The organism is Micromonospora aurantiaca ATCC 27029, from assembly GCF_000145235.1.
GTDB classification, from domain to species: Bacteria; Actinomycetota; Actinomycetes; order Mycobacteriales; family Micromonosporaceae; genus Micromonospora; species Micromonospora aurantiaca.
The window spans coordinates 5463866-5521216 of the sequence record NC_014391.1; the positions used below are offsets into that span (position 1 = coordinate 5463866).

General features: G+C 73.4%; 52 protein-coding genes (2 of these 52 only partly in view). 12 read left to right on the plus strand and 40 right to left on the minus strand.

All coding sequences use genetic code 11. From position 1 onward, the window contains the following. Positions 1–1162 carry the 5' portion of a serine hydrolase domain-containing protein gene (locus tag MICAU_RS24150; RefSeq protein ID WP_013287970.1) on the minus strand. It extends 215 nt beyond the left edge of the window, so the window shows 1162 of its 1377 coding nt (coding positions 1–1162); it begins with the start codon at positions 1160–1162; the stop codon falls past the left edge of the window. After that, positions 1159–1503 (minus strand): histidine triad nucleotide-binding protein, encoded by a 345-nt coding sequence (locus MICAU_RS24155; RefSeq protein ID WP_013287971.1) that lies wholly within the window; start codon positions 1501–1503, stop codon positions 1159–1161. Before MICAU_RS24155 ends, MICAU_RS24150 begins: the two co-directional genes overlap by 4 nt. A gap of 93 nt (positions 1504–1596) precedes the next feature. Between MICAU_RS24155 and MICAU_RS24160 the strand changes: the two genes are divergently transcribed. Continuing rightward, a complete protein-coding gene (locus tag MICAU_RS24160) occupies positions 1597–2358 on the plus strand; it encodes an SDR family NAD(P)-dependent oxidoreductase (RefSeq protein ID WP_013287972.1) in 762 nt (253 codons plus the stop codon). 125 nt (positions 2359–2483) lie between these two features. Here MICAU_RS24160 and MICAU_RS24165 read toward each other — a convergent pair whose 3' ends face one another. The 3 genes from MICAU_RS24165 to hrcA all read right to left on the minus strand — a co-directional run bounded on the left by MICAU_RS24165 (position 2484) and on the right by hrcA (position 5461). Next, positions 2484–3218 (minus strand): 16S rRNA (uracil(1498)-N(3))-methyltransferase, encoded by a 735-nt coding sequence (locus tag MICAU_RS24165; RefSeq protein WP_013287973.1) that lies wholly within the window; start codon positions 3216–3218, stop codon positions 2484–2486. 1 nt (position 3219) lies between these two features. Further along, complete coding sequence (gene dnaJ / locus MICAU_RS24170; RefSeq protein ID WP_030274641.1) at positions 3220–4365, minus strand: molecular chaperone DnaJ; 1146 nt, start codon at positions 4363–4365, stop codon at positions 3220–3222. Positions 4366–4438: 73 nt separating this feature from the next. Beyond that, on the minus strand, positions 4439–5461 hold the full coding sequence (gene hrcA, locus MICAU_RS24175; RefSeq protein ID WP_013287975.1) for a heat-inducible transcriptional repressor HrcA: 1023 nt from the start codon (positions 5459–5461) through the stop codon (positions 4439–4441). A 522-nt stretch (positions 5462–5983) separates the two neighbouring features. Here hrcA and MICAU_RS33235 point away from each other — a divergent pair. Continuing rightward, the gene (locus MICAU_RS33235) at positions 5984–6304 is read left to right on the plus strand and encodes a DUF4870 domain-containing protein (protein WP_013287976.1); all 321 of its coding nucleotides are present in this window, start codon (positions 5984–5986) and stop codon (positions 6302–6304) included. A 39-nt stretch (positions 6305–6343) separates the two neighbouring features. Here MICAU_RS33235 and hemW read toward each other — a convergent pair whose 3' ends face one another. Beyond that, positions 6344–7567 (minus strand): radical SAM family heme chaperone HemW, encoded by a 1224-nt coding sequence (gene hemW, locus MICAU_RS24185; RefSeq protein WP_174361734.1) that lies wholly within the window; start codon positions 7565–7567, stop codon positions 6344–6346. Positions 7568–7586: 19 nt separating this feature from the next. Here hemW and MICAU_RS24190 point away from each other — a divergent pair, with 19 nt between their 5' ends. Together MICAU_RS24190 and MICAU_RS24195 are read left to right on the plus strand one after the other, a co-directional pair. After that, a complete protein-coding gene (locus MICAU_RS24190) occupies positions 7587–8372 on the plus strand; it encodes an enoyl-CoA hydratase-related protein (RefSeq protein WP_013287978.1) in 786 nt (261 codons plus the stop codon). 113 nt (positions 8373–8485) lie between these two features. Continuing rightward, complete coding sequence (locus tag MICAU_RS24195) at positions 8486–9346, plus strand: hypothetical protein (protein WP_174361735.1); 861 nt, start codon at positions 8486–8488, stop codon at positions 9344–9346. Between the two features lie 13 nt (positions 9347–9359). Here MICAU_RS24195 and MICAU_RS24200 read toward each other — a convergent pair whose 3' ends face one another. The 7 genes from MICAU_RS24200 to MICAU_RS24230 all read right to left on the minus strand — a co-directional run bounded on the left by MICAU_RS24200 (position 9360) and on the right by MICAU_RS24230 (position 16276). Continuing rightward, on the minus strand, positions 9360–10193 hold the full coding sequence (locus MICAU_RS24200; protein WP_013287980.1) for a carbohydrate ABC transporter permease: 834 nt from the start codon (positions 10191–10193) through the stop codon (positions 9360–9362). Then, complete coding sequence (locus MICAU_RS24205; protein WP_013287981.1) at positions 10190–11176, minus strand: carbohydrate ABC transporter permease; 987 nt, start codon at positions 11174–11176, stop codon at positions 10190–10192. The genes MICAU_RS24200 and MICAU_RS24205 overlap by 4 nt, the downstream gene beginning before the upstream one ends. After that, positions 11173–12465, minus strand: coding sequence for a sugar ABC transporter substrate-binding protein (locus tag MICAU_RS24210; protein WP_013287982.1), 1293 nt, complete (start codon positions 12463–12465; stop codon positions 11173–11175). Before MICAU_RS24210 ends, MICAU_RS24205 begins: the two co-directional genes overlap by 4 nt. A 223-nt stretch (positions 12466–12688) precedes the next feature. After that, positions 12689–12973, minus strand: a complete 285-nt coding sequence (locus MICAU_RS24215) for a GlsB/YeaQ/YmgE family stress response membrane protein (protein WP_013287983.1) — start codon at positions 12971–12973, stop codon at positions 12689–12691. Between the two features lie 253 nt (positions 12974–13226). Beyond that, positions 13227–13514, minus strand: a complete 288-nt coding sequence (locus MICAU_RS24220; RefSeq protein ID WP_013287984.1) for a GlsB/YeaQ/YmgE family stress response membrane protein — start codon at positions 13512–13514, stop codon at positions 13227–13229. A 221-nt stretch (positions 13515–13735) separates the two neighbouring features. After that, the gene (gene lepA, locus MICAU_RS24225) at positions 13736–15613 is read right to left on the minus strand and encodes a translation elongation factor 4 (RefSeq protein WP_013287985.1); all 1878 of its coding nucleotides are present in this window, start codon (positions 15611–15613) and stop codon (positions 13736–13738) included. 126 nt (positions 15614–15739) lie between these two features. Continuing rightward, positions 15740–16276, minus strand: coding sequence for a DUF4240 domain-containing protein (locus MICAU_RS24230; protein ID WP_013287986.1), 537 nt, complete (start codon positions 16274–16276; stop codon positions 15740–15742). Between the two features lie 99 nt (positions 16277–16375). Here MICAU_RS24230 and MICAU_RS24235 point away from each other — a divergent pair, with 99 nt between their 5' ends. Beyond that, positions 16376–17380, plus strand: coding sequence for a phosphotransferase family protein (locus MICAU_RS24235; RefSeq protein WP_083791346.1), 1005 nt, complete (start codon positions 16376–16378; stop codon positions 17378–17380). A 205-nt stretch (positions 17381–17585) separates the two neighbouring features. Continuing rightward, complete coding sequence (gene rpsT, locus MICAU_RS24240; RefSeq protein WP_013287988.1) at positions 17586–17852, plus strand: 30S ribosomal protein S20; 267 nt, start codon at positions 17586–17588, stop codon at positions 17850–17852. Positions 17853–18306: 454 nt separating this feature from the next. On the opposite strand, the gene MICAU_RS24245 is transcribed toward rpsT, so the two are convergent. The 10 genes from MICAU_RS24245 to pepN all read right to left on the minus strand — a co-directional run bounded on the left by MICAU_RS24245 (position 18307) and on the right by pepN (position 29776). Next, positions 18307–18804 carry a hypothetical protein gene (locus tag MICAU_RS24245; protein ID WP_013287989.1) on the minus strand — a complete coding sequence of 166 codons (498 nt, stop codon included), beginning with the start codon at positions 18802–18804 and terminating at the stop codon, positions 18307–18309. Then, positions 18801–19781: a DNA polymerase III subunit delta gene (gene holA, locus MICAU_RS24250; RefSeq protein WP_013287990.1), complete on the minus strand. Its 981-nt coding sequence runs from the start codon at positions 19779–19781 to the stop codon at positions 18801–18803. Before holA ends, MICAU_RS24245 begins: the two co-directional genes overlap by 4 nt. Positions 19782–19904: 123 nt before the next feature. Next, on the minus strand, positions 19905–22256 hold the full coding sequence (locus MICAU_RS24255) for a ComEC/Rec2 family competence protein (protein ID WP_013287991.1): 2352 nt from the start codon (positions 22254–22256) through the stop codon (positions 19905–19907). Between the two features lie 188 nt (positions 22257–22444). Next, positions 22445–23230 carry a ComEA family DNA-binding protein gene (locus MICAU_RS32085; protein ID WP_369830090.1) on the minus strand — a complete coding sequence of 262 codons (786 nt, stop codon included), beginning with the start codon at positions 23228–23230 and terminating at the stop codon, positions 22445–22447. Between the two features lie 502 nt (positions 23231–23732). Further along, positions 23733–24509 carry an SDR family NAD(P)-dependent oxidoreductase gene (locus MICAU_RS24265; protein ID WP_013287993.1) on the minus strand — a complete coding sequence of 259 codons (777 nt, stop codon included), beginning with the start codon at positions 24507–24509 and terminating at the stop codon, positions 23733–23735. Positions 24510–24518: 9 nt separating this feature from the next. Then, the gene (locus MICAU_RS24270; protein ID WP_013287994.1) at positions 24519–25373 is read right to left on the minus strand and encodes a DegV family protein; all 855 of its coding nucleotides are present in this window, start codon (positions 25371–25373) and stop codon (positions 24519–24521) included. Between the two features lie 48 nt (positions 25374–25421). Next, on the minus strand, positions 25422–26069 hold the full coding sequence (locus tag MICAU_RS24275) for a histidine phosphatase family protein (protein ID WP_013287995.1): 648 nt from the start codon (positions 26067–26069) through the stop codon (positions 25422–25424). Beyond that, positions 26066–26470, minus strand: a complete 405-nt coding sequence (gene rsfS / locus MICAU_RS24280) for a ribosome silencing factor (protein WP_013287996.1) — start codon at positions 26468–26470, stop codon at positions 26066–26068. Before rsfS ends, MICAU_RS24275 begins: the two co-directional genes overlap by 4 nt. Positions 26471–26580: 110 nt before the next feature. Beyond that, on the minus strand, positions 26581–27177 hold the full coding sequence (gene nadD / locus MICAU_RS24285; RefSeq protein WP_013475510.1) for a nicotinate-nucleotide adenylyltransferase: 597 nt from the start codon (positions 27175–27177) through the stop codon (positions 26581–26583). 82 nt (positions 27178–27259) lie between these two features. Then, complete coding sequence (gene pepN, locus MICAU_RS24290) at positions 27260–29776, minus strand: aminopeptidase N (RefSeq protein WP_013287998.1); 2517 nt, start codon at positions 29774–29776, stop codon at positions 27260–27262. 66 nt (positions 29777–29842) lie between these two features. Between pepN and MICAU_RS24295 the strand changes: the two genes are divergently transcribed. After that, a complete protein-coding gene (locus tag MICAU_RS24295; protein WP_013287999.1) occupies positions 29843–30061 on the plus strand; it encodes a DUF397 domain-containing protein in 219 nt (72 codons plus the stop codon). A gap of 7 nt (positions 30062–30068) precedes the next feature. Here the strand turns inward: MICAU_RS24295 and MICAU_RS24300 are convergent, their stop codons facing one another. Continuing rightward, complete coding sequence (locus MICAU_RS24300; RefSeq protein WP_013288000.1) at positions 30069–30455, minus strand: hypothetical protein; 387 nt, start codon at positions 30453–30455, stop codon at positions 30069–30071. Between the two features lie 238 nt (positions 30456–30693). On the opposite strand from MICAU_RS24300, the gene MICAU_RS24305 reads away from it, so the two are divergent. After that, a complete protein-coding gene (locus tag MICAU_RS24305) occupies positions 30694–31977 on the plus strand; it encodes a cytochrome P450 (RefSeq protein WP_013288001.1) in 1284 nt (427 codons plus the stop codon). 116 nt (positions 31978–32093) lie between these two features. Beyond that, on the plus strand, positions 32094–33179 hold the full coding sequence (locus MICAU_RS24310; RefSeq protein ID WP_013288002.1) for a glycosyltransferase family 2 protein: 1086 nt from the start codon (positions 32094–32096) through the stop codon (positions 33177–33179). A 65-nt stretch (positions 33180–33244) separates the two neighbouring features. Here MICAU_RS24310 and MICAU_RS24315 read toward each other — a convergent pair whose 3' ends face one another. The 3 genes from MICAU_RS24315 to MICAU_RS24325 are packed head-to-tail and all read right to left on the minus strand — an operon-like array spanning position 33245 to position 35149. Beyond that, positions 33245–33883, minus strand: a complete 639-nt coding sequence (locus MICAU_RS24315) for a DUF3618 domain-containing protein (protein ID WP_013288003.1) — start codon at positions 33881–33883, stop codon at positions 33245–33247. Then, positions 33880–34332, minus strand: coding sequence for a phage holin family protein (locus tag MICAU_RS24320; protein ID WP_013288004.1), 453 nt, complete (start codon positions 34330–34332; stop codon positions 33880–33882). Before MICAU_RS24320 ends, MICAU_RS24315 begins: the two co-directional genes overlap by 4 nt. A gap of 31 nt (positions 34333–34363) precedes the next feature. Next, the gene (locus tag MICAU_RS24325) at positions 34364–35149 is read right to left on the minus strand and encodes a hypothetical protein (RefSeq protein WP_013288005.1); all 786 of its coding nucleotides are present in this window, start codon (positions 35147–35149) and stop codon (positions 34364–34366) included. A 208-nt stretch (positions 35150–35357) separates the two neighbouring features. Between MICAU_RS24325 and MICAU_RS24330 the strand changes: the two genes are divergently transcribed. Together MICAU_RS24330 and MICAU_RS24335 are read left to right on the plus strand one after the other, a co-directional pair. Beyond that, on the plus strand, positions 35358–35822 hold the full coding sequence (locus MICAU_RS24330; protein ID WP_041799328.1) for a DUF4383 domain-containing protein: 465 nt from the start codon (positions 35358–35360) through the stop codon (positions 35820–35822). Positions 35823–35907: 85 nt separating this feature from the next. After that, on the plus strand, positions 35908–36567 hold the full coding sequence (locus MICAU_RS24335) for a DUF6766 family protein (protein ID WP_013288007.1): 660 nt from the start codon (positions 35908–35910) through the stop codon (positions 36565–36567). Between the two features lie 3 nt (positions 36568–36570). Here MICAU_RS24335 and MICAU_RS24340 read toward each other — a convergent pair whose 3' ends face one another. From MICAU_RS24340 to MICAU_RS24385, 10 genes are all read right to left on the minus strand, one after another. After that, the gene (locus MICAU_RS24340) at positions 36571–37020 is read right to left on the minus strand and encodes a GNAT family N-acetyltransferase (protein ID WP_013288008.1); all 450 of its coding nucleotides are present in this window, start codon (positions 37018–37020) and stop codon (positions 36571–36573) included. Positions 37021–37079: 59 nt separating this feature from the next. Then, positions 37080–38531, minus strand: coding sequence for a GTPase ObgE (gene obgE / locus MICAU_RS24345; protein ID WP_013288009.1), 1452 nt, complete (start codon positions 38529–38531; stop codon positions 37080–37082). A gap of 90 nt (positions 38532–38621) precedes the next feature. Then, positions 38622–38876, minus strand: coding sequence for a 50S ribosomal protein L27 (gene rpmA, locus MICAU_RS24350; protein WP_013288010.1), 255 nt, complete (start codon positions 38874–38876; stop codon positions 38622–38624). Between the two features lie 11 nt (positions 38877–38887). Continuing rightward, complete coding sequence (gene rplU, locus MICAU_RS24355; RefSeq protein ID WP_013288011.1) at positions 38888–39202, minus strand: 50S ribosomal protein L21; 315 nt, start codon at positions 39200–39202, stop codon at positions 38888–38890. 302 nt (positions 39203–39504) lie between these two features. Continuing rightward, positions 39505–42783, minus strand: coding sequence for an Rne/Rng family ribonuclease (locus MICAU_RS24360; RefSeq protein WP_013288012.1), 3279 nt, complete (start codon positions 42781–42783; stop codon positions 39505–39507). Between the two features lie 130 nt (positions 42784–42913). Next, positions 42914–43633: a TIGR03936 family radical SAM-associated protein gene (locus MICAU_RS24365; protein ID WP_083395316.1), complete on the minus strand. Its 720-nt coding sequence runs from the start codon at positions 43631–43633 to the stop codon at positions 42914–42916. 329 nt (positions 43634–43962) lie between these two features. Next, positions 43963–45423, minus strand: a complete 1461-nt coding sequence (gene mycP, locus MICAU_RS24370; protein WP_013288014.1) for a type VII secretion-associated serine protease mycosin — start codon at positions 45421–45423, stop codon at positions 43963–43965. Positions 45424–45433: 10 nt separating this feature from the next. Further along, positions 45434–46909 (minus strand): hypothetical protein, encoded by a 1476-nt coding sequence (locus tag MICAU_RS24375; protein WP_013288015.1) that lies wholly within the window; start codon positions 46907–46909, stop codon positions 45434–45436. 13 nt (positions 46910–46922) lie between these two features. Continuing rightward, entirely contained in the window at positions 46923–47360 is a 438-nt protein-coding gene (locus tag MICAU_RS24380; protein ID WP_013288016.1) for a hypothetical protein, read from the minus strand. A 170-nt stretch (positions 47361–47530) separates the two neighbouring features. After that, a complete protein-coding gene (locus MICAU_RS24385; RefSeq protein ID WP_013288017.1) occupies positions 47531–49516 on the minus strand; it encodes a TIGR03960 family B12-binding radical SAM protein in 1986 nt (661 codons plus the stop codon). A 205-nt stretch (positions 49517–49721) separates the two neighbouring features. On the opposite strand from MICAU_RS24385, the gene MICAU_RS24390 reads away from it, so the two are divergent. Then, on the plus strand, positions 49722–51590 hold the full coding sequence (locus MICAU_RS24390; RefSeq protein WP_013288018.1) for a hypothetical protein: 1869 nt from the start codon (positions 49722–49724) through the stop codon (positions 51588–51590). Between the two features lie 4 nt (positions 51591–51594). Here MICAU_RS24390 and MICAU_RS24395 read toward each other — a convergent pair whose 3' ends face one another. From MICAU_RS24395 to MICAU_RS24405, 3 genes are all read right to left on the minus strand, one after another. Then, positions 51595–52302: a lysophospholipid acyltransferase family protein gene (locus MICAU_RS24395; RefSeq protein WP_013288019.1), complete on the minus strand. Its 708-nt coding sequence runs from the start codon at positions 52300–52302 to the stop codon at positions 51595–51597. A 157-nt stretch (positions 52303–52459) separates the two neighbouring features. Continuing rightward, positions 52460–55606: an isoleucine--tRNA ligase gene (gene ileS, locus MICAU_RS24400; RefSeq protein ID WP_013288020.1), complete on the minus strand. Its 3147-nt coding sequence runs from the start codon at positions 55604–55606 to the stop codon at positions 52460–52462. A gap of 398 nt (positions 55607–56004) precedes the next feature. Beyond that, positions 56005–57351, minus strand: the 3' portion of a protein-coding gene (locus tag MICAU_RS24405) for an alkaline phosphatase D family protein (RefSeq protein WP_013288021.1). It continues 213 nt past the right edge of the window; only the last 1347 of its 1560 coding nucleotides appear in the window; the start codon falls outside the window, past its right edge; it ends in the stop codon at positions 56005–56007.

The following is a 57351-nucleotide window of genomic DNA, read 5'->3' on the forward strand; positions in this document are numbered from 1 at the left end:
CACGTGCCCGCAGCGTCCCGTCGTGCCAGGAGAAGACGTACTCGAAGCCCTCGCCCCACCAGCGGCCCGGCACGCCGCGCAGGTGGTCCGGCGCGGGCGGGCCGGGACGCCACGGCTCGATCTCCGCCGGGTCGTGCTCGGCGGCGGCGGCGAGCAGCCGGTGTGACAGGTCGAACACCTCCACGCCGGTGCCGGACGAGCCGAGCACCGCGACGCCCATCGCCCCGGCGGTGCCCTGCCCGCCGCGCCGCCCGTAGACAGCGGCGAGGAATCCGGGCATCGCGCCGTCGTGACCCACGTGGATCACCCGGTCCGCCTGCGGGACCAGGATCAGCCCCAGCCCGAAGCCGGCCGACCAGACCGACTCGTCGGTGGGCGTGAGCGGCCAGCGCATCTCCTCGACAGTCGTCGCGGCGAGCACCGCGCCGTCCGGGTCCACCGCCGCCGGGTCGGCCAGGAACGCGGCCCAGCGGGCCATGTCCGTCGCGGTGCTCCAGAGCTGCGCGGCGGGGGCCACCGCGCCGAAGTCGGCGGGTGGTTCCGGGTGGGCCTCGTCGGAGTACGCGTCGACCAGGAACCCGGTCGCGGCCCGCTCGGTCGGGTACGGGCCGGTGGCGGTCAGCCCGAGCGGGGTGAGCACCCGGTCGGCCAGCACCTCGGCCCAGGTGCCGCCACGCAGCCGGGCGACCGCCTCGCCGAGCAGCGCCAGGCCGAGGTTGGAGTAGTGGAAGCGCCGGCCGGTGGGCAGCACCCGCTCGACCCGGGCCAGGTCGGCCAGCAGTTCGTCGACGGCCGGGGCGCGCAGGCTGTCCCACACGTCGCCGTGCGGCTCGCGTTGCAGGCCGGCGGTGTGCGACAGCAGCCGGCGTACTGTCGCGTCGCCGTGCGCGGGCAGGTCCAGGTGCCGCCCGATCGGGTCGTCCAGGTCGAGCAGGCCCTCGTCGCGGCACTGCATGACGAGCACCGCGGTGAAGGTCTTGGTGACCGAGCCGATCCGGAACACCGTCTCCGGCCCCAGCGGGGTGTCGTTGCCGGTGTCGCCCACGGCGCAGGTCCATAGCGGCCGGTCGGCCCGGTGCAGGGCGGCCGACACCGCCGGGATCCGCCCGGTGGCCTGCGCCTGGCGCACCATCCGGCCGAGCCGGTCGGAGACGTCGGTCATCGGCAGAGCATCGGGCCGAGCGGCGCGCCGCCGAGCAGGTGGGCGTGCACGTGGAAGACCTCCTGGCCGCCGTACGGGCCGGTGTTGAACATCAGCCGGAACCCGTCCACGGTCAGGCCCTCCTCCTCGGCGACCACGGCGGCGGTCTGGAGCACCTCGCCGGCCAGCTCGGGCGCACCCTGGGCCAGCGTGGCCACGTCCGCGTAGTGCTCCTTCGGGATCACCAGCACGTGGGTGGGCGCCTTCGGGTCGATGTCCCGGAAGGCCAGGGTGGTGGGGGTCTCGCGGACGATGGTGGCCGGAATCTCCCCGGCGACGATCCGGCAGAAGAGGCAGTCCATCGCAGCAGTGTAAGGAGGGGCCCCTGCTTAACGCCTCCGGTATGGGACGGGGCCCTTTTTAACAGTCTGGCCCGGTGCGGCAGGATGGCCGCCATGTCGGGACGGGCGGTGCTGGTGACGGGGGCCTCGCGGGGCATCGGGCGGGCGGTGGCGCGGGCGTTCGCCGCAGGTGGAGACCGGGTGGCGATCCACCACCGGGACTCGGCCGAGCTGGCCGAGCGGCTGCGCGCCGAGTTGCCGGGTGACGGGCACGTGGTGGTCCGCGCCGACCTGGCCGACGCCGACGCGGTACGGACCATGGTGGACGAGGCGGCCCAGCGGCTCTGCGGCCTCGACGTACTCGTGAACAACGCCGGGGTGTTCGGGCCGGCCGATCCCCCGCACCCGGTCTTCGAGAGCAGCTACGAGCAGTGGCGGGCGCGCTGGCGGGAGGTGCTCGACACCAACCTTGTCGGCGCCGCGAACGCCGCCTGGTGCGCCGCGCAGCACATGCGCGAACGCGGGGGCCGGATCGTGAACGTCTCGTCCCGGGGCGCGTTCCGGGGCGAGCCGGCCAACCCGGCTTACGGGGCCAGCAAGGCCGGGATGAACGCGATGGCCCAGTCGCTGGCGGTGGCCCTGGCGCCGTACGGCATCGCTGTGGCGTGCGTGGCGCCCGGCTTCGTCGAGACCGACATGACGAACGAGCACCTGAAGAGCGAGCGGGGCGAGGCGGTACGCGCCCAGTCCCCGTTCCACCGGGTGGCCCGGCCGGAGGAGATCGCGGCGGCGGTGCACTGGCTGGCGAGCCCCGAGGCCGAGTGGGCCGCAGGCACCATCATCGACATGAACGGCGCCTCCTACCTCCGCTCCTGACCCCCACGCCCTCCGCGATCTTGCACTTTCGGCCCCCACAAAGCGTCGAAAAAGGGGCGCAAGGCGGGCCGAAACTGCAAGATCAGCGCGCCGGGAGAACGCGGGCGGGGAACGAGGGCGCGGGTTTACCAGTGGGTCAGGCGGGTGGCCAGGACCGTCAGGGCTGCCACGCCAGCCGTGGACGTGCGCAGGACCGACGGGCCCAGGCGGACCGTACGGGCGCCCGCGTCGGCGAACGCGGCCAGCTCGTGGTCGGCGATGCCGCCCTCCGGGCCCACCACCAGCACGATCTCGCCGGTGGCCGGCAGGTCGACTGTGGTCAGCCGGTCGTGGGCACCCTCGTGCAGCACGAACGCGCCGGCCGCACCGGCGATCCGGCGGGCCACCGAGGCGGTGGACTCGTCGGGCGCGCCGGCCACCACCGGCAGCCACGGGCGGCGGGCCTGCTTGGCCGCTTCCCGGGCGGTCGCGACCCACTTCTGCCGGGCCCGTCCGCCCCGGTCGCCGCGCCACTGTGCCACCGAGCGGGACGCCGCCCACGGCACGATCTCGTCCACGCCGACCTCGGTCATCGCCTGCACGGCGAGTTCACCCCGGTCGCCCTTGGCGATGCCCTGCACCACGACGAGCCGGGGTACCGGCGCGTCCGCGTACCCCCGGCTGGTGACCCGCAGGTCGAGCGTGCCGCGGCCGACGGCGGTGACCACCGCGGCGGCGGTGCCGCCCCGGCCGTCGGCGAGCACCAGTTCCTCGCCGGCGCGCAGCCGCTGCACGGTGGCCGCGTGGTGGCCCTCCGGGCCGTCCAGCGTCAGCGTGTCACCGGTGGGCAGCGCCTCGACCAGGAACAGCGGGGCGGACACCTCAGGCGTGCCCGTTGAAGGCGTCGCGCATCCGGGAGAAGAAGCCGCCCTGCTTGGTCAGCTCGGCGACCTCCTCGCCGCGGGTCTTGGCGAAGTCGCGCAGCATCCGCTCCTGGTCGGCGTCGAGCTTGGTCGGGGTACGCACGTCCAGGTGCACGTAGAGGTCGCCCCGGCCGGTGCCGCGCAGGTGCGGTACGCCCCGGGCGCGCAGCCGCATCGTGCTTCCGGGCTGGGTGCCGGGCTTGACGTCGACCGTCTCCTCGCTGTCCAGCGTCTTGATGGTCAGCCGGGTGCCCAGCGCGGCCGCGGTCATCGGCACGGTGACCCGGCAGTGCAGGTCGTCGCCCTTGCGGGAGTAGACGTCGTGCGGCCGCTCGTGGATCTCGACGTAGAGGTCACCGGCGGTGCCGCCACCCGGCCCGACCTCACCCTGCTGGGCCAGGCGGATCCGCATGCCGTCCTCGACCCCGGCCGGGATCTTCACGGTGAGTGAGCGGCGGGTGCGCACCCGGCCGTCACCGGCGCAGGTCGGGCAGGGGTGCGGGATGGTGGTGCCGTAGCCCTGGCAGACGGTGCACGGCCGGGCGGAGACCACCTGGCCGAGGAACGTCCGCTGCACCGACTGCACCTCGCCCCGGCCGCCGCACGCCTCGCAGGTGGCCAGGTGGGTGCCGGCGGCGGTGCCGGCGCCGGAGCAGGTGGTGCAGAGCACGGCGGTGTCGACGGTGATCGGCGCCTCGACGCCGAACGCGGTCTCGTTGAGGTCCAGCTCCAGGCGCAGGATCGCGTCCGCACCGGGGCGGGTACGCGGACGCGGCCCCCGGCTGCCGCCCGCGGCGCCGCCGAAGAACGCGTCCATGATGTCCTGGAAGCCGACGAACGGACCGGCGCCGCCCGGGCCGCCGGGACCGCCCATGCCGCCGCCGCCCGGGGCGAGCGGGTCGCCACCCAGGTCGACGATCTGCCGCTTCCGGTCGTCCGAGAGGACCTCGTACGCGGCGTTGATGTCCTTGAACTTCTCCTGGGCCTCCGGGTCCGGATTGACGTCCGGGTGGAACTGCCGCGCCAGCTTGCGGTAGGCGCGCTTGATCTCGTCGTCGGAGGCGTCCCGGCTCACGCCGAGAATGCCGTAGTAGTCCCTGGCCACTGCGTTAGGTGTCCTCATGTTCGTCTCGCGTCGCTCCGGTCGTCGGCCGGAACCGGCCGTCGGCCCTGACTGGTCAGTTCTGGGCCAGCAGTTCGCCCACGTAGCGTGCCACGGCCCTCACCATGGCGATATTGCCGGGGTAGTCCATCCGGGTCGGCCCGAGCACGCCGAGTCCACCGACGATCGTGCTGCCCGGTCCGTAGCCGGTGCTGACCACCGAGGCGGCCCGCAGGTTGTCGAATTCGTTCTCGTCGCCGATGAGCACCCGGGTGGTGCTCGGCTCCGTCTCACCGATCAGCTTGAGCAGCACGACCTCTTCTTCGAGCGCTTCCAGGATGGGCCGCAGCGAGCCCTGGAAGTCGAGCAGGCCGCCCCGGGTGAGGTTGGCCTGTCCGGCCAGCGCGAGGCGCTCCTCGTGCCGTTCCACGAGCGTCTCCAGCAGCACGGTGGAGAGCGTGGTCATGGCCGGGCGCAGATGCGGCGCGGACTCCTCGACGAGCGCCTGCACCAGCGGCGGCGTCTCGGCGAGCTGGCTGCCGACGAGCTTCTCGTTCACCAGCCGGCGCAGGTCGGTCACGTCGTCGGCGGGCACCGGGGCGGGCAGCTCGACCAGCCGCTGCTCGACCCGGCCGGTGTCGGCGATCATGACGACCATGAGCCGGGTGGTGGAGATCGGCACCAGCTCCAGGTGGCGCACCTTGGAGCGGGCCAGGCTCGGGTACTGCACCACTGCCACCTGCCGGGTGAGCTGGGCGAGCAGCCGGACCGTGCGGTGCACCACGTCGTCCAGGTCGACGGCGCCGACCAGGAAGCGCTCGATCGCCCGGCGCTCGGCCGGGCTGAGCGGCTTGACCCGGGACAGCCGGTCGACGAAGAGGCGGTAGCCGCGGTCGGTGGGCACCCGGCCGGCACTGGTGTGCGGCTGCCGGATGTAGCCCTCCTCCTCCAGCACCGCCATGTCGTTGCGCACGGTGGCCGGCGAGACGCCGAGCTGGTGCCGCTCGACCAGGGCCTTGCTGCCGACCGGTTCCTGCGTGGCGACGTAGTCCTCGACGATCGCGCGCAGCACGGCGAGTTTGCGGTCGTCGAGACCCATTCCCCACCTCCTGACGCACCTCGGCCGGGCCGGCACGCGGCATCCGCCGGGCGGCTGGCACTCGACTGTAGCGAGTGCCAGTCTACGTCGGCACCCCCGCCGGCGCGATGATCGCCCGACGGACCTGCGGTGCGGCCCACCACACAGCGCCGCCCACCAGGGCCGAACAGCCGGTCATCGTCGGTCTGTGTCGCTCTGGTGCGAGTTGACCGGTGCCCCTACCGTGGCGACCATGACAGAACCTCCTCGCCCTCCAGGGGCAGGGGACTCCGGCCCCCAGCCCGACCCGTCGGCGCCCTACGGCTCGTCGCCGGGCAGCGAACCGCCCACCGCTCCACTGTCCGGGGCGCCGGGCGCCGGCGGGTATCCCCCGCCCGGTGACTATCCGCCTCCGGGCGGCTACCCGCCCCCGGTGGTTACCCTCCGCCGGGCGGCACGCCCGGCTACGGCGCCGGCTACCCCGCCGGTGGCGGGTACGGCCCCGCCGCGTACGCCAACAACGACGAGAAGACGTGGGCCCTGGTGGCGCACTTCGGTGGCGCCGCGGGTGTCATCGTCGGCGGCGGTCTGCTCGGCTGGGTCGCCCCGCTGATCGCGATGATGACCCGCGGTCAGCAGTCGCCGACGGTCCGCGCCCACGCGGTCGCGGCGCTGAACTTCCAGATCACCTGGACCATCGCCAGCGTGCTCGCCTGGGTGATCACGGTCATCACCTGCGGGATCCTGTTCTTCGTCCCGATGCTGGTCTGGCTGGTGCCGCTGATCTTCGGAATCATCGGCGGGGTCAAGGCCAACGAGGGTGTGCTCTACCGCTACCCGATGACCTACAACTTCATCAAGTGACACCGCCGGCCGGCCGAGGGGGCGGCCGGCCGGTGCCGGTCACGGCAGCAGGTCGCGTACCACCGCGTCGGCCAGCAGCCGGCCGCGCAGCGTCAGCACCACAAGCCCTCGCGCGTACGCCCCGGCGTCGAGCAGCCCGGCGTCCCGGGCCCGCTCGGCGCCCGCCCGGCCGGGCTCGTCCAGCACGTCCAGCGGCAGCCCGGAGGCGAGCCGCACCCGCAGCATCACGTCCTCCATGTGCTGCTCGTCCGGGGTGAGCTGCTCCCGGGCCAGCGCGGGCGAGGCGCCCTCGGCCAGCCGGGCCGCGTACGCGCTCGGGTGCTTGACGTTCCACCACCGCACGCCGCCGACGTGGCTGTGCGCCCCCGGGCCCAGGCCCCACCAGTCGGCGCCGGTCCAGTAGAGCAGGTTGTGCCGGCACGCCGCCGCCGCCGACCGGGCCCAGTTCGACACCTCGTACCAGGAGAAGCCGGCCTCGCCGAGCGCGGCCTCCGCAGCCAGGTAGCGGTCCGCCGCCACGTCGTCGGAGGGGTACGGCAGCTCGCCGCGGCGCATCCGCGCGGCCAGCCGGGTGCCGTCCTCCACGATCAGGGCGTACGCGCTGACGTGGTCCACGCCCGCGTCGACCACCTGGGCCAGCGAGGCGGCGAAGTCGTCTGCGGTCTCGCCCGGCGTGCCGTAGATCAGGTCCAGGTTCACGTGCTCGAACCCGGCGTCGCGCGCCTCCAGCGCGGCGGCGGTGGCCCGGCCCGCGCTGTGCCGCCGGTCCAGCACCGCGAGCACCCCCGGCGCGGCGGACTGCATGCCGAGCGAGATCCGGGTGTACCCGGCGGCCCGCAGCGTCTTGAGCGACTCCGGGCTCACCGACTCGGGGTTGGCCTCGGTGGTCACCTCGGCGTCGGCGGCCAGCCCCCAGACGCGGTCGATGCCGTCGAGGATCCGGGCCAGGTCGTCGGCGGGCAGCAGGGTGGGCGTGCCGCCGCCGACGAAGACCGTGTCGACCCGGGGTGGCGGCGAGTCGCCCAGCACCCGGGCGGCCAGCGCCAGTTCGGCCAGCACCGAGTCGGCGTACGTCTCCCGGCTCGCCCCGCCGCCCAGCTCCGAGGCGGTGTACGTGTTGAAGTCGCAGTAACCGCACCGGCTGGCGCAGAACGGGACGTGGACGTACACGCCGAAGCCGCGCGCGCCGACGGCGCGACGGGCGGTGGCGGGCAGCGATCCGTCGCGCGGGACGGGTTCGCCTTCTGGAAGGACGCCGGGCATGGCCACTAGTGTGCCCGGCATGACCTCTCCGGACGCTCTCGTGCGAGTCGCCACGGCCCGTGGGGTGACCACCCTCACCCTGGACAGCCCGCACAATCGCAACGCGCTCTCGACGCCCCTGATGACCCAGCTGCTGGCCGGGCTGGCCGACGCGGTCGCCGACGACGCGGTACGCGCGATCGTGCTCGACCACACCGGCCCGGTCTTCTGCTCCGGCGCCGACCTGAAGGAGACAGCCGCCGCGTACGCCAGCGGCACGGTGCCCGCCGGGATGCTCGGCGACGTGCTGGTGGCGGTGCGGGAGTGCCCGAAGCCGGTGGTGGCGAAGGTGGCCGGGCCGGCCCGGGCCGGCGGGCTGGGCCTGATCGCCGCCGCCGACCTGGCGGTCTGCGCGCAGGAGGCGACGTTCGCGTTCACCGAGGTGCGGATCGGCGTGATCCCGGCGGTGATCTCGGCGACCGTGCTGCCCCGGCTGGGCCAGCGGGCCGCCGCCGAGCTGTACCTGACCGGCGACACGTTCGACGGCCGCCGCGCCGCCGAGATCGGCCTGGTCACCGCAGCGGTGCCGGCCGACGAGCTGGACGCCGCCGTCGAGCGCTACTGCGCCTCGCTGGTGAAGGGCGCCCCGGGGGCGCTGGCCGGGGCGAAGGAGCTGCTGCGCCGGCCCGCCGGTCCCGACCTGCGGGCCGAGATCGCCGAGTTGGCCGCCCTGTCGACCGGGTACTTCCTCTCCGACGAGGGACGCGAGGGCGTCATGGCGTTCCGGGAGAAGCGTCCCGCCGCCTGGGTGCCCGCCGGAGACTGAGGTTCGCGGCGGGCCCCGCGGGAGCCCCATTGCGGCCGAGGTGGGGCCCGCCGGTCGGCCGAGACCCGCCGTGGCGGGTGGGACGTACGCTTGTCGGACTGTCGGGACAGGGGGTGCGGGTGCGGACGCGAGCGGCGATCGTGGCATCTGGGGTGGCGGTGTGCGTGCTGGCACTGCTCGCGGTCTACGTCGTGACCAAGCAGTTCGGCGAGCACCTGCGGCTCCCCCTGGCCAGCCGGACCTGCACCGTGAAGGCCGACGGCGAGGTGGTGCTCGGCGCCGACCAGATGGCGAACGCGGCCACCATCGCGGCCATCGGGATGCAGCGCCGGATGCCCGAGCGGGCGGTGGTGGTGGCGCTGGCGACCGCCTACCAGGAGTCGCACCTGCGCAACATCGCCCACGGCGACCGCGACTCGCTCGGTCTGTTCCAGCAGCGCCCGAGCCAGGGCTGGGGCAGCCCGGAGGAGATCCAGGACCCGCGGTACGCGGCGAACAAGTTCTACGCCGCGCTGAAGAAGGTCAAGGGCTGGGAGCGGATGCGGATCACCGACGCCGCCCAGCGGGTGCAGCGGTCGGCGTTCCCCGAGGCGTACCAGAAGTGGGCGGACGAGTCGGAGGTCCTCACCCGCGCGTTGCTCGGCCACGCGACCGGCGCGGTGGCCTGCACGGTCAGCTCGCCGCCGACGATGCGCGGGCCGGCTGCCGCCAACGCCGTGCTGGAGAGCCTGTCGCTGGACTGGGGGCTGCCCCGGCTGGCCACTGCGACGGACCTGACCGCGCTCACCGTGCCGGCGGGCGACGACCGCAACGGCTGGCGGTACGCGCACTGGCTGGTCTCGCACGCCGACGATCACGGCGTGAAGAAGGTCCGCTTCGGCAACCTGGAGTGGACCGCCGCGCAGGGCTCCTGGGCCCGGGTGAAGGGCGACCCGGCCACCGAGGTGCGGGCCGAGGTGTTCGCCGCGGCCTGACCGGCCCGCCGGGTCAGCCCTTCACGGCTCCCGCGACGAGGCCGGAGACCATCCGGCGCTGCACCAGCAGGAAGAAGACGATCACCGGCAGGGTGAACAGCGTGGACGCCGCCATCACCGAGCCCCAGGCGGTGTCGTCCCGGCCGAAGAAGAACGTCATGGCCACCGGCAGCGTGTACTTCTGCTGGTCGTTGATGAAGGTCAGCGCGAAGATCAGCTCGTTCCACGCGGTGATGAACGAGAAGATGCTGGTGGCGACCAGGCCGGGCGCGACGAGCGGGAACAGCACCTTGCGGAACGTCTGGGCCCGGCTGGCGCCGTCGATGGCGGCGGCCTCCTCCAGTTCCTTCGGCACCGCGGCGACGAAGCCGCGCAGCATCCAGACCGCGAACGGCAGCGAGAAGCCGAGGTACGTGAGGATCAGGCTGGGCAGCGTGTTGTAGAGGCCGAGCCGCTGGATCATCAGGAACAGCGGGATGACCAGCGCCTCCAGCGGGATCATCTGCACCACCAGCAGCATGATCAGGAACGTGGTGCGCAGCTTGAACCGGAACCGGGCCACAGCGGTCGCGGCGAGCAGCGCGACCAGCCCGCTCAGCAGCACCGTCGCCAGCGCGACGAGGGCGCTGTTGAGGAAGAAGTCGGCGAACGTGACGCCCGGGATCAGGTTGCCGGTGAGGATCTCCCGGTAGTGCTCCAGCGTCGGCTCCGCCGGCACCGGCCGGGGGGTGGACGAGAAGATCTCCCGGTTGGGCTTCAGCGAGGTCGCCACCATCCAGTAGACCGGGAACGCGGCGAAGAGCGCGACCAGCAGGCCCGCGCCGTTGAGGGCGATCTTCTTCATCATTCGTCCTCCTGCCGCAGCACCATGCGGACGTACAGGGCGGTCACCACGAGCAGGATCACGGTGAGGATGACCGCGATGGCCGAGCCGAGGCCGTACTTGGGCGGTGGTGAGAACGCCTCCGCGTACGAGTAGATCGACAGCATGAACGTGGACCGGTCCTGGGTGCCGCCGGCCAGCACGAACTGCTGGGTGAAGACCTTGAAGTCCCAGATCGTGGAGAGCACCACGAGGATGCCGAAGACCGGCCGCAGGACCGGGAACGTCACCGACCAGAAGACCTTCCACGGCCCGGCGCCGTCGACCCGGGCCGCCTCCTGCAACTCCGTCGGCACGCTCTTGAGCCCGGCCAGGACGCTCACCGCGATGAACGGGAACGAGTGCCAGACCACCACGAGCGTCAGGATGGCGAAGAACAGCAGCGGGTCGTTGAACCAGCCGTACCCGGTCCAGTCGCTGCGCCCGAACAGCGCCGTCGAGAGCCCGTCCGGGAGCTTGTTGAACAGCCAGGTGACCAGGCCGCTCGTGTCGTCGAAGATCCACTTCCAGACGATGGTGCCGGTCAGCGCCGGGGTGGCCCAGGCGAGCATCACGCAGCTCGCCACGAACGTGGCCATCTTCTTGCCCAGGCGGTTGAGCAGCAGCCCGACCAGCGTGCCGAGGATCATCGTGAGCGCCACGTTGGCGAGCGCGAACAGCACCGTGTTGCGCAGCACCGTACGGAAGAACGGGTCGCCGAGGATCTGCGCGTAGTTGGCCAGGCCGACCCACGGCCACTCGCGGTCGCCGCGCAACTGCCGGACGCTGTCCAGCTTGTGGAAGGACATCCACACGACCTGGCCGAGCGGCCAGAGCAGCAACACGGCGATGATCGCCAGGCAGGGCAGGAGGAGCAGGTACGGAAGGTGGTCCACCCGGCGACGGCGCCGCCGCGCGGGGGTCTCCCGCGCGGCGGCCTCGCCGGTGGCCTCGGTCAGCGTGGTCACTTGGCGTTGAGGATGCTTTCCATCTCGGTGGCCGCGTCGGCGGTGGCCTTCTCGACCGTCTTCTGGCCCTTGATGACCGAGCTGTTCATCGCCTGGGTCACCGTCTTGGTCCGGCTGACCTCGACCCACTTCGGGGTGAGCGGGGTCAGCTTGGTGTTCTGGATGGCGGTGGCGAACGCGGCCATCACCTTGTCACTGGCGTAGTCGCCGCTGCTCACCAGATCCTGGTAGACCGGGAAGAAGCCGAGGCTGCTGGCGAACTCCTTGTCCTTCTGCTTGCTCAGCAGCACGGTCATGTAGTCCCAGGCCAGCGCCTGCCGCTCGCTGTCCTTCCAGATGGCGATGTCGGAGCCGCCGGCGAACGCCGGGGCGGGCTTGCCGTCCGGGCCGGGGATCGGGAACGTACCCCACACCTTCTCGATGTCGGGGTTGTCCTTCTTCATCGCGCCGCCCTGCCAGCTACCGGCGAACGCCATGGCGGCCTTGCCGGTGGCGAACTGGGTACGGGCGTCGACCTCGTTCCACCCGGCGGCGGCCGGCGGGGCGACCTTGTGCACTGTCACCAGGTCGGTCCAGAACTTGACCGCCTTCTGCGCCTCGGGGGTGTTGTAGCCGGACTTCCAGCTGTCACCCTCCTTGGTCGCGATCTCCCCGCCGGCACCCCAGAGGAAGGAGTAGAACGGCAGCTCGGAGTTGCCGGGCAGGGCGATGCCGTAGGTGCCCGGCTTCTTGGCCTGCACGGCCTTCGCGGCGGCGACCATCTCGTCCCAGTTCGTCGGCGTCTTCACGCCCGCCTCGGCGAACCAGTCGGTGCGGTAGTAGACGGCGCGCACGCCGGCGTACCACGGCACGCCGTACTGCTTGCCGTCGAGCTGGGCGTTCTTGACCAGGTCGGGCAGGATGTCCTTGCCCTCGGACCAGCCGTTGAACTTGTCCGAGACGTCGGCCAGGGCCTCCTGCGCGGCCCAGCCCTGGGTCTCGGTGTTGCCCAGCTCGGTGACGTCCGGGCCCTCCCCGCCGGCGAGCGCGGCCTGGAACTTCTTCGGCGCCTCGAGCCAGGGGATGTACTGCACCACGACGTCGGTCTCGGGGTGCTTCTTCTTGAACTCCGCCTCGACGCTGTCGAGGAACTTGGTCTGGGCGTCGCCGCCCTCACCCATCATCCACACAGTGAGCTTGCTGTTGTCGGCGGCCTTGTCGTCGTCGCCGGAGCCACCGCATGCGGTCAGCACCAACGCGGCCGACGCCACGATGGCGGTGACCGGAGCCAGCCGCTTCCACCTGTTCACGCCATATCTCCCTCAGGGCCGTTTGGCACTAACCTTCTCCGCCGCACCTTAGTAGGAAAATTTCCTTTACAACAGGGGGTGTTCGTGACGGAGGGCACAGGCGACCGTATCGCAGCCGGAGGCCCGGCCGACATCGATGCCGTCCGGGCAGTTCAGGGCTCACATACGCCGACGGGCGCCCGGCCGGTGAGGCCGGGCGCCCGTCGAGGCGCGTGGTGCGGGGTCAGTAGCGCGAGACGCCGCGGCGACGGCCGACGCCGGCCACCAGGGCCACGCCGATCGCGGCGAAGAGCACCTGCAGCATCAGCTCGCGCCAGTCGATACCGGCGGTCTCGGCGAAGCCGGAGGCCCGGGCCACGATCGTGCCCAGAAGCGCGGCGCCGACACCGATCAGCATGTGCAGCCAGATCGGCATGTTCTGACGGCCCGGCACGACCAGCCGGCCCAGCGCGCCGACGATCAGACCAACGACCAGCGCGGTGATGATGCCCCAAACGGTGAGCTCCATGGTCGCCCTCCTCCTTAAGATCCGGTCACACGTTTTTGTGTGTTCACTGTCGTGATCGCTAAGTTCCCGACCGCCCGGAAATCCAAACCGACTCCGATGACGAATTGTGCAGACGTACCCTGACCTGCTGCTTCTCCCCGAAACCCGGCGCGGCGGGCGGTCCCGGCACACCGACGGGGTTCAATGCCTCGAATACGCCGACGGGCGCCCGGCCGGTGAGGCCGGGCGCCCGTCGAGGCGCGTGGTGCGTCGATCAGTAACGCGAGACGCTGCGGCGACGGCCGACGCCGGCCACCAGGGCCACAGCGATGGCGGCGAGCACGACCTGCACGGCCAGCTCGGCCCAGTCGATGCCGGCGGTCTGCGTGGCGATGCCGAGCGCGCGGGCCAGGACGGTGCCCAGCAGCGCCGCGCCGACACCGATCACCATGTGCAGCCACATCGGCATGTTCTGCCGGCCCGGCACGACCAGCCGGCCCAGCGCGCCGACGATCAGACCCACGACGAGCGCGGTGATGATGCCCCAGACGGTGAACTCCACGGTCGGTCCTCCTAAAGCGATTTCGCACGTTCTGTGCGTTTGCTGTCGTGCCCGCTAAGTGCCCGACGCATCGAAAACCGAAACCGGCGGCATCGGCCGCCGCTCCCCCGGCCGGGACGAACCCGCAGGTGGGAGCGCTGCCAGCAGCTGAAAATTTCCTGGGTACGCGAACGGCCGGCGCCCCTGCGAGGGGACGCCGGCCGGTTCGTGGGCTCTGGCGGCTACTTCTTGCCGGCGGGCTTGCCGTCGCCGGAGTCGGACGAGAGCGCCGCGATGAACGCCTCCTGAGGGACCTCCACCCGGCCCACCATCTTCATCCGCTTCTTGCCCTCCTTCTGCTTCTCCAGCAGCTTGCGCTTCCGGCTGATGTCACCGCCGTAGCACTTGGCGAGCACGTCCTTGCGGATCGCGCGGATGGTCTCCCGGGCGATCACCCGGCTGCCGATGGCCGCCTGGATCGGCACCTCGAACTGCTGGCGCGGGATCAGCGTGCGCAGCTTCGCCGCGATCGTCGTGCCGTACGTGTACGCCTTGTCCTTGTGCACGATCGCGCTGAACGCGTCGACCGGCTCGCCGTGCAGCAGGATGTCGACCTTCACCAGGTCGGACGCCTGCTCGCCGGAGGGCTCGTAGTCGAGCGAGGCGTAACCCTTGGTGCGGCTCTTGAGCTGGTCGAAGAAGTCGAAGATGATCTCGGCCAGCGGCAGCGTGTAGCGCAGCTCCACCCGGTCGGCGGAGAGGTAGTCCATGCCGAGCAGGCTGCCCCGGCGACCCTGGCACAGCTCCATCACGGCGCCGACGTAGTCGTTCGGGGTCAGCACCGTGGCCCGCACCGTCGGCTCGTACACCTCGGCGATCTTGCCGGTCGGGTACTCGCTCGGGTTGGTGACCACGATCTCCTCGCCGTCCTCCTGGATGGCCCGGTAGACCACGTTCGGCGCGGTGGAGATCAGGTCGAGGTTGAACTCCCGCTCCAGCCGCTCCCGGATGATCTCCAGGTGCAGCAGGCCGAGGAAGCCGCAGCGGAAGCCGAAGCCCAGCGCGCCGGAGGTCTCCGGCTCGTAGACCAGCGCGGCGTCGTTGAGCTTGAGCTTGTCCAGCGCCTCACGCAGGTTCGGGTAGTCCGAGCCGTCGATCGGGTAGAGCCCCGAGTAGACCATCGGCTTCGGGTCCTTGTAACCGCCGAGGGCCTCCTTGGCCGGGTTGTTGTTGATGGTGACCGTGTCACCGACCCGGGACTGGCGCACGTCCTTCACGCCGGTGATCAGGTAGCCCACCTCGCCGACGCCGAGCGCGTCGGCCTTCACCATCTCCGGCGAGATGACGCCGATCTCCAGCAGCTCGTGGACGGCGCCGGTGGACATCATCTTGATCCGGTCCCGGGCCGAGATCCGGCCGTCGATCACCCGGACGTACGTGACCACGCCCCGGTAGACGTCGTACACCGAGTCGAAGATCATCGCGCGGGCCGGCGACTCGGCCTCGCCCACCGGCGGCACGAACTGCCTGACGATCTCGTCCAGGAGGTAGGGCACGCCCTCGCCGGTCTTGCCGGAGACCCTGATGCAGTCCGCCGGGTCGCCGCCGATCAGGTGGGCCAGCTCCTCGGCGTACTTCTCCGGCTGGGCGGCCGGCAGGTCGATCTTGTTGAGCACCGGGATGATGTGCAGGTCGTTCTCGAGCGCCAGGTAGAGGTTGGCGAGCGTCTGCGCCTCGATGCCCTGCGCGGCGTCGACGAGCAGGATCGCGCCCTCGCAGGCGGCGAGCGAACGGGACACCTCGTAGGTGAAGTCCACGTGGCCCGGGGTGTCGATCATGTTGAGCACGGCGGTCTCACCGGCCCGGTCGCCCTCGCGGATCGTCCACGGCATCCGCACGGCCTGGCTCTTGATGGTGATGCCGCGCTCGCGCTCGATGTCCATCCGGTCCAGGTACTGGGCGCGCATCTGCCGCGGGTCGACCACACCGGTGAGCTGCAACATCCGGTCGGCCAGGGTCGACTTCCCGTGGTCGATGTGGGCGATGATGCAGAAGTTCCGGATGCGCGCCGGGTCGGTGGCACCAGGAGCGTTCGCGCCGGGATCGAGCGTCGGTGGCACAGCGGTCCGTTCTGGTCGGCTGACGTGAGCGGGCCGGCGCGCCGCCGGCCCCCTCCATGGTCCCACGTCGCCCGGGGCGCGCCCGGGCTCCCCCTTCACTCCACCGCTATTCCAGGGGTGGCCCGACTATTCCGCGGGTGGCTCGACGAAGAGGGCGGCCAGCCTCGGCAGGCGGCGGCGGGCCTCCTCCTCGTCGTCGAAGTCCCAGAAGTCGTTCAGATCGGGCACCGGGACCGGGTCACGCTCGGCCGGCAGGTCGGACGCGGTGGCCTTCCGGTACGCGTCCCACGGCACCGCCAGCATCTGCTCGCACTCGAACTCCTCGCCGCTGAGCGCGGCGGCCCGGACCTGCGGCAGCTCGGCCAGCGCGTCCGGGTCGCCGACCGCCCGCGCGAACACCGCCCGCCCCTGGGTCATCAGCCAGCCCCGGAAGTACTCGAAGCCGTCGTCCGAGGCGCCCCCGTTGATCAGGTAGGCCGCGCCCCACAGGTCGACCTTGTAGGAGGCGGCGAGCACCCGCCGCTGGTGGTGGGCGTATCCGACGATCTCCTCCGGGTCGCACTCGGCCAGCAGTGCGACCGCCCGGGCGGCGACCGCGTCGGGCTCTCCCCCGGCGCCGGCGCGGGCCTCGTCGATCAACTGCCAGAACTCGTCGGTCCTCATGGTGGGCAGTCTGGCAGAGCCCACCGACGTGCCGGTGCGACGTGCGGCGGTGCGGCGGTGCGGCGGTGCGGCGGTGCGGCGGTGCGGCAGCATGGTGCGGTGCGCGCGATCTCCCTACCGCCCGTTCCGTACGGGTCGACGGCCGTACGGCCCGGCTGGGCCGACCTGCCGGCCGGACTGCGGGACGCGCTGGCCGCCCGGATCGGCGGCCCGCCGGCGGCGGTCCGGGTGGCAGGCGGCGGGTTCACCAGCGGCTTCGCCGCCGTGCTGACCGGCCCTGCCGGGGAGAGCGTGTTCGTCAAGGCGGCGGCACTCGACGGGCAGCGGCACCTGGTCGACTGGTACGCCCACGAGGCGGCGATCCTGGCCCGGCTCCCGGCCGGTCTGCCGGTGCCCCGGCCGCGCTGGGCGCTCACCGAGTCCGGCTGGTACGCACTCGCGCTCGACGCGATCGACGGTCACACCCCCCGGCTGCCCTGGGCGCCGGCCGAGCTGGACGCCGCCCTCGCCACGTACGCCCAGGTGGCCGCCGCGCTCGCCGAACCGCCCGCGGAGCTGGCCGCGCTCCGGCTCCCCCGCCTCGCGGACCTGGCCCGCGACGACATCCTCTGGTGGGGCGAGGTGGCCGCCCGGCGCGAGCCGTTGCCCGAGCAGGCCGCCGGCGCCCCGCTGGCCGAGCTGGTCGCGCTGGAGTCGCGCCTGCCCGGGTACGCCGACGCCGCCCCCGGACTGGCCCACGGCGACCTGCGGGTGGACAACCTCCTGATCGACTCCGACGGGCGGGCGTGGCTGTGCGACTGGCCCTGGCTCTGCCACGGGCCGGCCTGGTTCGACCTGGCCGGGCTGCTGCTCACCGCGTACGCCGGCGGCCTGGACGCGGACGCCGCGTTCGCCGGCCACCCGGCGGCGGCAGGTGCGCCCGCTGATGCGCTGGACGTGACGCTCGCCGCGCTGGCCGGGTACTTCCTGACCGGCGCCGCCGCCGGACCGTCCACCGCCTCCCCGCACCTGCGCGCCCACCAGCGCTGGAGCGGGGAGCAGGCGCTCGGCTGGCTGGCCGAGCGCCGGGGCTGGTCCTGGGCACGCCCCACCCCTACCCCTTGATCCACACCAGTTCGGCGAGGTGGCGGCATCCCACGGGCCCTGACCCCACCACCTCCCCGACGTGGCGCGCCGCTCGACCAGGCTGGGCGGAGGCGTTTTGGCTCGTCCGGGGCCGACCTGGTAGCCTGGCTTTTCGCGCGGCGATGACGCATGCTCGTCGTGCGCGTAAGCAGACCAACCCGAGCTATCAAGACGAGGCTGTCGCGTGGCGAACATCAAGTCCCAGATCAAGCGCAACCGGCAGAACGAGAAGCGCCGGCTGCGTAACAAGTCGGTCAAGTCGTCGCTGAAGACCGCCATCCGGAAGTTCCACGAGGCTGCCGAGGCGGGCGACACCGAGAAGGCCACCGTGCTCATGCGTGAGGCCACCCGCAAGCTGGACAAGGCTGCCAGCAAGGGTGTCATCCACTCGAACCAGGCGGCCAACCGGAAGTCGGCGATCGCCAAGCGCGTCGCCTCGTTCTCTGCCTGACCAGCGCTACAGATTTCACCGGAAGCCCCGGGGCCACGAGGCCACGAGGCCACGGGGCTTCCGCCTGTCCGCACTCTCCCGCAGCGCGCGGAGATCTTGGGCGATTTCGGCCCCTCTGGGGGCCATTTCGTACCAAGATCTCGGGGTGATCCGGCCCCGGCGGTGTCTTCGGCGGTCGGTCGCTCCGGCGGGACAGCACGGGGCGTCCGGAGGGCGCGGTGCGCGGTGTCGGGCGACGAGGTGCGAAAGCTGCACCCTGCGGGGCAAGGCGCGACGCGAGGCATCCGGGAGAGCGCGGGGCGCGGTGTCGGGAGGCGCGGTGTCGGGAGGCGCGGTGTCGGGAGGCGCGGTGTCGGGAGGCGCGGTGTCGGGAGGCGCGGTGTCGGGAGGCGCAGCGCCGGGCGTCCTCCGGAGGGCGCAACGCGGGGCGTCGGGAGCGCGCAGCGCGGGGCCGCTACTGCTCGTTCGGGTGGTCGAATGTCGCGCGTTGCGGGTGGTGGTAGCGGACGCCCCGGGAGTCTGTGGTCGCGCCGCCCGGCCACGCGCGGGCGCTCGGCGGCACCGCGCCGCGCGGCAGCGACCCGACGCTCGCCGCGCCGCCCGGGAGTGCGCGGGCGCTCGTGGGCACCCGGGCTCGCCCGATCACCGGCTCCATCTGGCGGCGGAAGCGGTCTCGTTCCTGCTCGGGCACCTGCGCGGCGGTGCGGACGACCATCTCGGCCACCACGTCGTTGAGCTTGACCATCGCCGCCACCGCGATCGGCAGCACCAGCACCGCCCACCAGCTCACCAGTTCGGCGAGCGCGAGCAGCACGGCCAGCGCCACCGCGCCCTCGAAGAAGAGGAAGCAGAGCACCCCACCCGGGTTGACGAAGCGCAGTCCCAGCACCCGGGCGTAGAGCGGACGGTACCGCTCCTCGTCCGTGGCCACCGTCGACCACGCTCGGGTCACCGGGCGCCGCCCTGCCGGGCCGCGGCCACCGAGAACACGGCCCGCTCCAGCGCGTACGCCCGGTCGTCGGCGCCACCCTTGACCGCCGCGTTGCACTCGGCTGCCACCCGCATCGCCTCGACCAGGCCCTCCGGCGTCCAGCCCCGGGCGCGTACCTGGGCCTTCTCGATCTTCCAGGCCGGCATGCCGAGCGTCTTGGCCAGCTGGAACGCGCTGCCCCGGCCGGCGGCGGCGACCCGGGCGACGGTCCGTACGCCGTCGGCCAGCGCATCGGCGATCGGCACCGGGTCCACGCCGACGTGCAGCGCCCACCGCAGCGCCTCCAGCGCGCCCGGCACGTCACCGACCATCGTCGCGTCGGCGACGGTGAAGCCTGTCACCTCGGCCCGTCCCCGGTAGTAGCGGGCGACAGTGTCAGCGCCGATCCGCCCGTCGGTGTCGGCGACCAGCTGCGAGCAGGCGGCGGCCAGCTCACGCATGTCGTTCCCGACGGCCGCGACCAGGGCGTCGGCCGCGTCGGGCGTGCACTTGCCGCCGATGCGGCGGATCTCGTCCCGCACGAAGGCGGCCCGCTCGCGGTCACCCTTGAGCTTCACCGCCGGCACCACAGTGGCGCCCGCCGCCCGCAGACCGTCGGCGAACGCCTTGCCCTTGGCCCCGCCCAGGTGCAGCACCACGAGCTGGACGTCCGGGTCGGGATTCTTCGCGTACGCCAGCAGCGCGGTGGACAGGTCCTTGCGGGCGTCCTGGCCGGAGCGGAGCACGAGCACCCGGCGACCGCCGAACAGCGACGGGCTGAGCATCTCGGCGATCTCGCCGACGGTGAGCGTCCCGGCCTGGTATTCCCGCACGTCCACGTCGGGGTCGACCTCGCGGGCCCGGGCGACGGCTTCGGTGACCGCTCGCGTGGCGAGCAGCTCCTCGTCGCCGAGGACGAGCACAATAGGAGGCAGGTCGGCGGGGGTCACGTCGCCCATACTCGCACGCCCTCCAACCCGGCCGGGCCTGCTCATCGGGGACTGTGACGGCGCAGCCCGCACACAGCGCAAATCCAGACATTTGACTTGATTCCCCATCTACCGCAACAAGATCCCCCCGGTTCAGCGTGGCGCTCCCGACTCGGCGCCGCGCCTCACCACCGCGAGACCGCCACCCGCCTGGACCGCCGCGACGTCCCCGTCGGTGTCGGTACGCAGCACCCGCGCACCGCCCCGGGTCAGCCGGTCCAGCAGCCCGGCGTTAGGGTGCCCGTAGTCGTTGTCGACGCCCACGCACACGAGAGCCACCGCCGGGCGTACCGCGGCCAGGAACTCCGGCGCCTGGTACGCCGACCCGTGGTGGGCGACCTTCAGCACGTCGGCCCGGATCGCGGCGGCCGGTGTGGTCTCCAGCATCGCCCGCTGCTCCTCCGTCTCGGCGTCACCGGTGAGCAGGATCCGTACCCCGCCCACGGTGGCGGCCAGAACCAGCGAGTTGTTGTTCGGATCCGACCGGCTGCCCCGCAGCGGGTACGGCGGCCCGACCGCGACCAGGTCCACCGCGCCCGCCCGCCACCGCCAGCCCGCCTGCACCGCAGCGAGCGACGCACCGGCCCGGCGGGCCGCCTCGCGTACCTGGGCAGCGCCGTAGGGTGGCTCGGACCAGGACGGACCCACCACCGCGCCCACCCGCCGGCCCCGGAACACCCCGGCCACGCCGCCGACGTGGTCGACGTGGAAGTGGCTGACCACCAGCAACGGCACCTCGCGTACGCGCAGGCGGCGCAGGCAGGCGTCCACGCCGGACGGCTCCGGGCCGGCGTCCACCACCACGGCCCGGCCGGCGGCGACCGGCAGCACCACCGCGTCCCCCTGCCCCACCGCGCACGCCACCACCACCCAGCCGCGCGGCGGCCAGCCGGAGGCGAGCAGCCGCACCGGTACCGCGCCAAGCACCACCGCCACCACGACGACAGCGATCAGCCGCCGCGCCCGGCGTCGCCGGAAGGCGAGCAGCAGCGCCACGCTCACCGCCGCCAGCAGCAGGGCCCCTGCCACCCCACCCGCCCACGGTAGGTTCCCGGCCGGCAGGTCCGCGCCGTACGCGGCCACCGCCACCAGCCAGCGCGCCGGCCAGCTCGCCAGCCAGGCGAGGAACTCCGCGCCGCCCGGCCACAGCGGCGACAGCACCGCCGCCAGCACGCCGAGTACGGTGGCCGGCGCGACGGCCGGCACCGCGAGCAGGTTCGCCGGTACCGCCACCAGGCTCACCGTCGCGGACAGTCCAGCGATCACCGGGCCGCAGGCCAGTTGCGCGGCGGCAGGCACCGCGAGCGCCTCGGCGAGCCCGGCCGGTACGCCCCGGCGCCGCAACGCGTCCCGCCATCCCGGCGCGAACAGCAGCAGTCCCCCGGTGGCGCAGACCGACAACGCGAAACCCGGGTCGCCCGCGAGGTCGGGGTCGTACAGGACCAGCCCGGTGACAGCGGTGGCGAGCGCAGGCAGCGTCGACCGGGACCGCCCGGCGGCGAGCGCGGCGAGCCCGATCGCGCCCATCGCGGCGGCACGTACCACGCTCGGTGAGGGCCGCACCAGGATGACGAACCCGACGAGCGCGAGGACGCAGAGCACGGCGGCGGTACGCGGGCCGGCGCGCGCCCAGCGGGCCAGCAGCAGCACCGCTCCGACGACGATCGCCACGTTGGAGCCGGACACCGCGTTGAGATGCGTCATCCCGGTGGCCCGGAAGTCCTCCTCCACCTCCGGCAGCAGCCGGCTGGTGTCCCCTACCACCAGACCCGGCAGCAGCCCGCCCGGCGCGTCGGGCAGCGGCTCGCAGGCCCGTTGCAGCCCGGCCCGCAGCACCCCTGCCGCTCGTTGCGGCCACGATGCGTCGCCGCGCAGCGTGGGCGGGTCGGCGGTGGAGAGCACGGCGGCGGTCAGGTCGCCGCCGCGCGGGGCGGCCAGCCTCCCCCGGCTGGTGACCCGCTGCCCGGGGAGCAGTGGACGCCAGGCCGGGTCGGTGGCGAGCACCAGCGCGCGTACGGGGCCGGTGACCCGGACGCCGTCGGGTCCGGTGAGCCGGATCAGATCCACGCGGACCAGCAGCATCGGCGGGCGGCCGGGCGCGCCGCGTACCGGGCGGGGATCGTCGCGCAGCACCAGCTCGGCGGTGACCGGGGCACGGTCGGTGACGAGCGCGCGGATCGGGGCGGCGTCGCGGACCGCGACCCGCGCGCCGGTGGCTGCCGCGCCGCAGAGCACACCGAGCAGTACGGCGACCGCGATCCAGCCGTAGCGGCGGGCAGTCGCGCTCGGCCGCCCCAGCACGCCGCCCAGGTGCAGGCCCGTGAGCAGAGCCAGCGCGGTGGCGACAGCGGCCACCCACACGGTCGACCGGACACTCAGGTGCAGCCCGGCCAACGCGGCGAGCCACGCAGCCACCGCCAGTCCGGCCAGCCGCAGGTCGGGCACGTCGCGGTCCGGCGCCTTACCGTCGGTGGTGCCGGAGGCTGCGGAAGCGCCCGGGCCACGCTCACCACCCGCCGCAGCGCCGGGCAACACCCGCTCCGCGCCGATCGCCGCAGCACCCACTCGATTCGGGACGCTCTCACCGGCGAGGCCGGGGCGATCCGGTGCCCGGCGCGGTCCGCGACGGGCGGTCACACCGTCACCAGTTCCTTGAGCTGCTCGTACCGGGCGTCGCCGATGCCGTCGACCTGCCGCAGGTCGGACACGGACCGGAACCCGCCGTTGCGGTCCCGGTGGTCGAGGATCCGCTGGGCGAGCACCGGGCCGACGCCCGGTAGCGCGTCGAGCTGGGCCAGCGTCGCGGTGTTGAGGTTGACCGGGCCGGCGGGTGCCGCCGAGCCGCCCGGCGCACCGCCGCCCGCCGCCGGGCCGGGTGCGGCCTGCCCGGGTGGGGCGGTGACGCCGACCAGGATCAGCTCCCCGTCCGTGACCTTGCGGGCGGGATTGAGCAGCGCCACGTCGACGCCGGGCAGCGCGCCGCCCGCCGCCTCGATCGCGTCGGCCACCCGCGCGCCGGCCGGGAGGCGGACGAGGCCGGGACGCCGGACCTTGCCGGCGAGCGCGACGACCACCTGACCGGGTGAGCCCGCCGACATCGGCGCTCCGGGCACCGCGCCGGTCGTGGCACTCACCGGCGCCTCGGAGGACGCCGCGACCGGCTGGACGGGCTCGGCGCTGGGACGCGCGCGCCACGCCCAGACGGCAGCCACCACGACCACCACTGCGGCCACCGCCGCGAGCGCGCGTACGCCCCGGCGGCCGGGATCGAACGCCCCGGGGCCGGGCAGCCGCGACGCGAGCCCACGCTCGGTCGCCGGAGCGTCGCCTATGCCGTCGGCGTCCGGATCGGCGGAGGCTGGCTCCGACCCGAACGAATGCTCCCGCCCGCTGTCGTGCTCTGGAAAGCCGGGGCGCAGGCCGGGAACCGGCTCGATCTCGTCCGTAGCAGGCCCGGGCCGAGCTCGGAGATCGGGCCAGGGGACGCCGAGGGCGGGCCCGGCACCGGCACCGGCCCCGAAGACCGGCCCGGCTTCCCCGAGACCGGACACGCGACCGGGCCCGGAGACGCGGCCGAGACCGGACACGCTGCCGGACCCGGACACGGTGCCGGGCCCGGACAGGGACGGCCCCGGCCGCCGCGAGGACCGCTCCGCCCTGCCCGACTCGCCCAAGCGGTCAGCGGGGATCGGCGGAACAGCAGCGGCATCCGTGAACCCGAACAGCCGGGCGAGCCGCCGCCGTACCGTCGTCTCCTCGTCGTCTGGCACGGCTCGGGACGCTACGGCGACGGCTCGCCCCGCATCGGCCGGTGAGTCCTCGCCTGTGGACAGCACGGGCACTGTGGACAGGCACCCGATCAAGCCCCGGCTCTGCTAGGTGTGCCCGGGTGACGGATCGCCGGCGGCGGGCGTGGTCATGTCAACGTGCCTCCGGGTCCAGCCCGAGCACCGCCCGTCCTCCGTCGACCGGCACCGTCGCGCCGTTGACGAACGAGGCGCGGTCGGAGAGCAGGAACGCGACCACCTCGGCCACCTCGTCGGTACGCCCGATCCGGCCGGCCGGGTGCAGCCGGGCCACCTCCGCGTCGACGTGCGCCGCCTCCTCCGGGTCGAGTCCGGCGAGGTAGGCGGCGTGCCGTTCGGTGTGGATGGAGCCGAGCGCGACCGCGTTGGCGCGGATTCCGCGGGGAGCGTAGTCGACGGCGAGCGCCCGGGTCAGCCCCTCCAGCGCGGCCTTCGCGGTGGCGTACGGCAGGGCGCCCGGCACCGCCCGGCGGGCCTGGTGGGAGGAGACGTTGACGATCGCGCCGCCGGTCCCAGCCGCAAGGAACCGGCGTACGGCGGTGGCGGCCCCGGCCACGGCGGGGCGCAGGTTGAGCGCGATCAGGTCGACGACCTCGCCCGCGGGCGCACGGTGCAGGTCGGCGTTGCGGAAGACGGCGGCGTTGTTGACCCAGCCGGCCAGCGGCGCGTACGCCTCGGCGCGGTCGGCGGCCCGGCCGGTGACCGTCTCGTCGCCGGCGTCCCCGGTGACGGCGTGCAGCCGGTCGGCGAGCGGATGCCGGGCCAGCCAGTCCAGCGCGCCGGTGTCCCGCTCGACCACGACCACTGTGCCACCGTCGGCGGCCAGCCGTTCGACGACGGCCCGCCCGACGCCGCGCCCGCCGCCGGTGACGACGTACGACAGCAGGCTCATCCGGCCACCCTAGGGCGTGCGGCGGTGAACCACCACGCAGGCCAGCCCAGGTCCGGCGTGGGCGGCGACGACGGCTCCGGCCTCGGTGACGTACGTGTCGCGCAGGCGGTCGCCCAGCCGCTCGGTCAGCGCCGCCAGCAACTGCTCGGCCCGCTGCGGCGCGGCGAGGTGGTGCACCGCGATGTCCACAGGGGCGTCCCCTGCCGCCTCGACTGCGAGGTCGACCAGGCGTGCCACGCCCCGGCTGGCGGTACGGACCTTGTCCTTGACCACGATCGCGCCGTCCGGCATGTGCATGATCGGCTTGACCGAGAGGGCGGTGCCGAGCAGCGCCTCGGCCGCGTTGATCCGGCCGCCCCGGCGCAGGAACTCCAGGGTGTCGACGTAGAAGTAGATGGTGGTCCGGGCGACCGCGTCGAGCGCCGCGTCGCGTACCCCGGTCAGGTCGGCGCCCCGCGCGGCGGCCGCGGCGGCGGCGAGCGCCGGGAAGCCGAGGCCCATGCCTGTGGATCGGCTGTCCACGACTGTGACGCGGTCGTCGCCGACCTCGGCGGCGGCCAGCCGGGCGGCTTCGACGGTGCCGGACAGTTCGGCGGACAGGTGCACCGACACCACGCCGTCGGCGCCCTCGGCGAGCAGCGCGCGGTAGACCTGCGCGAACTGTTCGGGCGCGGGCCGGGACGTGCTCACCGAGACCCGCCGGCCGCTCAGCGCGCGGGTGGCGTCGGCCGGGGAGGTCTCGACGCCCTCCAGCCCTTCTGCGCCGTTGAGGACGACTGTGAGCGGGACGACTGTGAGCCCGCGTGCGCGGACCAGGTCGGGGGGCAGGTAGGCGGTGGAGTCGGTGACGACCGCGACGGGCATGACCGGCACGCTAGCCGATGGCGCTGTGACGTGCCGGGGCCGGAGGTGTCAGACCGCGTCGGTGAGCGCCGGCTGGGTGATCAGGCCGACGTTGTGTGCGCGCAGGTGCCAGCCCGGGCGGGTGCGCCGCTCCACGCCGTCGTTGTGGCGCAGCTCGGTCCAGTGGCAGTTCGCCAGCGAGCCGAGGCTGCGCAGCACCGTGTGGTCCCAGCCGAGCAGGTGCCCGACGCCCTGCCGGGCGCCGCCGCCGTGGGTGGTCACCACGACGGTGCCGCCGGTGGCGAGGTCGGCCGCGTCCTGGAACCCGGCGCCGAGTCGGGCGCCCAGGTCGCCCAGGGGCTCGATGCCGGCGCCGGGGTCGGGGTCGCCGGCCCGCCAGCGGGCGTACTCGTCGGGGAACCGCTCGGCCACCTCGGTCAGGGTGAGGCCCTGCCACTGGCCGAAGTGCCGTTCGCGCAGCCGGGCGTCGGAGCGGACCGGCAGCCCGGTCAGCGCCGCGAGCGCGGCGGCGGTGTCGGCGGCCCGGCGCAGGTCGCTGGCGACGATCGCGTCCGGGCGCAGCGCGGCCAGCACCGGCGCCGCGGCGCGGGCCTGCTCCCGGCCGAGGTCGTTGAGCGGCACGTCGGTCTGACCCTGGACCCGGCTCGCGGCGTTCCAGTCGGTGTTGCCGTGCCGCCAGATGATCAGGCGGGTCATTCCGCGGTGGCGGTGCCGGCGGCCGAGTCGGCCAGGTCGCGATCGGTGAACGGGATCTGCGGGCAGTCCTTCCAGAGCCGGTCGAGCGCGTAGAACTCGCGCTCCTCGGTGTGCTGGACGTGGACCACGATGTCGACGTAGTCGAGCAGCACCCAGCGGCCACCCCGCTCGCCCTCGCGGCGCACCGGCTTGGCCTTCTCCGGCAGCTCCAGCAGGCGCTCCTCGATGGCGTCGACGATGGCGAGCACCTGACGCTCGTTCGGAGCGGCGGCCAGCAGGAACGCGTCGGTGATCGCGAGCTGGTCGCCCACGTCGATGATGACGATGTCCTGTGCCTTCTTGTCGGCCGCGGCCTGGGCGGCGGCCATCGCCAGCTCGTGCGCGCGTTCGGAAACTGTCACCGTTCTCCTTCGATCAACCGTGCGACCCTCCAAGCCTCTCACACCCGGCGGTGCGGCGACTTGTCAGTTCTGGTCGATTTCAGGCATGAACCGGGATGTAAGGGGGCGAATCATCGCTGGTAGAGGCGCCGTTTCGCGATGTACTGCACCACACCGTCGGGCACCAGGTACCACACCGGCTCCCCGCGGGCGACGCGCGCGCGGCAGTCGGTCGAGGAGATGGCCATCGCGGGCACCTGCACCAGGCTCACCGAGTCGGCGGGGAGGTGCTTGTCGGTGAGTTCGAAGCCGGGCCGGGTCACGCCGATGAAGTGGGCCAGTTCGAGCGCCTCGTCCAGGTCCTTCCAGGAGAGGATGCGCTCCAGGGCGTCCGCGCCGGTGATGAAGAACAGCTGCGCCTTCGGGCCGTACTCGGCGTGCAGGTCGCGCAGCGTGTCGACGGTGTAGGTGGGACCGCCCCGGTCGATGTCGACCCGGCTCACCTGGAAACGCGGGTTGGAGGCGGTGGCGATCACTGTCATGAGGTAGCGGTCCTCGGCCGGGGTGACCGCTTCCTCCGCCTTCTGCCACGGTTGCCCGGTCGGCACGAAGACGACCTCGTCCAGGCCGAACCGGTCGGCCACCTCGCTCGCCGCCACCAGGTGCCCGTGGTGGATCGGGTCGAACGTGCCGCCCATGATGCCGACCCGCCGGATGTCTTCCTCCACCCAGCGATCGTAGGCCGCGCGCCGGACGGGCCCGGGCGGGGTCGGCCACGCCGGGCGGATCAGCCCGCCCGGCGTGCCCCGGTCAGGCCGACGCGGCGGCCACAGCCGTCCGGGCCACGAGCGCCCGGCGCATGTCGTCGTCCAGGTCGGTCACCCATCGCCGCAGGCCGGGCGTGAGGTCGTCGCGGGCCAGCAGCGCCGCGGCCATCTCCCGGGTGGGTTGCGACACGGCGTAGCGGGGGTACGCGGCCACCGTGACCGCGTCGGCCACCCACGCGGTACGCAGACGCGCCGCCCCCGGCATGTCGGTGAAGTAGCGCTCCACGTACCCGGCGGTCAGCTCGGCCTGCTCGGGCTGCCAGAAGCCCTCGGCGGTCGCCTCGACGAGCCGGTTGGACAGCTCGGTGCTGCGGGTGACGATCTCCCAGGCGGCACGTTTCGCGTCGGCGTCGGGCAGCGCGGCCCGGCACGCGGCGGCCTGCTCGGCGCCGGTGGCGCTGCGGTCGCCGTCCGCCTCGGCGTCGATCTCCGGCGCACCGGCGGCGCCGAGCACCACGAGCCGGCGCAGCACCGCCCAGCGCAGGTCGGCGTCGACCGCGAGCCCCGGCGGCACGTCCTTGCCGGCGAGCCAGCCGGTCAGCATGGCCGTGTCGGTGGTGGCGCCGATCAGACCCCGCACCGCCGCCAGTTGCAGGGAGCCGCCAGCGGGCGCCGAGTCGAGCAGCGCCCCGCAGGCGGTCGCCACCCGCAGCAGCGCCGCGTCCCGGGCGAGCGGGCCGAGGTAGCGGTCGATCAGCCGGCGGCTGAGCAGCAGCACGTCCTCGACGATCGTCACCTCGGTCTCGGCGGGCAGCGCCGCCGCGATCAGCCCGGCGAGCGCGCCGGCCGGCCGTTCCCCGTCGGTGACCGCGTCCAGCGTCTCGGCCCAGAGCAGCGCCCGGGCCAGCGGGTCGTCGAGCCCCGGCAGCAGCAGCGGCACCGCGTCCGCCGAGGCCGGGTCGAGGCGGATCTTGGCGAACGTCAGGTCACCGGCGTTCGGCAGCACGAGCCCGGTGGCGGGCCGCCCGACCAGCTCCGGCAGCGGCGTGCGACCGCCGTCGGCGTCGGGGTCGAGGTCGACCTCGAACCGGTACGCCGGGCCGTCGGCGGTGTGGTGGGCCACCCCGATGCGGTGCGGCCGCTGCACCGGGTGGCTCGCCGGGGCGGTCTGCACGATCGCCACCTCGGTCCACCGCCCGTCGGCGTCCACAGCGGTGTCGACCCGCAGCGTGTTCACCTGCGCGCGGCGCAGCCAGCGTTCCGCCCAGCCGTCCAGGTCACGGCCGCTCGCCGTACCCAGGGCGGCCAGCAGGTCGGCGAGCGTGGCGTTGCCGAACCGGTGCGCCGCGAAGTGTGCGTTCAGCCCGGCCAGGAACGCCTCGTCACCGAGCCAGGCGACGAGCTGGCGCAGCACGCTGGCGCCCTTGGCGTACGAGATGCCGTCGAAGTTGAGCAGCGCCTGGGCGGCGTCGGCCACCTCCTCCGGTGCCACCGGGTGGGTGGAGGGACGCTGGTCGGCGGTGTAGCCCCACGCCTTGCGGCGGCTCGCGAACGTGGTCCACGCCCGGTCGAACCGGGTCGCCTCGGCGGTCACCCGGGTGCCCAGGTATTCGGCGAAGGACTCGTTGAGCCAGAGGTCGTCCCACCAGCTCATGGTGACCAGGTCGCCGAACCACATGTGCGCCATCTCGTGGGCGATGGTGGTGGCGCGCAGCTCCCGCTGGGTGTCCGTGACGGCGGAGCGGAAGACGTAGTCGTCGCGGATCGTGACCAGGCCCGGGTTCTCCATCGCGCCGGCGTTGAACTCGGGCACGAACGCCTGGTCGTACTTGCCGAACGGGTAGCGCTCGGCGAACAGCTCGTGGAAGCGGTCGAAGCACTGCCGGGTGACGGTGAAGATCTCCTCGGCGTCGGCGTCCAGGTGGGCCGCGAGCGAACGCCGGCAGTAGAGGCCGAGCGGGATGCCGTCGTGCTCCGCGCGCAGCACGTGCCAGGGCCCGGCGATCAGCGAGACGAAGTAGGTGGCCAGCGGCTCGGTGGTGGCGAACTCCCAGCGCCCGGGCGCGGGGCGGTCGGCGAGCGGCCCGTTGGCGGCGACAGTCCACTCCGGCGGCGCGGTGACCGTCAGCGTCACCGGCGCCTTCAGGTCGGGCTGGTCGAACGCGGCGAAGATGCGCGGCCCGTCGTCCAGGAAGGACATCGCGTAGAGGTAGGTCTCGCCGTCGGCCGGGTCGACGAAACGGTGCAGCCCTTCGCCGGTGTTGGAGTAGGCCATCTCGGCCTCGACGGTGAGCGTGTTCGTCGCGGCCAGGCCGGTCAGCGGCAGCCGGTCGCCGGCCAGCAGGGCCGGGTCGATGGCGCGGCCGTTGAGGCGGGCGGCGAGGAGTCGGCGCGGCTTGACGTCGACGAAGGTCTCGGCTCCGGGGGTGGCCCGGAACCGGATGGTGACGGCGGAGCGGAACCGCTCGGCGTCGCCGGTCAGATCGAGGTCCACATCGTAGGACTCGACGGTGATCGACGCGCGGCGCGCGGTCGCCTCTGCACGGGTGAGGCTCGGCATCCGCTTATCCTGCCCGATGAGGTCCGCTCGGGCCGTCTCGTTACGCATGGCGATGGAGGAACAGCGATGGGTCAGCACCCCAAGGGCGATTTCGACCTCTCCCGGGCGGTTTGGCAGCGGGCTGAGGGCGACACCTCCGAGGGAGCGGTCGAAGTGGCCTTCGTCGACGACCTGATCGGTATGCGCAACTCCGCCGAGCCGGACGGGCCGGTGCTGGTCTTCACGCAGGCCGAGTGGGACGCGTTCGTCGCGGGCGCCCAGGACGGCGAGTTCGACCTGGACTGAGCGCGCCTCAGTCACCGTCGCCCCAGCCGAGGCCGCCCGGACCGGGCGCGTGGTGGAAGCCGGGGTGACCGGCCACGTCGGCGCAGCGCTCGCCGTCGGGCCCGGCGGCGTCGCAGAACAGCCGCTCGGCGCGGTGCCAGGCGTCCGCCGGGGACAGCGCCGCCGCGCCGAGCGCCAGCTCCGGGCGGAGCAGGCCGAGTGCTTCGGCGTACGCCACGGCGTGCTCCCGCGCGACGGCGGGATCGGTGGCGGCGAAGCCCAGGTGCACGGTGAAGTAACGCGGCGGGCGGCCGGCGGCGCGCCGGGGCGTGCCGATCAGCGGCCCGTCGCGGCCGTCGCCGCGCAGCCGGGCCGGTGCCTCGCGGTGCCGTCGTGCCGCCCTGTCGTCACGCATCGGTGCCCTCCCCCGTGGTCGGTGACGCCCGCCGTACGTCGCGGCGGCGGGCGGCGGGCCGGTCGCCGCCGGTCCGCGAACCCGAGCCAACCAGCTTTTCCGTGCCCGGGGAGGGGCCAGCACCGGCTCGCGTGGCCGGCCCCTCCCCCACGGGGCCGGAGCTGCTGGAATGGAGGGTTCGGCCGCGCCGACCCGGGTAGGTAGGCAGCGCCGCCGAACCGCGTCAGGAGCAGCCGAGATGAGTACCATGCCGAGCGACCGGAGCCCGGACAGCACGCTGGCGTTCCTCCGGGAGGGCTACCGCTTCGTCGGCGACCGCTGCGACCGCCTCGGCACCGACGTCTTCCAGACCCGGCTGCTGCTGGAGCCGACGATCTGCCTGCGCGGCCGGGAGGCCGCCGAGCTGTTCTACGACGAGGAGCGGTTCGTCCGGCGCGGCGCCATGCCGATGCGCGGGCAGCGCACGCTCACCGGCGTCGGCGGCGTGCAGGGCCTCGACGGGCAGGCCCACCTGGTCCGCAAGGCGATGTTCATGTCGATCATGACGCCGGCCGCGATCCGCCGCCTCGGGGAGATCTTCGACGAGCAGTGGCGGGCCCGGATCCCGGTCTGGGCACAGGACGGCCCGGTGGCGCTCTACGACGAGGTGGGAAAGATCCTGACCCGTACGGTCTGGGCCTGGGCCGGGGTACTGCTGGCCGAGGCCGACGTGCCGCGCCGTACCGCCGAGATGCACGCGATGATCGAGGCGCCGGCCGCGCTGGGCCCCCGGCACTGGCGCGGACGGCTCGGCCGCCGGCACGCGCAACGCTGGGCCGGCGACCTGATCGAGCGGGTACGCGCGGGCGCGGTGCCCGCACCGGAGGGCAGCGCGCTGGCGGTCGTGGCCGGGCACCGGGACGAACGAGGGCTGCCGCTGCCCCGCCGGATCGCCGCCGTGGAACTGCTGAACGTGCTGCGCCCCACCGTCGCGGTCGACCGGTACGTGGTCTTCGCCGCGCTGGCGCTGCACGACCACCCGCACTGGCGGGACCGGCTACCAGGCGACGACGCCGCGACCGAGCAGTTCGTGCAGGAGGTACGCCGCTACTACCCGTTCTTCCCGGTCGCCGCGGCCCGGGTCCGCCGCTCGTTCCAGTGGCGGGGGTACGCGTTCCCGCAGGGCCGGCGGGTGCTGCTCGACCTGTACGGCACCAACCACCACCCCGGCGTGTGGCCCGAGCCGGAACGGTTCCGCCCGGAGCGTTTCGCCGGCTGGCGCGACGACCCGTTCGGCCTGGTCCCGCAGGGCGGCGGCGACCACTACACCGGCCATCGCTGCGCCGGTGAGTGGATCACGATCGAGCTGATGAAGCGGGCGGTGACGAACCTGACCGGCGCGATGAGCTACCGCGTACCGCCGCAGGACCTGGCGCTCGACCTCGGCTCCATGCCGGCGTTGCCGCCCGCCGGGCTGGTGCTCGACGGGGTGCGCCCGGCCGACGGCGCACGCCCGGCCGGTGGGGTACGCCCGCCGCGCTGAACCGGGCCAAGCCGGGGTCGATCTCGCCGGCCGCGATACCCGACACAGCCCGGCCGAAACGGTTTCAGCAGCCGCATTCCGGGCAAGTCGCGTCACCCGGCACGAGGGGAGACGACATGACCCGACCGACCGCCGCGCAGCCACGCGACGAGGGCGCCGCGTCCGCGCCGGTCCGGCTGCCGATGGCGTACGTCCTGCCGCTGCGCGCCCACGACGACGGCGGCCTGGACGAGCTGACCGGGTACCTGCGCGAGCTGAGCCGGTGGGTCGACGTGGTGGTGGTCGACGGATCGGCGCCGGAGCTGTTCGCCCGGCACGCCGAAGCCTGGCGCGGGCTGGTCCGGCACGTGCCGCCGGACCCGGCGCTGCGCGGGCGCAACGGCAAGGTGCTCGGCGTGCTCACCGGCGTCGCGCTGGCCCGGCACGAGCACGTGGTGATCGCCGACGACGACGTCCGGTACGACCGGGCGGCCCTGTGCGCGGTGCACCAGCTGCTGGACGGGGTGGACCTGGTCCGGCCGCAGAACCACTTCGACCCGCTGCCCTGGCACGCCTGGTGGGACACCGGCCGGACGCTGCTGGCCCGCGTGTTCGGCGGGGACTGGCCGGGCACGCTCGGGGTGCGGCGGAGCACGTTCCTGGCGATGGGCGGCTACGACCCCGACGTGCTCTTCGAGAACCTGGAGCTGGTCCGCACCGTGCGCGCGTACGGCGGCAGCACCGCCACCCCGGCGTGGCTGTACGTGCGGCGGCTACCGCCCGCCGCCGCGCACTTCCTCGGGCAGCGCGTCCGCCAGGCGTACGACGAGACGGCCCGGCCGGTGTGGCTGCTCGCCGCGCTGGCGGTGCTGCCGGCGACGGCTGTCGCGCTCGCCACCCGCCGGCCCGGGCTGCTGCTGCGCGCCGGACTGGCGACCGTGGCAGTGGCGGAGCTGGGCCGGCGACGGGCCGGCGGCGCCCGGGTCTTCCCGGCGCACACCAGCCTGGCGGCTCCCGCCTGGGTGCTGGAACGCGGCCTGTGCGCCTGGCTGGCGGTGGGCCGGCGGCTGCGCGGCGGGGTGCCCTACGCGGGCGCCCGGCTGCGGACGGCGGCCCACCCCACAGGTGTCCTGCGCCGGCGGATGACGCGGCGCCGCCCCGACGATCTGGTGCTCTGGGTGGAGACCGGGGCGCTGCCCCCACCGTTGCGCGCCGAGGTGTAAGGAAGGGCCCCTTCTTATCGCCTGGGCGATAAGAAGGGGCCCTTCCCAACCGAGAACGCGGACCTTCAGGACCGCACCTGCTCGGCGCTGTGCCGGACGTCGTGGGCGGCGGCGCGGCCGTCGTCCTTGACGGTGTGCGCGGCGTCCTGCGCGGTGGCCTTCACCGACTCGGCGGCGTGCTGCGCCGGCTCGCGCAGCTCCTCCTTCAGCTCACCGGCGACCTCGCCCAGCTTCTCCTTCACCACCCCGCCGTGCTCGGCGGCCTTCTCCTTGACCTGCGCGGCGACCTGCTGCTCACGGCGGGTGGCCGGGATCAGCGAGGAGACCAGCATGCCGACGCCGAAGGCGATCACGCCGGCGGCGATCGGGTTGCCCTCGGACTTGCGCCGCACCACCTGCGGCGCCCGGTGGGCGGCGTCGCTCACCGTGGCGGCGGCGGACTGCGCCTTGTCGCCCACGGAGGAGGCCATCGAGGAGGCGTGGTCGCCCACCGAGTGGGCGGCGTGGCCGGTGCTGTGGCCGAGGTCCGAAGCGGTTCCCATCACCTTGTCCTTCACGTTCGTCAGCGCGCTGCGCACACGCTGCTTGCGGTCGTCGACGATGCGGCTCGGGCTGACCTTGTACGCCAGGGCGTCCACGTCCGAGCTGAGGTTGTTGCGGGTGGCTTCGATCTCGCGGCGGATCTGCTCGGGATCGGTGCTCATCGGATGACTCCCTCCGGGTGCGGCTTGAGCGCGTCGGGGATGCGCTGCACGCTGTCGTTGGTCTGCTTCAGGCCGCGGATCCGCTCGGCGTTCTTCTTGCCCATCGAGTACAGGACCGCCGCGACAGCGGCCCAGATGACGGCCACGATCAGCGCGGCCAGCCCGGAGTCCATGACGTTGTCGAGGAACTGCCAGATCGCGATCGAGACGAAGAGCGCCACCATGTAGCCGCCGAAGCCGGCGCCGCCGAACAGTCCGGCGGCCTTGCCCGCCTTCTTGCCCTCCTGGCGGATCTCCGCCTTGGCCAGCTCGACCTCCTGGCGCATCAGCGTGGACAGGTCGGTGGTGACCTGGCGCATCAGGTCGCCGAGCGAGCTGCCGCGCACCTCGTCGGCGTGGGGCGGGGCACCCGCCGCCTGATAGCCGGGGTCCTGCGTGGGTACGGTCATGCCGTCGCCTCCCTTCTGCCGGTGCGGCCGGTCACGGGCGGGGAGCGCCGGTCGACGGGACACCCGGCAGCGGGTCGGTGCGCTCCGGCGGCGGCAGCGGCTGACCGGTGCCACCCGCCGGGTCGGCCCAGGTGTTCGGGGCGCCGCCGGCCGGGTAGGTCGCGCCCGGCGCGGAGTAGCCCGGGTCCGGCTCGGCGTAGCTGCCCGGCGTCGGGTCGAGGTAGCCGCCCGGCGGGACCTGGTCCGGCACCTCACGGGCGGTCGGGATGACGGCGGTGCGGTCCGGGTCGTACGCCGGCCGCGCCGTGCTGTCGTCGCCGATCGCGGCGATGTTGCGGGTGAGCCGCCCGGCGACCACGCCGAGCAGCGCCGCCCCGACGAGGAACGTGCCGGGGTTGCGGCGGGCGTAGGTCTTCACCTCGTTGAGCAGGTCGCCCGGCTCGCGCTGCTCCAGCCAGCCGGCCACGCCGTGCACGCGCTCGGCCGCCTGGTGGGCCAGCTCGGTGACCGGCCCGGAGCCGCCACCCTGCTGCGCCATGGTGCGCATCTCGTCGGCGAGCGACCGCAGTCCGCTGGCGGCGCGCTGCTGCTGCTGACCGGCCTGCGCGGTGACCTGGCTGCGGGTCTCGCCGTAGAGGTCGCGGGCCTGCCGCTTGGCCTCGCCCACCACCTCCCGGCCCTGCTCCTTGGCGGTCTGCGCGACGGCGCCGCCCGCGTTCGCGGCGTCGGAGCCGACCTGGCGGGCCTGGTCACGCACACCGCCACCACCGTTCGTCGACTGGTACGTGGCCGAACTGGGGGAAAGATCCTGAGTCATGGTGTCCCTTCCGCTCGTACTTCCCAGCGGGTGTCTTCGGGGGGTACGCGGATTTGTTTCCGCGTGACAAGTGCCCTACCCCAGGTCGGCGGCTCCATGCCTGATTCGTGAATTCTCTGCGGGACCGGCCCGCCCCGGTCAGACAATGGGGTGCCCGCCCGCCCGGGCGGCGGCGAGTTCCACGGGGGTGACAGGGATGGCACGTGACCTGCGCGAACACGCGCCCGCCCGGCCTGCGGTGCAGAAGGTAGCCCTCGCGGCGGCGGCTCTCTTCGCGCTGATCGGCGTGCTCGGCTTCGTGCCCGGCATCACCACGCACTACGGCGAGATGACGTTCGCCGGGCACCACTCCGAGGCGAAGCTTCTCGGGGTGTTCCAGGTCTCGGTGCTGCACAACCTGGTGCACCTGCTGTTCGGGCTGGTCGGTCTGGTGATGGCCCGGCGGCTGGCCGGGGCACGGGTGTTCCTGGCCGTCGGCGGCGCGCTCTACCTGGTGCTGTGGCTGTACGGCTTCGCCATCGACCGGGACACGTCGGTCAACTTCGTACCGGTGAACGACGCCGACAACTGGCTGCACCTGGCCCTCGGTTTCGGCATGCTCGCCGCCGGCCTGCTGCTGAACAACAACCTCGGCACCGGCACCCGGGTGGAGGCCCCCTTCGACCGCCCCTGACCAGGCGCGACACGCCGGTGCGGCGTTTGCCCCGGCCCGACGCCGGGCAGGAGGGCAACCGCGAGCGGGTCGAGGAGGTCCGGCGATGCCACGGTGGTTGCGCGACAACATGCTCTCGGTCGCCATGCTCGGCGCGTTCCTGGTCTTCCTGCTGCTCCAGAGCGTGTTCGGCTGGCAGGTGCACAACGAGGAGCTGAGCCGGTACGGCGCCGAGCCGCTGAGCTGGTGGGCCTATCTCGGCACCGGGCACTTCGCCGAGGCGGTGTTCGAGAACTGGGAGTCGGAGTTCCTCCAGATGGGCGGCTACGTGCTGCTCACCGCGTACCTGGTGCAGAAGGGCTCGGCCGAGTCGAAGCCGGAGGACCAGACGGACCGCCCGGAGGACGACCGCGACCACGCCCGCCCCGATTCACCGTGGCCGGTACGCGCCGGCGGGCTGCCGCTCGTGGTCTACCGCAACAGCCTCGCCGTCGCGCTTCTGATGATCTTCGGGGGCGCGTTCCTGGGGCACCTGTTCGGCGGCGTGGCCGCCTACAACCAGGAGCAGGCGCTGGAGAGCGGCGCCGCCCCGATCAGCGCGTGGCAGTTCCTCGGCACCAGCGACTTCTGGTTCCAGTCGATGCAGAACTGGCAGAGCGAGTTCCTCGCCGTGGGCGTGCTGATCCTGCTCAGCATCGTGCTGCGCCAGCACGCCAGCCCCGAGTCGAAGCCGGTCACCGCGCCGCACGCGCAGACGAGCGCCTGAGCGTCAGGCCGCCACCGGCAGCCGCTTGGCGAAGCAGACGCTGTACGGGTTGTCCACGTACTCGCCGTAGACCGGGATCGGCTCGTAACCGCTGGACCGGTAGAGCCCGATCGCGGCCGGCAGGTAGGTGCCCGTCTCCAGGCACACAGTGCGGTGCCCCTGCTGGAACGCCAGCTCCTCCAGCGCCACGAGCAACTGCCGGGCGATGCCCCGCCCCCGGTACGCCGGCCGTACGTACATCCGCTTCAGCTCGCCGGTGTCGGCGTCGAGCGCCTGGAGGCCGCCGCAGCCGACCGCCCGGCCGCCCACCACGGCGGCCAGGTAGTGGATGTCGGTGTGCACGACTGTGACCTGCCCGTCCAGCCCGCCGTCCGCGTCGCGCAGCTCACGCTGCTGGGCGACGACGAGCGCGGCGATCTCCGGATCGGTGGAGGGACGGGACTCGATCAACATGCCCGTACGCTAGATCGGCCGGATTTCGCGCAGGTTTCCCGCCACCGACCCGCAAACGGCTACTCGGCGTCCGCTTCCGCCGCGGGCGCGGCCTCGACCTCGTCCTCCGGCCGGACCCGGCGGGCCTTGCGGGCCGCCAGCCGGTCGGACGCCGACGGACGGTTCGACTTCTCCTCCAGCCGTACGTCGGTGCCCCGGTTACCGGGCACGAAGTCGACACCGGCGTAGAGCGTCGGCTGCCAGTCGAACTCCCGGTCGCCGATGCGCACCAGGTCACCGGCCTGCGCGCCGGCCTTCGCGAGCTTCTCCTCGACGCCGAGGCGGGCCAGCCGGTCGGCCAGGTAACCCACTGCCTCGTCGTTGTCGAAGTTGGTCTGCTTCACCCAGCGCTCCGGCCGGCTGCCGCGCACCGTGTACGAGCCGTCCGGCTCGGCCTCGATGGTGAAGCCGGCGTCGTCGACCGCCTTCGGGCGGATCACGATCCGGGTCGGCTCGGCCGGTGGGGCGGCCCGGCGGCCCTGGTCGACCAGCTCCGCCATCGCGTACGTCAGCTCCCGCAGGCCCTCCCGGGTGGCGGCCGAGACGTCGAACACGCGCAGGCCGCGCGCCTCCAGGTCGGGGCGGACGATGTCGGCGAGGTCCTTGCCGTCCGGCACGTCGACCTTGTTGAGCGCGACCAGCCGGGGCCGGTCGGCCAGGCCGCCGTACTGGGACAGCTCCGACTCGATGGCGTCGATGTCGGCGAGCGGGTCGCGGCCGGGCTCCAGCGTCGCGGTGTCGATCACGTGCACCAGCACGGCGCAGCGCTCGACGTGGCGGAGGAACTCCAGGCCCAGGCCCTTGCCGCTGGCCGCGCCCGGGATCAGGCCCGGCACGTCGGCGACGGTGAAGGTGTGGTTGTCCACCCGCACCACGCCCAGGTTGGGCACCAGCGTGGTGAAGGGGTAGTCGGCGATCTTCGGCTTGGCCGCGGAGATCACCGAGATCAGCGACGACTTGCCCGCCGACGGGAAGCCGACCAGGCCCACGTCGGCGACGCTCTTGAGCTCCAGCACGACGTCCAGCCGGTCGCCGGGCTCACCCAGCTCGGCGAAGCCCGGCGCCTTGCGGCGGGCGTTCGCCAGCGAGGCGTTGCCGCGCCCGCCCCGGCCGCCCCGGGCCGCCTCGAACGTGGTGCCGACGCCGACCAGGTCGGCCAGCACCTCGCCGTCGAGGCTCTGCACGACGGTGCCGTTCGGCACCTTGATGACCAGGTCACGGCCGTTGGCGCCGTCCCGGTTCGAGCCGGCGCCGCCCTTGCCGTTCTCGGCCTTCAGGTGCGGCCGGAAGTGGAAGTCGAGCAGCGTGGTGACCTGCGGGTCGACCACCAGCGACACGCTGCCGCCGTGGCCGCCGTTGCCGCCGTCCGGCCCGCCGAACGGCTTGAACTTCTCCCGGTGGATCGAGACACAGCCGTGCCCGCCGTCGCCGGCCTGCATGTGCAGGACGACCCGGTCAACGAACGTCGTCACGACGCCAATCCTTCCAGCGGGGTCCGCCCCGCACGGGGAAAAGCGAAGCGGGCCGGGACTCGAGGTCCGCGGCCCGCAACGCTTACAGAACTACTGCTGAGGCACGATGCTGACGGTCTTGCGACCGCGCTTGGTGCCGAACTGCACCGAGCCGGCGGCCAGCGCGAACAGCGTGTCGTCGCCGCCACGGCCGACCAGGTCACCGGGGTGGAACTTGGTGCCACGCTGACGGATGAGGATCTCACCCGCGCTGACGACCTGACCACCGAAGCGCTTCACGCCGAGCCGCTGGGCCGCGGAGTCACGGCCGTTACGCGAGCTGGACGCACCCTTTTTGTGAGCCATTGGAGGACGACCTACTTCCCGCTGGAGATGCCGGTCACCTTGACCTGGGTCAGCGGCTGGCGGTGACCCTGGCGCTTGTGGTAGCCGGTCTTGTTCTTGAACTTGTGGATCCGGATCTTCGGGCCCTTGGTGTGCGCGGCGATCTCGCCGGACACCGCGACCTTGGCGAGCTTCGCCGCTTCGGTCACCAGGTCGTCACCGTCGACGAGGAGCACCGCGGTGAGCTTCACCGCGTCGCCGGGGGCACCGGCGAGCTTCTCGACCTCGATCACGTCGCCCTCGGCGACCTTGTACTGCTTGCCGCCGGTCTTGACGATCGCGTACATCGGAGGCGGACTCCCTGTCGTTGAGGCTGCTGGCGTCTATTGCACCGTTGCCGGCTGTCACACCGTCGACGGTCGTTCCCACGGCGTCTCGCCGGGAGCCGTGACACCGGCGGCGCGGGCACGCGGGAACTCGGCACACCAAAGTGCGCCGCAGGCAAGCGTACGCCATACCCGGCCCGCCCCCCAAACCGGGCTGCCGGTCGGTGCCTCTCCGCCCTGCTCGACGGACACGACAGGGCCCCCGCCCCGCCTCTTCCCGGCGGATCGGGGGCCCTGTTCGCGCAGGTCAGCGCGCTAAAGCCTCACGGCCGCGTACGCCGCCGGGCACCACCACGGCGCGCCCGCCGGCGCGGGGCGCCGCTGTCGTCGTCGTTGTCTCCGTCACCGATCGCGTCCGGGTCGTCGGCGGCGGCCAGCCGGGCCGAGTCGCCCTCCTGGCTGTCCGCGATCGCCGGGGCGGCGGGCGTGTCCGTCTCGAACCGGGACAGGTCGTAGCCCTGGGTGTCGTAGTAGTCGTCGTCGGTCTCGACCACCTCGGCGACGGTCCGCTCCGGGGCGGCCGTCGCCTCGGTGACTGCCTGCGGCTGCGCGGAGGGCTGCTCCGGCGCGGCCTCCACCGCGGGCTTCTCCGCGGCGGCCTTGCGGCCCCGGCGGCGGCCCTTCTCCTCGGCCGGCGCGGCGACCGCCGAGGCGACCGCCTTGACCTTCTCCCCCGCCCCGCCGCGCGGCTTCTCCGGCACCGGCTCGGTGTGGATGATCACGCCCCGGCCCTTGCAGCACTCGCAGGTCTCGCTGAACGCCTCCAGCAGGCCCGCGCCGATGCGCTTACGGGTCATCTGCACCAGGCCGAGCGAGGTGATCTCGGTGACCTGGTGCTTCGTACGGTCCCGGCCGAGGCACTCGGTGAGCCGGCGCAGCACCAGCTCCCGGTTCGACTCCAGCACCATGTCGATGAAGTCGATCACCACGATGCCGCCGAGGTCGCGCAGCCGCAGCTGACGCACGATCTCCTCGGCCGCCTCCAGGTTGTTGCGGGTGACCGTCTCCTCCAGGTTGCCACCGGAGCCGGTGTACTTGCCGGTGTTGACGTCGACGACAGTCATCGCCTCGGTGCGGTCGATCACCAGCGAGCCGCCCGAGGGGAGGAAGACCTTGCGGTCCAGCCCCTTGAGGATCTGCTCGTCGATCCGGTACTCGGCGAACACGTCCGCCACCCCGGCGTGCCGGCGCAGCCGCGCCACCAGGTCCGGCGACACGTGCGACAGGTACGACTCGACCAGGTCGTACGCGGGCTCGCCCTCGATGACCAGCTCGCGGAAGTCCTCGTTGAAGAGGTCCCGGACCACGCGGATGACCAGGTCCGGCTCCTCGTAGAGCAGCACCGGAGCGCCGCCCTCGGTCGCCTTGGCCTGGATGTCCTCCCACTGCGCCTGGAGCCGCTTGACGTCGCGCGCCAGCTCGTCCTCGCTGGCACCCTCGGCCGCGGTCCGGACGATCACCCCGGCGCCGTCCGGCACCAGCTTCTTCAGCACGTCCCGCAGCCGCTTGCGCTCGGTGTCGGGCAGCTTGCGGCTGATCCCGGAGGCGTTGCCGTTGGGCACGTAGACCAGGTGCCGGCCGGAGAGCGCGATGTGGCTGGTCAGCCGCGCGCCCTTGTGCCCGATCGGGTCCTTGGTCACCTGCACCAGCACCGAGTCGCCGGAGCGCAGCGCCTGCTCGATCGAGCGGGCCCGGCCCTCCAGGCCGGTGGCGTCCCAGTTGACCTCACCGGCGTACAGGACCGCGTTGCGCCCGCGCCCGATGTCGACGAAGGCCGCCTCCATGCTCGGCAGGACGTTCTGGACCTTGCCCAGGTAGACGTTTCCGGCCATCGTGCCGGACGAGTTCCGCGTGACGTAGTGCTCCACGAGCACGCCGTCCTCGAGCACCGCGATCTGGGTGCGGTCGCCGCGCTGGCGGACCACCATCACCCGGTCCACCGCCTCGCGGCGGGCCAGGAACTCCGACTCGCTCAGGATCGGCGGCCGCGTACGCCGCTGCTCGCGGCCGTCCCGCCGGCGTTGCCGCTTGGCCTCCAGCCGGGTCGAGCCGGAGACACCCTGCACCTCGTCGACCGGCTTGCGCGGCTCACGGATCTTGACGACGGTCGGCACGCCGTCCTCGGCGGCGGTGTCCGCCTCGCCGGCGCCCCGGCGGCGACGACGGCGACGGCGACGGGTCATCCCCTCGCCCTCGGCCTCCTCGTCCTCCGCCGGCTCCTCGGCCTCACCCTCGGCCTCGGCCGCGGCGGGCTCCTCGACGTCCTCGTCGTCGACCTCGTCCGCGCCGCCCTTGCCCCGGCCACGACCCCGGCGGCCCCGGCGGCGGCGACGCCGGCCCGCGGCCGTCTCGTCGTCCTCGTCCCCCTCGGCGGTCTCCTCGGCCTCGGCGGCGAGCTCCTCCTCGGCGACCTCCGGCTCGACCTCGGCCTCGACCGGCTCGACCTCACGGCGGCCGCGACGGCGGCGCCGGCCGGTCTCGACCGCTTCCTCGATCGGCTCCTCGGCGGCCGGGTACGTCACCTGGACGGCCGGCGCCTCGTCGGGCTGCGGCGCCATGAACAGGACGGTTGGCGCGGAGAGCGCGGCACGACGCCGGCGGCTGGTGGCCGGCGGCGTCTCGGCCGGCTCCTCGGCCGCGCGCGGCACGGCGGCACCCGTCGACACGACGCCCGTCGCATCGGCCGGGCCGCCGCTGCGGGCCAGGTTCACCTCTTCGGTACGCGCAGCCGCGGCGCTCGCGTCTGCCATGGCCTCGGCCTCGGCGTCCTCGGCGTCCTCGACGTCCTCGCCGGTGGTCTCACCGATGCCGCCGGTGCTCGCCTTGCCTGCGCCGGCGGCCTTGGTCCTGCTGGTGGTGGCCCTGCGCCGGCCGGTGGGGGCCTGCGGTGCAGTCTCGGCGGCGGTACCCGCGGTGACGGCCTCGCCCGGTGCGGCGGTCTCGCCGCCGTCGATGTCGGCGCGTCCCTCGGCGATCAGGTCGCCACCGGGCGCGGAGACCGGTCCGTCGATCACGCCGTCCGCGGGCGCCTGCCCCGCGGCGGTGGTCTCGTCCGGCGCGACGGTCTCGGCAGCCGGCGTGGCCTTGCGACGGCGGGTCCGGGTCACCTTGACCGGCGGCACGACCTCCTCCGAGGCGGCCTCCACACCGGCCGCGGCCACCGGCTCCTCGACCGCCTTCGCCGGCGTCGCCTTACGACGCCGCCGGGTGGTCTTCGGCGCGGTGTCCAACTCACCGGCCACCGGCGCGAGCACCTCGGCCTGCGGCGACTCGCCGCTGCCGGTCACCGTTGTGGACGCCTCGACCGGCGCGTCGGTCTGCTCCGGCTGGTTCAGCGGAGCGGCCTTGCGGCGGCTGGCCCGCTTACGGGCGGGCGGCTTGGTCTCCGCGACGCCCTCCACGGTGCCTTCCGTGGTGGCTCCCCCGGCGCCGGCAGAGGTCGCGCTCGCGGCGCTGCCGGAGGCGGTGGTGGCGCTGTCGGCGGTCGTCCCGGCCGGCTCTGCGCCGGTCCGTTCGCCGCCCTCGGGCTCGTTCTCGAGCATGGACGTTCTCCAGTTCTGGCCGCCCCGGGCGCGGGTGAGCGCTGCCACGCAGGGTTGCCGCAAAGGTGTTTCCGCCGGGCGCGCAAACGCGCGACCGCCGAAGTCTGCCTGCCAGAGCGTTGACCGACGGTCAGCGCTCTCCGATGGTTGCCCCGTCGCGATCCGCTTCCAACGGATCGACGATCTCGCCCTGCGCGGTCAGCGTGCCCTGCGCCAGCCGGATCACCTTCGGGGTGACCGGCGGCTCCAGGGCGGCCACCGCACGGAGGCCGGACAGGACGTCATCGGGCCGAACGGACGGGGTGACCTGCCGCACGACCAGTTCGAGTATCGCACACGGTACGGCCGCCGCCCCGGAAGGCGTCTCAGCCGGAGCCATGGCATCGATCGACACCACTGCCGCACGGGCGTCGAAGGTACGCCGCCCCTGCTTGGTCATCCGCTCGACCTGGATCTCCTCGGCAGCCGTGAAGGCCGCCACGGCCTCCGCGAGCACCTTCGGGTCGACCTCGGGCAGCTCGATCCGCCAGTACGACGCCTCGATCCGGTCCGCCAGGCTGCCGCCGACGGCCTCCACCGCGTCGATCACGTCGAGCCCGGGCGAGAGAGCGGCGTCGAGCGCCTCACGCAGCCGTGCCGGGTCGACCGGCTCACGGAGCCCGATCTCCAGGTACTCGGCCTCGCTCGCCACGCCCGTCGGGGCGGCCGAGGCGTACGAGATCTTCGGGTGCGGGGTGAACCCCTGAGAGAAGGCGATCGGCACGCCGGCCCGGCGCAGCGCGCGCTCGAAGGCCCGGGCGAAGTCCCGGTGCGAGGTGAACCGCAGCGGCCCACGCTTGGCGTACCGGATACGGACCCGCTGGACGACGGGGGCCTGGCCGCCCTCGGGTTGAGGCTTTCTGGCGATCGTGAGCTCCTCGGCTGTGCCTGCGTATCGGTCTCATCCTGACGCAGCGCCCACCGCGCCCCACACCCGGGGCCACCCCACCCACCCCAAACCCCCACAAACCCCGACCCCCGCCCCCACCCCACCCCATCTCCGCCCGGTCGATCATGAGGTTAACGGCGAAATCGGAGATCAACTTCGGCGTCAACTTCATGATCGTCGGGTTGGGCGGTGCGGGGGTGGGGGTGGGGCGGGCGGGGGGGGCTTGTGGGGCGGGTCGGGTGCGGGGTCGGTCAGGGGCGGGGGTCGCCGGGTGGGGCGTACGGGCTCTGGCCGGGTGGGGTGTGGGCCTGGCCCTGGGGCGGGTAGGCGCCCGCGCCGGGCTGGGGGTACCCACCCGGCTGCGGGTAGCCGCCCTGCTGGGGGTATCCGCCCGGCTGGGGGTATCCGCCCGGCTGGGGGTGCGCGCCGGGTGGCGGGTAGCCGCCGGGTGGGCCGTAGCCGGGCGGCGGGGCGGCGTGACCGGCGGGCACCGGCGGGCCCTGCCCACCGGCGTCCATCCGGTCCAGTGCCTCGTCCGGGATGGAGCCGACCTTCGCCAGCTCACGCCGGTGACGGCGGCGGTTCCAGATCAGGAACACCACGAGCGCCAGCAGCACCACGAGCGCCACGGCGATGCCGATGCCGATCACCATCACCTGCTGGTCGGTGGGGCCGCCCCGGTCGCCGTACTTCGTCACGTCGAAGTTGTCGTCCTCGGCGGCGGCCGGTGGCGCGGACGCGCTCGGCGCGGCGGCCCCGAGCAGCGGGTTCGCCGACACCGACGGCACATCTGCGGTGAGCGCCGCCACCGGGTCGATCCGGCCGAAGCCGAACCGCGGGTCGCGGCCGGGCGGCCCGGCGTCCCGGGCGGTACGGATCATCCGGTTGATCACGTCGGGCGCGGAGAGCTTCGGGTGCTTCGACCGGATCAGTGCCGCGACGCCGGAGACGACGGCGGCGGCGTCGGATGTGCCGTCCCCCCAGCCATAGCCCCGGTCCGGGCCGATGTTGTAGACCTCGTCGCCGGGCGCGGCGATCACCGCTTCCGGGCCCTGGGCCGATCCGGACCAGAAACCCCCGCCCCGGACCGTGCCGGTCACCGCGATCACGCCGGGGATCTTGGCGGGTGAGACGACGTCCGGGCCGGCCTGCCGGACGTTGCCGGCGGCGGCCACCACGACCACGTCGCGCTCCAGCGCGTACCGGATCGCGGCCTCCTCGACCTCCTCCACGGGCCCGGCGCCGCCGTACGACAGGTTGAGCACCTTCGCACCGCCGTCGACGGCCATCCGGATGCCGGTCGCGGAGTCGTCCTTGGTGGCCGCCGCGCCGACGGGCTTCCGGATGGGCAGGATCCGGGCGTCGGGCGCGATGCCGACCACCCCGGTCCCGTTGGCCGCGATGATCCCGGCCATGTGGGTGCCGTGGCCGTCCGGGTCGCGCCGGCCGTCGCCGGAGTCACGGGTGCTGCCCCCGGCCAGGACCCGGCCCCGCATGTCGGGGTGCCCGGCGTCCACACCGGTGTCCAGCACGCCGACGACGACGCCCCGCCCGGTGGAGATCTGATGCGCCCGGTCGATCCGCAGCTCGTCCAGATACCACTGCTCGGCGCGGCGCGGCGCGGCCACCGCCGGCTGGGCAGCACCCAGCAGCATCAGTCCGGCAAGCAGACCGGCCGTCACCGGCCGGAGCGCGCCGACGTGCACCTTCATCCGTCCGTCCTCATCGCAGGATGCCCGGGGACGCACCGTCACCGGCACCCCACGGATCGTCGTCCTCAGTCAACCATGACGAGTGCCCCGCCGCGTCGCCGCCGTGACCGGCGCCGCCGTGACCGCCCATCATTCCGCCGCCCATCATCCCGGCGCCGGCCATCCCGCCACGCGCGCCGCCCGCGCCGCCCGGTCCCGCCGCGGCCGCGGCCTTCAACGCGCTGGCCGCGCTGGTCAGTGGCGGAACCTTGCCGTTGCCACCGCCGACCATGCCGGGCAGACCGCCCATGGCCATGCCGCCGGCCGCGCCGATCCCACCGCCGCCGATCCCGCCGGCCGAGCCCAGGCCGGCGCCACCACCACCGAAGCCGCCGCCACCGGCGCTCAGTCCACCCGCGCCACCGCCGCCCAGACCGAGCGTGCCCGGCCCGCCTGCGGTGATCGTGCCGGGCCCGCCCGCGCCGGCCAGACCACTGCCGTACTCCGGGGTGCCCGAGCCGGGGGCGCCACCGAGCTCGGGGATCCCCCCGGTGGTCGGCGGGGTGTAGGAGCCGCCGCCGGGGATGCCGCTGCCGGGCCCACCCGGGGGCGGCGTGAACGAACCGCCGCCGGGCGTGCCACCACCGATGCCGGTGCTGCCGATGGACGGCATGGGGCCGCCACCGCCGGGCATGCCGCCGCCGGGCGCACCGCCACCCGGCAGGCCGCCGCCGGGCACACCCGTCGGGGGAACGCGCGGGTCGCCGCGGTAGCCGTCGCCCAGTTCGCTGTCCGTGGGACGGGGTACGGCCAGCTTGGGGCGCTCGGCCTCGACCGCTGCCGGCAGCGGCGACATCGCCTTGTTGGCCGCCTGCTGGTTGTCGCGGTACCAGTTGTCGAGGTGCGACTTGGTGTCCCACCAGCCGCCCCGCTTCTGGTCGCTGGCGTTGCCGTCGATCTTCATGGTGGCTTCGAGGTCGTCGGCCTTGTCGCGGAACGCGCCGTCGGCGTACAACGCCTGGTTGCCCTGGTAGTCGCTGCGCAGCGCGGCCAGGAAGCCGGACTGGCTCTCACCGTCGCGCGCGTCGTCCAGCTCGGTGCCGCCGGGCAGGCTCCACTCGTTCCAGCCGAAGTTGTCCATCAGCGGGATCGGGATGCTCGCCACCGCCGTACGGATGTCGCCCTCGATCCGCGACAGCGCGCCGCTGACGTTGCTGGCGTGCGTGATGAGTTCCTCGATGTCCTTGCCGATCTCGGACAGGTGCTCGCGGTACGCGTCGCCGCCGCTGCCCTTCCAGCCGGCGAGCATCCCGGGCAGGCCGCCGGTGTGCGGGCGCTCCTGGCCGGCCGCGATCGGGCCGACGAACGAACGGCCCACCAGCGAGTCGCGTAGGTGGCCGAGCGCCGTGGAGAGGTTCTTCCAGCCCGCGCCGACCGATCCGACGGTTTCCGGGTCCGCCGAGAGCGTCACCTCACGGACGCAACGCTCCCAGGTGCCTCCTGCCATGACCGTCTCCCCCTCAGGCCGTGTACGGGTAGGTGGGCTGCTGCCCGGCGTCCGGCGGCGGGGCCGCGGACTCCAGCAGACGCTCGATGTCCTTGCCGTTGGCCGCGTTGCGGGCCTCGGCGTCGCGGAACGCCTTGGCGATGTCCTGTGTGCCCTGCTTCAGGCCGGCCAGCTTCATGGAGATGGCCTTGAGATGGGCCTCCATGCTGGCGGTGGACGTGGTCAGCGCCTGCCACTGCATCCGGGCGTCCTCGTACGCGCCGAACGGGGTGCCGTTGGGCACCGTCTGCGCGTTGCCGCTGTCGCCCTTCATCCGCTCCTTGATGCGCTCCATCTCCCAGGAGATGGTGTCCTCGACGTACTGCTTGAGGCGCTCGATGTACTCGGCCGCCGCATCCAGGTCCTCGACGCTGACGTGCAGATCGCCGGTGTCCGGCGGATTGATGCCCATGCTGCCTGTCCTCCCCGCTGCCGGCCCCGGCCGGTCCATTACGGACGCAGCGTATCGAGGAAGGACCAGTCGGGGCACCCCCACCCCGCGTACCGCGACGGTCACCCGGGAAGGACGACGGAGCGCGGGAACCCGGTCGGGTTCCCGCGCTCCGGTGAGTGCGGGCGGCGTCAGCCCTGGGCGGCTGCGGGCAGCTTCAGCCCGTTGACCGGGGTGAGCGGCAGCAGCTTGCGGCCGGTCGGGCCGATCTGGATCTCGGTGTCCATGGACGGGCAGACGCCGCAGTCGAAGCAGGGCGTCCAGCGGCAGTCGTCCTGCTCGTACTCCGACAGCGAGTCCTGCCAGTCCTGCCAGAGCCAGTCCTTGTCCAGGCCGGAGTCGAGGTGGTCCCAGGGCAGGACCTCCAGCTCCTCGCGCTGCCGGGTGGTGTACCAGTCGAGGTCCACGCCGTATGCCGGCAGCACCTCGGTGGCGGCGTCCACCCACCGCTGGTAGGAGAAGTGCTCGCTCCAGCCGTCGAACCGGCCGCCGTTCTCCCAGACCTTGCGGATCACCGCGCCGACCCGGCGGTCGCCCCGGGAGAGCAGGCCCTCGATCAGCGACGGCTCGCCGTCGTGGTAGCGGAAGCCGATCGCCCGGCCCAGCGACCGGTCGCTGTTGATCGCCTGCTTGAGCAGCTTGAGCCGGCCGTCGATGACCTCCGGCCGCTCCATCGAGGCCCACTGGAACGGGGTGTGCGGCTTCGGCACGAACCCGCCGATGGAGACCGTGCAGCGGATGTCCTTCGACCCGGTGGCCGCGCGGCCGGCCCGGATCACCTCGTGCGCCATGTCGGCGATCTCGAGGACGTCCTCGTCGGTCTCGGTGGGCAGGCCGCACATGAAGTAGAGCTTCACCTGCCGCCAGCCGTTGGAGTACGCGGTGACCACCGTACGGATGAGGTCTTCCTTCGACACCATCTTGTTGATCACCTTGCGGATCCGCTCCGACCCGCCCTCGGGCGCGAAGGTCAGACCGGTCCGCCGCCCGTTGCGGGACAGCTCCTGGGCCAGGTCGATGTTGAACGCGTCCACCCGGGTCGACGGCAGCGACAGCGAGACGTTCGTGCCCGCGTACTGCTCGGCCAGGCCGGAGCACATGTCGCCGATCTCGGAGTGGTCGGCCGACGACAGCGACAGCAGGCCGACCTCGTGGAAACCGGAGAACTCCAGCCCTTCCTTGACCATCTGGCCGACGGTGGTGATCGACCGCTCCCGCACCGGGCGGGTGATCATGCCGGCCTGGCAGAACCGGCAGCCACGGGTGCAGCCCCGGAAGATCTCCACCGCGTACCGCTCGTGCACCGTCTCGGCGAGCGGCACCAGGGGCTTCTTCGGGTACGGCCAGGCGTCCAGGTCCATGGTGGTGCGTTTGTGCACCCGGAACGGCACGTCCGGCCGGTTCGGCACGACCCGCTGGATCCGGCCGTCGGGCAGGTAGTCGACGTCGTAGAAGCGCGGCACGTACACGCTCTCGGTGCGGGCCAGCCGCAGCAGCAGCTCGTCGCGGCCGCCCGGGGAGCCCTCCGTCTTCCACTCCCGGACGATGGCGGTGATCTCCAGCACCGCCTCCTCGCCGTCGCCGAGCACCGCGGCGTCGACGAAGTCGGCGATCGGCTCCGGGTTGAACGCGGCGTGCCCGCCGGCCACGATCACCGGGTCGGCGTCGGTGCGGTCGGCGGCGAGCAGCGGGATGCCGGCCAGGTCGATCGCGGTGAGCAGGTTGGTGTAGCCCAGCTCGGTGGAGAACGAGACGCCGAACACGTCGAAGTCACGCACCGGGCGGTGGGCGTCGACGGTGAACTGCGGCACGCCGTGGGCGCGCATCAGCTTCTCCAGGTCGGGCCAGACCGCGTACGTCCGCTCGGCCAGCACGTCGGGCAGCTCGTTGAGCACCTCGTACAGGATCTGCACGCCCTGGTTGGGCAGGCCCACCTCGTACGCGTCCGGGTACATCAGCGCCCACCGGACGGTCGCGGCGTCCCAGTCCTTGACCACCGCTCCCAGCTCTCCACCCACGTACTGGATGGGCTTGGTCACCTGCGGCAGCAACGGCTCCAGCCGGGGCCAGACCGAGTTGGCGGCGGCGGGACGCGGGGTCGTGGACGGGGCACTCATGATGCCCAAGCGTACGCGGTGCCCCCGCCTTCTCCCGCGCCCGCGCCCGTGTCCGCCGCGTTGATCAAGGAGTTTGTGTGCTGTCCGGCGCTTCCACGGGCACGAACTCCTTGATCACCGGAGTGGGGCCGGGGACCGGGGCGGAATTCGTCCCGGGTGGCGGGGCGGTACTAACCTCGCAACGGGCCGAGAGGAGATTGCCGCGATGCCGCAGCCGCAGCCGGGGGCGGACCGGCCGGCCGACGGGGCCGAGATGCCGTCCGTCACCGAGCCGGCGACCGCCGCCGACACCGAGGACGCCACCGGCGCCTCGGCTCCGGCGTCCCCGTCCGGCACACCGGAGGCCGCCGACGACCGGACCCCCGGCGCGACGGCGGCCGACCAGCCGTCCGGCGCCGCCGACAGCGAGCCCAGCGAGCAGTCGGAGCAGGCCGGACCCGCGCGGCTGGACGAGCCGGCCGAGCAGGCGCTGCGGGACGACCGCCCGGAACCGTCCGAGCAGGCTGAACCGGCACGGCGGGACCAAGCAGCCGAACCGGCGGACCCGGCCAGCACCGCCCCGCTCGACAGCGCGAGCCCGCACCCACCGGCCGACGACGCCGCCGCCCCCACCGGCAGGGCCGGCCCCCAGGCGAGCGCGACGACCGCCGACGCCTTCTCCGGCAACGCCGGAATGCCGGCCGACGCGCCTACCGGCGACGAGGCTCCGACTGCCGACGCCGGAACGCCGGGCGGCACTCCGCCCGTACCGGTCACCCGGGCTCGGGGATCCGCGGCGGTTCCGGGCCGCACCACGCCCGTACCCACTCCCCGGACCGGGCGGCAGCCGGATCCGACCCGGATCGACGTCGCGCCGCAGCCGCCCCGGGCCGCGGCCACGCCTGACCCCACCAAGGTCGAGAACGCCCAAGACCGCATGCCGTCGGCGAACACGCCGGACCCGACCCGCGTGGAGAACACCCCCGATCCGACCCGGGTCGACGCGCCCGCGCCCCGCTGGAGCGGTTCCGCCGCCGTCCCGCCACCGCCGCCGCGACGGCCCGCCTGGGGCGAGTCCGCCGAGCCCACGCCGGTGCCGCCGCTGGCATCGCCGGAGCACGCCACGCCGGTCGACCCGTGGGCCGGGGTGGACACCACCGGCTGGGAGCTGCACGCCCCCGAACTGCCGCCGCCGACGCCGACGCTGCCCTACACCGCGCCCTGGGCCGCGCCGGACAACCCCCACCCGGCCCATCCGGCGCCACCGGCGGCCCACCCCGCCCCGCAACCGGCGCCACCGGCCCGTCCCGCGCCGCCCGCAGCCCGGCCGGTCTCACCACCGCCGCACAGCCCGCCGTACCCCGGACCGGCCCGGCCGGTCTCGCCGCCGCACCACCCCGGTCCGCCCGCCGCCCGGCCGCTGCCGCCCGCGGCGCCCGTCGCTCCGCCGGCGAAGCCCGGACGGCCGCCGAAGCAGCGCCGGGGCAAGGCCGGGCCGCCTGTCGCACCGCCGCCGGGCTGGCAGCAGCCGCCCAAGCGGACCCGCCGCCGGCGTCGCTGGCCCTGGGTGCTGCTGCTCTCCGTCGCCTGCTGCTGCGGCCTCCCGCTCTGGTGGTTCCAGCCGATCTCCAGCCAGTACCCGGCCAGCGCCACCCTCCCGGACCAGATCGACTCGATGCGGCTGCGCCAGGACGAGAGCAGCCGAACCGCCGCCGAGGAGCTGAAATCCCAGGTACGCGAGGCGAACCTGCTCGCCGAGGACACGTTCGCCGGCATCTACAGCACGAGCGACGGCAAGCGGGTGACGTTGTTCGGCAGCACCGGGCTGCGGTTCAGCCCGGAGTCGGACGCCAAGGCGGAACTCGACCGCCTCGCCGGGGACTACGCCCTGAAGGAGTCGGTGGCCGTGGACACCGGCGTACGGGGGCGCCACGAGCGCTGCGCCGTGGGCCGGGCGGACGGCGACTCGGTGGTGGTCTGTGTCTCGGCCGACCACGGCAGCCTCACCACGGGCGTGTTCACCCGGCTGTCTGTGGACGACAGCGGGCGGCTGCTGAACGACCTGCGCCAGCGCGTGGTGGTGCCGAAGTCCTGACCGCTCAGGCGGTCTGCTCGCCGCCGGCCTGGTCGCCTGCGGTCTGGTCGGCGCGCTTCGGGGCGTAGCGCGGGACGTACTCCTGGCCGCTGAGCTTCTGGATCTCGGCCATCATCTCGTCGGTCATCGCGCGCAGCGAGGTGCGGTCGTCGGGGCGGCCGGTGAAGTCCAGTGGCTTGCCGAACTTGATGGTGATCTTGGCGCGGCCCGGTCGCGGGATCCGCGTACCGATCGGCTGGGCCTTGTCGGTGCCGGTCACGCCGACCGGGATGATCGGCACGCCGGCGGCGATCGCCAGCCGGACGGTGCCGGTGCGCCCGCGGTAGAGACGCCCGTCCGGGGAGCGGGTGCCCTCCGGGTAGACGGCGACCAGGTCACCGGCCTTGAGCACCGGGATCGCCGCGTCGAACGCGGTCAGCGCGGCCCGGCCGCCGGCCCGCTCGACCGGGATCGCGCCCAGCCCGGTGAGCACGAACTTGGAGAAGCCGCCCTTGAGCCCGGTGCCCTTGAAGTACTCCGACTTGGCCCAGAACGCCAGGTGGCGGGGCACCACGGTGCCGAGGAGCAGTTCGTCGGCGACGGAGAGGTGGTTGCTGGCGAAGATCGCGCCGCCGGTCGCCGGGATGTGCTCCAAACCCTCCACGTGCGGACGGAAGGCCAACCGGAGCGCGGGCGCCACGGTGAGCTTGCCGATGGTGTAGAGCAGGGGCACGGGTCCTCCGGCGGTCGTACGTGAAACAGGCGCTGTCACGGTAGCCGACGCGGCCGTCCGCCACCGAGCGGGTGGTCCGCAGTCCACTCGCTGGGTGCGGGTGTTAAGCAGGGGCCCCTCCTCTACCTGAGGCGTTAAGAAGGGCCCCCGCCTTACATCACACCTTGCGGACCGTCACCGTTACGCGCTCGCCCTCGCCGGCCTCGCCGTCGAAGCCGTCGAGGCCCTCGGCGAAGTCGATGCTGTCGGCGAGCACCTCCCGGGCCACGAACCCGGTGTACGCGGCGACGGCCGCGCGCACCTCCTCCGAGGCGGAGACGGCCACCGTGATCCGGTCGGACACGTCGAGGTCGGCCTCCCGGCGGGCCTGCTGCACGACCCGGACCACGTCCCGGGCCAGCCCTTCGGCTGCGAGTTCCGGTGTGACCTCGGTGTCCAGCACGACCACTCCCTCACCGCCGGGCAGCGGCGCGGAGTGCTCGGCGTCGGCGGCGACCAGGCGCAGCTCGTACTCGCCCTCGGCGAGCGTGACCCCGGCGGCGACCGGGGCGCCGTCGCGCAGCTCCCACTCCCCCGCCTTGACCGCCTTGATGACCTGCTGGACGGCCTTGCCGACGCGCGGGCCGAGCGCCCGCGGCACCACGGTGAGCACCTGCTGGCAGTACGCGGACACCTCGTCGGTGAGCACGACCTCCTTGACGTTCACCTCGTCGGCGACCAGATCGGCGAAGGGCCGCAGCTGGGCGGCGACGGGCGACGCCACTGTGAGCTTCGCCAGCGGCAGCCGTACCCGCAGGCCCTTGGCCTTGCGCAGCGACAGCGCCGCCGAGGCGACCGCCCGGACGTTGTCCATCGCGGAGACCAGCTCGTGGTCGGCCGGGAACTCCTCCGCCTGCGGCCAGTCGGTCAGGTGCACCGACCGCTCGCCGGTCAGCCCGCGCCAGATCTCCTCGGCGGTCAGCGGCGCCAGCGGCGCCACCACCCGGCACAGCGTCTCCAGCACGGTCCACAGCGTGTCGAACGCGTCCGCGTCGCCGGCCCAGAACCGGTCCCGGGACCGGCGCACGTACCAGTTCGTCAGCGCGTCCAGGTAGGACCGCACGGTGGCGCACGCGCCGGAGATGTCGTACGCGTCCATCTGCGCGCCGACGGTCGCGACCAGCTCGTTCGTCTTCGCCAGCACGTACCGGTCGAGCACGTTCGTGGAGTCGGTACGACGACGCGCGGTGTGGCCGTCGGCGTTGGCGTACAGCGAGAAGAAGTACCAGACGTTCCACAGCGGCAGCAGCACCTGGCGCACCGCGTCCCGGATGCCCGACTCGGTGACCGCCATGTCGCCGCCGCGCAGCACCGGCGAGGACATCAGCATCCACCGCATCGCGTCCGACCCGTACGAGTCGAACACGTGGTAGACGTCCGGGTAGTTGCGCAGGCTCTTGGACATCTTGCGCCCGTCCGAGCCGAGCAGGATGCCGTGGCTCAGGCAGTTGCGGAACGCCGGCCTGTCGAACAGCGCGGTGGCCAGCACGTGCATGGTGTAGAACCAGCCGCGGGTCTGCCCGATGTACTCGACGATGAAGTCACCCGGGTAGTGGTGCTCGAACCACTCGCGGTTCTCGAACGGGTAGTGCACCTGGGCGAACGGCATCGAGCCGGACTCGAACCAGCAGTCCAGCACCTCCGGCACCCGGCGCATCATCGACTTGCCCGTCGGGTCGTCCGGGTTGGGGCGGACCAGGTCGTCCACCGCCGGCCGGTGCAGGTCGGTCAGGCGTACGCCGAAGTCCCGCTCGATCTGCTCCAGCGAGCCGTACACGTCCACCCGCGGGTGGTTCGGGTCGTCGGACTTCCACACCGGGATCGGCGAGCCCCAGAACCGGTTCCGGCTGATCGACCAGTCCCGGGCGTTCGCCAGCCACTTGCCGAACGAGCCGTCCTTGATGTGCCCGGGGGTCCAGTTGATCTGCTGGTTCAGCTCGACCATCCGGTCCTTGAACGTCGACACGGCGACGAACCACGACGACACCGCCTTGTAGACCAGCGGGGTGTCGCAGCGCCAGCAGTGCGGGTAGGAGTGGGTGTAGGTGTCCTGCCGCAGCACCACCCCCCGCTCCTTCAGCTCCCGGATCACCGGCTTGTTCACGTCGAAGACCTGCTCGCCCTGGTACGGCGGGACCAGCGCGGTGAACCGGGTGTGGTCGTCCACCGTCACGACGGTGGGGATGCCGGCGGCGTTGCAGGTGTTCTGGTCGTCCTCACCGAAGGCGGGCGCCAGGTGGACGATCCCGGTGCCGTCCTCGGTGGTCACGAAGTCCGCGCCGAGCACCTGGTACGCGTTCGGGCCGGCCGGCTCGACGAGGAAGTCGTACAGCGGCGTGTAGCGGCGTCCGACCAGGTCGCGGCCGTACACGGTGCCGACCTGCTCGTACCCCTCCAGTTCCTTGGCGTACGCGCCGAGGCGCGCGGCACCGACGACGTAGCGCTCACCGTCGCGTTCCAGCAGCGCGTACTCGATGTCGGGGCCGACGGCGAGCGCCAGGTTCGACGGCAGCGTCCACGGCGTGGTCGTCCAGACGCCCAGCTTGACCGGCCCGCGCAGCGGCTCCGGCGCGTTCTCGTCGGCGGTCAGCTCGAACCAGACGGTGAGCGTCGGGTCGTGCCGGTCCCGGTAGACGTCGTCCATCCGGGTCTCGGTGTTCGACAGCGGCGTCTCGCACCGCCAGCAGTACGCGAGCACCCGGAAGCCCTCGTAGACCAGACCCTTGTCGTGCAGGGTCTTGAAGGCCCACATGACGCTTTCCATGTAGTCCAGGTCGAGCGTCTTGTAGTCGTTGGCGAAGTCGACCCAGCGGGCCTGCCGGGTGACGTACCGCTCCCAGTCGTGGGTGAACTCCAGCACCGACGTGCGGCAGGCGTCGTTGAACCGGGCCACGCCGAGGTCGAGGATCTCCGCCTTCGTGGTGATGCCGAGCTGCTTCTCGGCCACCACCTCGGCGGGCAGGCCGTGGCAGTCCCAGCCGAACCGGCGCTCGACGTGCCTGCCACGCATGGTCTGGTAGCGCGGCACCACGTCCTTGACGTAGCCGGTGAACAGGTGGCCGTAGTGCGGCAGGCCGTTGGCGAACGGCGGGCCGTCGTAGAAGACGTACTCGTTCTCGCCGTCCCGGCCGGCGTCGCGGGCCTCGACTGACGCCTCGAAGGTCTTGTCGGCCGTCCAGTGCTCCAGCACCCGGCGCTCGACCGCGGGCAGGTCCGGGCTCGCCGGTACACCGGCGCCGGTCGGGTCGTGCAACGGATAGGCCATCGCCTGTCGCTCTCCCTCAGCAGCTCACTCGTCCGTGGTCTGCGAGGACGAGCCGAATCCGGTACGCCGTGACCGGCGCCCGGGTGTGGCCCGCGGTACCACCCCGCTTGGCGGCCGAGGTGCGACCGCCCGCTCGTTGGCCGGCTGTGACGGGCCGGTCCCGTCCGGTTCTACTGAGCCGGTGACCCGGCCGTTCTTCCGGAGGCTCGCCGGTGATGGCCGGGTCGTCGCCTGTGTCCATCAAGCGTACTCGACCCCCCACCCACCGCGCCGCCGAGTATCACCCGCCCCGCCTCTCCCCGCCCCGCCCCTGCCCCGTCGATCATGAAGTTGACGGCCAGATCCGAGATCCACATCGCCGCCAACTTCATGATCAACGCATCCAGGGCGGGGTGGGGTCAGCGGGAGGTGGGGGCGGGGAGGGTGGTGGTCCAGAGGGAGGCGCCGGTGCGGTCGCGGAGGTGGACCGTGAGGGCCGCCGACGGGCCGTCGATGGTCACCTCGCCGAAGTGCTGGAAGCCCTCGGCCGGGGAGGTGTTCGCGCGCGGCGGGGCGTGCACGAAGACCGCCTTCGGGCCGAACGTGCCGTCCAGCGCGTTCGGCCCGAACGCGCCGGCGTGCGCCGGGCCGGAGACGAACTCCCAGAACGGGCTGAAGTCCCGCACCGCGGCGCGCGCCGGGTCGTAGTGGTGGGCGGCGGTGTAGTGCACGTCGGCGGTGAGGAACACCAGCCCGGTCACCCCGGCCCGGTGCGAGGCGCGCAGCACCTCGGCGAACTCCAGCTCCCGGCCGGCCGGCGCGCCGTGGTCGCCCTGCGCGACGCCCTCCTGGGAGCCTGCCCCGTCCGGCACCACCAGGCCGATCGGCAGGTCGTTGGCGATCACCTTCCAGGTGGCCCGGGAGGCGCGCAGCTCGCGGATCAGCCACTCCCGCTGCGCCTTGCCGAGCAGGCCCCGGTTGCGGTCGGCGTACGTGTTGCCGTCGTTGGGGTCCTTGTAGGTGCGCATGTCCAGCACGAACACGTCCAGCAGCGGCCCGTACGACAGCTTGCGGTACATCGGCCCGCCCGACGGCACCGGCAGCCACTCGTGGAACGCCTGCCGGGCCCGGGCGGCGAGCACGTCCACGCGCTTCTCGCCGTACCGCTCGTCGGTCAGGATCTCCCCCGGGTACCAGTTGTTCACCACCTCGTGGTCGTCCCACTGGTTGATCTGCGGCACCTGGGCGGCGAACGCCCGCAGGTGCTCGTCGAGCAGGTTGTACGCGAACTGCCCCCGGTACTCGGCGAGCGTCTCGGCCACCTTGCTCTTCTCCGGCGTCACCAGGTTGCGCCAGGTGCGGCCGTCGGGCAGGACCACGCTCTCGGCCAGCGGCCCGTCGGCGTACACGGTGTCGCCGCTGCACAGGAAGAAGTCCGGGCGGCGCTCCCGCATGGCCCGGAAGATCGCCAGGCCGTCGAAGTCGGTGCTGATCCCCCAGCCCTGCCCGACGATGTCGCCGGTCCACACGAACCGCACGTCACGCCGCTGGTGCCGCCCGGGGGCGGTGGCGAACGAACCGGTCAGCGGCTCGCTGCACAGGCCGTGCCGGTCCAGGCTCTCCACCCGTACCCGGTAGTGCAGCCGCTCCCCCGCGGGCAGGCCGCGCAGGCGGACCTTGCCGGTGAGGTCGCCGGTGGGGTCGACCACCGGGCCGCGCACCAGGCGGGCGCCGCGCAGGTCCGGCCGGCGGCTGACCTCGACCAG

Coding starts and splice junctions, on each gene's coding strand:
- MICAU_RS24155 (WP_013287971.1), bottom strand. CDS start 1,503: ATGGACTGCCTCTTCTGCCGGATCGTCGCCGGGGAGATTCCGGCCACC.
- MICAU_RS24160 (WP_013287972.1), top strand. CDS start 1,597: ATGTCGGGACGGGCGGTGCTGGTGACGGGGGCCTCGCGGGGCATCGGG.
- hrcA (WP_013287975.1), bottom strand. CDS start 5,461: ATGGGTCTCGACGACCGCAAACTCGCCGTGCTGCGCGCGATCGTCGAG.
- hemW (WP_174361734.1), bottom strand. CDS start 7,567: ATGCCCGGCGTCCTTCCAGAAGGCGAACCCGTCCCGCGCGACGGATCG.
- MICAU_RS24190 (WP_013287978.1), top strand. CDS start 7,587: ATGACCTCTCCGGACGCTCTCGTGCGAGTCGCCACGGCCCGTGGGGTG.
- MICAU_RS24200 (WP_013287980.1), bottom strand. CDS start 10,193: ATGATGAAGAAGATCGCCCTCAACGGCGCGGGCCTGCTGGTCGCGCTC.
- MICAU_RS24215 (WP_013287983.1), bottom strand. CDS start 12,973: ATGGAGCTCACCGTTTGGGGCATCATCACCGCGCTGGTCGTTGGTCTG.
- MICAU_RS24230 (WP_013287986.1), bottom strand. CDS start 16,276: ATGAGGACCGACGAGTTCTGGCAGTTGATCGACGAGGCCCGCGCCGGC.
- holA (WP_013287990.1), bottom strand. CDS start 19,781: ATGGGCGACGTGACCCCCGCCGACCTGCCTCCTATTGTGCTCGTCCTC.
- MICAU_RS24265 (WP_013287993.1), bottom strand. CDS start 24,509: ATGAGCCTGCTGTCGTACGTCGTCACCGGCGGCGGGCGCGGCGTCGGG.
- MICAU_RS24270 (WP_013287994.1), bottom strand. CDS start 25,373: ATGCCCGTCGCGGTCGTCACCGACTCCACCGCCTACCTGCCCCCCGAC.
- MICAU_RS24275 (WP_013287995.1), bottom strand. CDS start 26,069: ATGACCCGCCTGATCATCTGGCGGCACGGCAACACCGACTGGAACGCC.
- pepN (WP_013287998.1), bottom strand. CDS start 29,776: ATGCCGAGCCTCACCCGTGCAGAGGCGACCGCGCGCCGCGCGTCGATC.
- MICAU_RS24295 (WP_013287999.1), top strand. CDS start 29,843: ATGGGTCAGCACCCCAAGGGCGATTTCGACCTCTCCCGGGCGGTTTGG.
- MICAU_RS24300 (WP_013288000.1), bottom strand. CDS start 30,455: ATGCGTGACGACAGGGCGGCACGACGGCACCGCGAGGCACCGGCCCGG.
- MICAU_RS24305 (WP_013288001.1), top strand. CDS start 30,694: ATGAGTACCATGCCGAGCGACCGGAGCCCGGACAGCACGCTGGCGTTC.
- MICAU_RS24310 (WP_013288002.1), top strand. CDS start 32,094: ATGACCCGACCGACCGCCGCGCAGCCACGCGACGAGGGCGCCGCGTCC.
- MICAU_RS24315 (WP_013288003.1), bottom strand. CDS start 33,883: ATGAGCACCGATCCCGAGCAGATCCGCCGCGAGATCGAAGCCACCCGC.
- MICAU_RS24320 (WP_013288004.1), bottom strand. CDS start 34,332: ATGACCGTACCCACGCAGGACCCCGGCTATCAGGCGGCGGGTGCCCCG.
- MICAU_RS24325 (WP_013288005.1), bottom strand. CDS start 35,149: ATGACTCAGGATCTTTCCCCCAGTTCGGCCACGTACCAGTCGACGAAC.
- MICAU_RS24335 (WP_013288007.1), top strand. CDS start 35,908: ATGCCACGGTGGTTGCGCGACAACATGCTCTCGGTCGCCATGCTCGGC.
- MICAU_RS24340 (WP_013288008.1), bottom strand. CDS start 37,020: ATGTTGATCGAGTCCCGTCCCTCCACCGATCCGGAGATCGCCGCGCTC.
- rpmA (WP_013288010.1), bottom strand. CDS start 38,876: ATGGCTCACAAAAAGGGTGCGTCCAGCTCGCGTAACGGCCGTGACTCC.
- rplU (WP_013288011.1), bottom strand. CDS start 39,202: ATGTACGCGATCGTCAAGACCGGCGGCAAGCAGTACAAGGTCGCCGAG.
- MICAU_RS24360 (WP_013288012.1), bottom strand. CDS start 42,783: ATGCTCGAGAACGAGCCCGAGGGCGGCGAACGGACCGGCGCAGAGCCG.
- mycP (WP_013288014.1), bottom strand. CDS start 45,423: ATGAAGGTGCACGTCGGCGCGCTCCGGCCGGTGACGGCCGGTCTGCTT.
- MICAU_RS24375 (WP_013288015.1), bottom strand. CDS start 46,909: ATGGCAGGAGGCACCTGGGAGCGTTGCGTCCGTGAGGTGACGCTCTCG.
- MICAU_RS24380 (WP_013288016.1), bottom strand. CDS start 47,360: ATGGGCATCAATCCGCCGGACACCGGCGATCTGCACGTCAGCGTCGAG.
- MICAU_RS24385 (WP_013288017.1), bottom strand. CDS start 49,516: ATGAGTGCCCCGTCCACGACCCCGCGTCCCGCCGCCGCCAACTCGGTC.
- MICAU_RS24390 (WP_013288018.1), top strand. CDS start 49,722: ATGCCGCAGCCGCAGCCGGGGGCGGACCGGCCGGCCGACGGGGCCGAG.
- ileS (WP_013288020.1), bottom strand. CDS start 55,606: ATGGCCTATCCGTTGCACGACCCGACCGGCGCCGGTGTACCGGCGAGC.